This is a genomic window from Vibrio sp. 10N.261.46.E11 (genome assembly GCF_041472735.1).
In the GTDB taxonomy this organism is placed as follows: Bacteria; Pseudomonadota; Gammaproteobacteria; order Enterobacterales; family Vibrionaceae; genus Vibrio.
Map to the genome: position 1 here is coordinate 55,494 of NZ_JBFRQW010000019.1, position 57,671 is coordinate 113,164.

Below are 57,671 nucleotides of genomic sequence, written 5' to 3' on the forward strand. Positions count from 1 at the left end.
GAAGCCAAAGCGAGTGAAGCCGAAGCTAGGATAAGTACAATGTTACAGTCAAGTTCTTGGCGTATTACAACACTATTTAAGTGGTTTGCACTGCAGCTGAAATTACTCAGGGTTATGGGAGTTAAGGCTCGATTTAAGTCCTTATTAGTAAAGGTTATTGGTATTGTTGTGTCAAAATCAATTACTTTTATAACTACACGACCAAAACTAAAAAACTTTTGTATCCAATTAGCACGAAAGTTAGGTGTTGATGCACGTTTGAGAGCTTTTCAACAAAACCCTTCCCCCAAAAATATAACACCAAAAATACATTCTGTAGACTCTGGTGAATTAACGCCTTATGCAAAAGATATTTATTTACAGTTACAGTCTACAATCGAAGCAGAATCCAGAAGGAAAGGTTAATGCGTATCGTCATTGATTTGCAAGGGGCACAAACAGAAAGTCGTTTCCGTGGTATTGGGCGATATAGCCTATCATTGGTGAAAGCCATAGTTCGTAACCGTGGCGAACATGAAATTATTATTGTGCTTAATGGGCTTTTAGCCGATACGATTGAACCCATTCGAGCTGAATTTGATGGCCTCCTGCCACAAGAAAATATTCGAGTCTGGTACGTACCAGGACCAGTATGTGAAGTTGAAATAAAAAACATGTGGCGCCGAGAGGCAGCAGAGCTCGTTCGGGAAGCGTTTATTGCAAACCTACAACCAGATATAGTTCATATCACTAGTTTATTCGAAGGTTATGGTGATGATGCAATTACTAGCATTGGTAGGTTTGACAAAACAACACCGGTCAGCGTTTCACTTTATGATCTAATTCCTTTATTAAATCCAGAACAGTACCTTAAACCTAACCCTGCTTATGCGCAATATTATCAGCGAAAAATAGAACACTTAAAGCATTCCTCGCTACTACTAGCAATCTCGGAATACTCGCAAGATGAAGCTAGAGTAACACTTGATTTAAATAAATCATCTATTGTTAATGTATCTACTGCGGTAGAAGACAGCTTTCAGCCATTAGCCCTTGATCAAGCACAAACGGAAGTAACCCGAGATAGATTTGGTATAACCCGACCATTTTTACTTTATACGGGTGGGGTTGATGAACGGAAAAATCTTCCGCGTTTAATTCGAGCTTATGCAAAGCTTTCAAGTCCGTTACGAAAAACTCATCAATTGGTCTTTGCAGGGAAAATGGCAGAAGGGGATGCCCTGCAGTTAAAACAGGAAGCAAAGACTGCAGGCTTGCGCTCAGATGAATTAATATTAACTGGATATATCACCGATGAAGAATTGGTAAAGCTTTATAATCTATGTGAACTTTATGTATTTCCCTCTTGGCATGAAGGCTTTGGTTTACCGGCCTTGGAAGCTATGTCTTGTGGTGCGATAGTGATTGGCGCTAATACATCCAGTTTACCGGAAGTAATAGGCTCTAAAGAGGCGCTGTTTGATCCCTTTTCTGAAGAGGAGATTACTAGCAAGATGGAAAGGGTACTTACCGATGAAGATTATCGGAAAAAGTTGCTCCTTACTGGGTTAAGCCAAGCCAAGAAGTTTTCTTGGGATAGAAGCGCAAAGAGTGCAATAACTGCATTTGAAACAATATTAAGTCGAGATGTGAAAAAGTCAGATAATTCGAAGACAGGCCAACGTAAGAAGCTTGCCTTTGTTTCCCCTCTTCCGCCTGAAAAAACTGGAATTGCTGATTACAGTGCTGACTTACTACCAGCCCTCAGTTCTTATTATGATATTGATGTCATAGTTTCTCAGGTGGGTATTACTGAACAATGGGTTAATGAAAGCTGTCATATTCGTTCTGCTGAATGGCTGTTAAAAAACTCTGATAAATATGATCGTGTTCTTTATCACTTTGGAAACTCGCCTTTTCATCAATATATGTATCCGTTACTCAAAGAAGTGCCTGGTACCATTTGCTTGCACGATTTTTATATGAGTGGCTACAGCCGTTATATGGAACTAACGGGGCAAGAGTTGTTTCACTGGACGAAAGACCTCTACCATACACATGGTTATCATGCGGTAAGGGACAGATTTCATCTTGCTGATAACGAAAAGGTAATGTACAAATATCCATGTAATCTTAATATATTACAACTTGCAAATGGGGTTATCGTCCACTCAAATTATTCTAAGCAGCTGGCGAAAGAGTGGTTCAATAATAAAATGAGTTCAGATTGGAGTGTCATTCCGCTATTACGCCAACCAGCTCAACTCCATCAATCGAGTACATTTAGAGAAAGACTTAACATCCCTGAAGATGCATTTGTCGTATGCTCTTATGGTGGGGTAGATGAAACAAAATTAAATGATCGTCTTATAAAGGCTTGGCTAGCTAGCTCTCTATCTAAAGATTCGAGCTGCTATTTGATTTTTGTAGGTCAAAATCATGAAGGTGATTTTGGTAAAGCATTATGCGAAATGATTAGTAGTAATAAAGCCAGTCATAACGTTCGTATTACCGGCTGGGTTAGTTTAGATGAATTTAAATTGTACTTGTCCACTGCTAACATGGCAGTCCAACTTCGTACTCGTTCGCGTGGTGAGACGTCAGCTGCGGTAATGGATTGTATGAATTATAGTATACCCACAATTGTTAATGCGAATGGCTCTATGGCTGAGTTATCATCAGATACAGTATGGATGCTTGATGATGAATTTGAAGATGGGGACTTAATTCGTGCATTAGAAACTCTACGGACCGGTACTGGAAAACGTCGTGACTTGTCAATAAAAGCTAAAAAAACGATTGATATCCATCACTCCCCAGATGCCTGCGCAAAAAAATATGTAGAATCGATTGAGCGTTTTTATAATAGTAAACAATCTGATTGTCAGCATTTAATTGCTAGCCTAGGTAAAAGCAAGCACTTAGCGGCTGATGAAGAATATCTAAAACATATGGCTAGCTGTATCGCTCAAAATCAGCCAATTAAACGCTATTCAAGAACGTTATTTATAGATGTTACCGCAACTAGACAAGCTGATTTGAAAACTGGTATAGAGCGAGTAGCGCGAGCACTTCTACTTGAATTTATAAATAACCCGCCAGAAGGATTTCGTGTAGAACCTGTCTATTTAACTCTTCAGGGTGGGGTATGGCAATATCGCTATGCTCGTAGTTATACGTTGGACTTGCTTGAGTGTCCAAGTGAATGGATCGATGATGATGTTATAGAAGCATTTCCGGGAGATAAGCTCTTTGCTGCAGACCTGGCAGGACATGTTGTTGTGGAAGCCCAAAAGGCTGGTGTATATGATAGGTTAAGAGATATTGGTGTAAATATCACCTTTACTGTTTTCGATCTCCTTCCGTATAAATACCCTGACGTGTTTCCTCCAGGAGCGAAAGCTGCTTTTATCGGCTGGTTAGAATCTGTATGTCAAATTGCGGATAAGGTAGTATGTATATCAAAAGCTGTAGCGGACGAGCTTAATGATTGGAGAAGTAATACGTTAGTTGAACGTATAAGGCCATTAAGTATTGATTGGTTTCATCTAGGGGCCGATATTGAATCGACAAGGCCAACTGAAGGAATGCCATTTGAAGCTGAGGCGCAGTTAGCCATGTTGACTGTTGAGCCTACTTTTTTGATGGTGGGGACTATAGAGCCTCGTAAAGGTCACCTTCAAGCAATTGAGGCATTTGAAAAGCTTTGGAATGAAGGCTATAACGTAAAGTTAGTAATTGTTGGAAAGGAGGGTTGGCAAGGGTTGCCTGATGATGAACGTCGTACAATTCCCCAAATTATAGATACACTTTCGCAGCATTCGGAATTAGGTAAACGTTTGTTTTGGTTGGACGGTATTAGTGATGAGTTCCTCGAAAAAATTTACTCCGTCTCTACTTGCCTGCTTGCAGCAAGTGAAGCTGAAGGTTTTGGCTTACCACTGATCGAGGCTGCACAATACCAGTTGCCAATAATTGCTCGAGACATTCCTGTTTTTCGCGAAGTGGCTGGTCAGCATGCATTCTATTTTTCAGGCAAAACCTCAGATGCTTTATGCAACTCTATAGGTGAGTGGCTGAACCTTTACCATGATGGCAGATACCCTGTTTCTGATGACTTACCTTGGAAGTCATGGTCAGAAAGTGCAGCTGATCTATTTCAAGTACTATCCATTCATAATAAATAGGAAAAATTAAGATGTTTAGAAAGTATTGCAAACAGTAGTGTGGTCGTAGGGTGCATATCCCCCCCCTTAATTGAGAGTGTTCAAGGGCGTCTAGTGTGGTATCCCCTCTTGGTGTTGTTTAGACGAAAGAAGTTTTATACCTTGAGGGGATATTATCAATAGTAGTGAAGAAGCTTGGAGCAGCTAGGGATCTCCAAGCTGTTCAATGGTGATAGGCCTTATTTTAAGCAACATAAAATTTACTGGTCAGGAAATACGGTAAAATTTAAAATGATTGTGCCTAATAAATACAGCAAGCTAAAATTACATATTGCAATAGTTCAGGGGGGCTGTTTTGATAACAAGAGTGTATTCTTGAAATTATAACTATAGAAATCAGAAGTTAAGTCACTTTCAAAGGTGGGGCGGTCTGATTATTAGTCGGTACTGAGTTCGTTAATATAAAAGTAACTATAAGTTACAGAGTGAAAAATGGAAAATAGTATAATTAAAAATGTTAATAGTTCCAATACAGTAGGAGCTTTAGCAATAGTAATTTCCTGTGTGTTGTTATTTTTGTTTTTGTTTTTCCCGGAGGGGTTCATTACAGGGACCTCAGAGTATTGGAAGACCGAAAACGGTGATATAACACAGTATGTTTCTGGGTTTAATTCTTATTTCAAGGCGCCCTGGAGTTGGCCGTTATTGGCATTTGATAGTTTTAATTATCCGGAAGGAACCCGAGCTACATTTGTAGATATAATACCTGCATATTCTCTTGCTTTAAAAGTGCTTGTCCCTGAGAGTTTCTTTCCATTTAATCCATTTGGTTATTGGGTTGCTCTGAGCTTTTTGATGCAGGGAGTCGCAGCTTGGTGGATACTTAAAGAACTTAAGATAAATTCTTGGGCTGCGCTGATTGCTGTTAGTGTTATGTTTGTATTGAGTCCTACGTTAATGGCCCGTCTAGGTCATATATCGCTAATGACTCATTGGTTGTTATTGTTTTCATTTGCTTTATATATCCGCTCTACGGCTTTAGACCGAGTGCAGTTTAAAGTGTTTATAATTCTTTTAACCTTCTCGTTTTATATAAACATATACTTATTTGTAATGTGTTTCTCCATTTATGTGGCGACTATTTTACATCTATGGAATCAGCATGACCTTCGAGAGAAAATGCTTTTCTTTGTTTTTCCTGTGTTAATTTTATTTTTAACGATGCTAATTACATTGTTGCCATTCCCTTTGTCTGGTATTTCGAAAGATTGGGGGTTCGGATATTACTCAATGAATATTCTTTCGCCGATTACTGGCGGTGATTTGATAAAAATTAATGGGATGCCAAGGCCTGGGCAGGGTGAAGGGTTTAATTATCTAGGTCTTGGTGTGCTGGTTTTATTTATTTGGGCAGTAAGTCTCGATAAAAAGAATAATTATGAATACTTGTTAAGGCACAAATCACTGCTGGCGCTACTTGTTCTGTTTACAGTGTACTCTCTATCGAACCAAGTCTATTGGGGAAATGTTCAAATTGCTACTATTGAATACCCTAACATAATGGATAAGATTACCTCGCAATTTCGTGCATCAGGTCGATTTTTTTGGCCGGTGGGATATGCAATCGTTATATATTCTGTAGTTATAATTTCAAGACGGACACCCAAGTTAGTTGGCGCGCTAGTACTCTTAATTTTTACTGTCATTCAAACTATAGACTTGAATGATAGACTTGATATTTTTTCATCGTCATTAGCCAAAAAAGCACATGTTGTTATTGACCCAAAGGCTATGGATTCCTTTTTTGACAATGATGTCTCTGAAATATATTTTTATCCAAAATTTAGATGCCCAACTAAGTCGTCAACACATAATACATTACTACCATTGATGAAATATGTATCGGAGCGTGGTATGAAGATGAACACAGGGTATATAGCTCGACATGCTCCTCCTTGTACGGGGATAAAGGAGGAAGTAGCTGCTGTGATAAATAATCCAGCCGCCTTTGTATTTGTTCAAGAGGATTACGTTGACGTGAAAGTCATTGAGGGGTTTTTCCCTGCAGGGATTGAATTGGATTGTATATTAGAATCAAAAATGCATATATGCCAAGTGTATAAGCGACATGATTTTAATTAAATTCTTAGCTAATTCGTTATATTTCATATAGCTAGGATGGTTTTTGTTTTAAATTTAAGGTTTTTGGTATGGGTGAAAAAGTAATTAGTGTTGTTGCTCCGTTTTATAACGAAGAAGAAGGTGTCGAGGATTTTTTTACTCGTGTTTCTTCAGTTTTTGATGAAAAATTAAAAAATTACAAACTTGAGATCGTAGCAATCAATGATGGTAGTACTGATCAGACTTATTCACGATTGGTCAAAATGAAAGAACGCTATCCTAATGTTTGTATAATAGATTTATCGAGAAACTTTGGAAAGGAGGCCGCTCTTTCAGCTGGCCTTGACAATGCGAAAGGTGATTTAGTTATAATAATTGATTCTGATTTACAGCATCCACCTGAAAAGATTCCGGAGATGGTATCTTTGTGGGAAGAAGGCAATGAAGTAGTTTTAGCAAAAAGAGCAAATAGAGACACTGATAGAAGAATTCAAAAAATCACTGCCAATGCCTTTTATAAGTTCCATAACTTAATATCAGATATAGATGTGCCATCTGGGGTTGGAGACTTTCGTTTAATGGATGCCATTGTAGTGGCTGAGATCAATAAATTGAAAGAGTCTCATCGGTTTATGAAAGGTGTCTTTGCTTGGGTCGGATTTAAATCTGTTACTATAGAATATAATGTGGCGGAAAGAGCTTCAGGGAAGACTAGTTTTAATACTTGGAAGTTATGGAACTTCGCTTTAGAAGGAATCACAAGCTATAGTACAGTCCCATTAAGAGCTTGGACATATATAGGGATTTCAATCTCATTATCTTCTTTCGTATACGCTATATATTTAGTGCTTAAAACACTTGTATTTGGTGTTGATACGCCTGGTTTTGCATCTATTATGATTACGGTTTTATTCATTGGTGGAATACAGTTAATTGGTATCGGTGTACTGGGGGAGTATTTAGGGCGAACCTATTCTGAAGTGAAAAATAGGCCCGTTTATATTGTAAGGAAAACACTAAGATCGGCGGAGTGAAATGAAGAAGTTAATATTAAAGCATAGAACTCTGATTATTTTCTGTTTGATAGGTGGGGTTAATACGTTCATACATACATTGTGGGTGATGTTGAGTGTAGAGATTGTTGATTTGAATCCAGTTATCGCAAATATAGTTGCATTCTTCCTGACAAATATTTTATCTTATCTTATGAATGCTCGGTGGGCTTTCCCCTCTGCGATGCACGTTAGAGGATATTTGAAGTTTTTGCTAGCATCAACAGGGGCTTTAGTCATGACCATCGCTTTATCGGCTCTAGCTGAATTAATGGGGTGGCATTATCTTTTTGGGATCTTGTTAGTAATAACAGTATCGCCGACAGTTACGTATTTTGTATATAAGCTTTGGGTCTTCTCTCGCGAGAGTAGCTCTGCTTAAATTTTGTCTATCATATGACACCTAGGTATATTTATGTTGAGTTTTATAAGGGTGCGTGAGCTTTTTCGTAAATGTTTTTATAGAAATGATATCACTTCACTGCTACTAGCTTCTATGTTGTTTTCAAGTGTGACATTTTTGTTCATACCATTAGACCTTTACTTTAGTAACCATGAATCAACAAATGTTGAGTTTGTGACTCTTTTAAAGGGAGCTGTACTACCAATTATTACTGTTATGATAGTTATGACAATAATTTATTTTGGTGGGACTTTTCCACTGCTACGACGGTTTCTTGTGTCAGCTTTGGGCACTGTAGCTGTATCTTCATGGTTTTTATCTGTTTTTCTTTTCGGTAATTACGGTCAAATTGATGGAAGGGGGCTGGAGATTGAGACTTGGTCGTTACTTTCTTTTTTTCAAATATTATTCGTCTGTGCATTATTTTTAATTATTCACAGATTCATGACCTTAGTTAAGTTAAATGCTATTTTGATCTCATTAATACTGATTTCGCTGTTAACTACGACACTAAATGCTTTTCACTTTTCTAGAAATGGAGGAGAGTTTTTTTCGAATGAACCTGTGGGATTTTCGGAGGAGGTTGTTACTTTCTCAAGAGGCTTGAATGTAATTCATTTTTTATTTGATGAGCTCCAAGGTGACGTGCTCGATGAATTAATTAAAAGCAATGAAGATTATAAAGAAATGTTTGAAGGCTTTACTCATTTCCCAGATACAGCCTCCAATTACCCCACCACGGAGATGTCAATTCCTGCTATTTTAACCGGCCGTATCTATGATAACTATTTAGGAGGAAAAAAAGAGTTTCTATCATCTATTGTTGCATCCAGGAATACTCTGCCAGCCGTTCTAGAGGATGAAGGGTATTCGGTTTCAAATCATGGCGGATGTAATTATGGTCTTTTTGAAAACTGCAGCGTTATTGGTGAACGAACTTTAAATAATGGACAATTATATTCCTCTGAGTATCTTCAATTGTTGGATTTGGCTCTATTTAGGGTTACTCCCGATGTTTTTAAGAATAACGTATATAATGATGAAGCGTGGTTGATTCAAAAGATTTGGAAAAAAGAAGAAGATGTGTATGCTGGAACAAGCTATGTAGGCCTATCTCATAAGCTGTTCAGTAAATACAACGAGCAGGTTAAGTTAATTGAATCAGAAGATCCAACTTATAGGTTCTTTCATTCATTGATGACACATTCACCCATTTGGCTTAACGCCCAATGCATGCCGCTAGAAGCCCCTGGACAACATTCGTTAAGTAACAGAATGGGAGAGACTGCTTGTGCGCTTAGTCACCTGAGTGACTTTATAAATAAGCTTAAAAAGCTTGGAATATATGATAATACATTGATTATCGTTTCTTCCGATCATGGTTCAAATTACCGCCCTGCTGAACTATCTGCATTGTTTCCACTATTAAGGGTCCCATATTCATCTGCATCATCCTCATTGATGATTAAGCCTATAAACTCTTCCGGGCCATTTAGAGTTGATAGATATCCAGCCTCGCTATCTGATATTTCGGCGACTATTCTTGATGCCGTTGGTGTTACAAGCAAGTTTCCTGGTATCCCCCTTTTATCTCATGATAGGCCTGAACAAAGAGTAAGGGAGTTTTTGGATTATAAGTGGCATCATTCATTTGGTAAGAAGGATGCTCTTCCCCCAACTACGCCCTATGGAATCTCAGCTGACAAGGCTAATTTCGAATCTTGGGAAAAATATTCCCGAGATGAGCAAGGCATACCTGTGAGAACTAAACAGGAAATAATTCGACAGTATGCTGCATCGGAGTTTGAAACTAGAGTCGGAACGTTCAAAGACTCTTACATTGAGGCTATTGATGGAGTTTCTAATGAGGGCATTTTAAGCTATGGTCCTTACATTACCCCTCCCAAAGGTCATTATAGAATCTCTGTTCAATATGATTCCGATAGCCCCACCAATTTTAATGTAGCTTGGTGGGATATCGTTGGTGATTTTGGTGAAAAAAGACCCTTTCGTGAAAATATGTATGGTACAAACGGAAGAGACGGGGAAGTAACTACAGTTATCGAGTTCGATGGTGAAACAGAAGTTGTTGAGGTGAGGGTTTATTACAAAGGTTCGGGTGATATGCGTATACATAGTATTAACTTCGAACGCCTACAGGATGATGCTCTTTAGTAGCTTTGTTGTGGTGTGTTGAATTTGGTTATTTAGTTAGAGGTGATATAATCACCTCATAAGTTAACAGGTGGCACTATGGGAAAACGTACAAGACGACTATTTAGCGCTGATTTCAAATTAGAAGCGGCTGCTCAAGCTATAAATATTGGGAAGTCCACGGCTCTGTTGATGTCGGAGTCGCTGAACAATTCTTGATAATCAAGAAGCCTAAGCAGATCCATAGCGTAAAAATATTATGTGAAGTTTTCAATGTTCACTGAAGCTTCTATAACTACAGACGAAACCGCCTTCTAAGAAGGCGGATATTTTTTTAAGGAATAAATATATATGAATAAAATTACTTTTTATATAACGATGACTTTTATGACTTTTATGGCTTCATGGGTTCCGCCGGCAATGGCATATATCGACCCTGGTTCAGGTAGTGCGATCATGTCAGCAATTGTAGGTGGATTTGTAGCTGTTAGTTTGGCGATAAAAACCTATTGGTATAAAATTAAATCGTTATTTGTTAAGGGTAAAAGTAAGAAAGTCGAAGAAGAAAATAAAGGCGAGAAATAGAAATGTCTTGTGAACTGTATTTTCTAGGTGCGGGCAGGCCTGCAAGCGGTAAAAAACCGTCAGCATTAAAAAATATCGCGTCGAACTTTAAAGCTATGGATTGGCAGTTAGATAGCTTTCAATCTATAGCATCTATTGATGATACGTACTTTTTAGGTGGTTATCATATCGAAGAAATTGCTGAAAACTATCCTCAGCTTAATTTTTTAGTAGAGCCTCAATGGGAAGAAAAAAGTGTATTAAATACTTTATTCCACGCTCCGTTTTCAGGGAAGCCTGTACTTATATCGTATAGTGATACTCTATTCAGAACGGACTCAATTAACAAATTATCCCAAGTAGGCAAAGATGTTGTCTTAGCCGTAGATAGCCTTTGGATGGAGCGTTTTTCTTCAAGAAGTTCAGAAGATATAGTTAAAGCAGAAACCTTGGACGTTAATGGGAAAGAGGTTGAGTTTACAGGGTTAGTGTATCTAAACGAAAATGCAGTTCAGTCATTAAATTCGGCCAAAGCGGACGGTTCTTCAGCAGAAAGTATCGGTAGCAATCTGTTGGACCTGATAGCCTTCTTTAAGTTACAGAATTTGACTATTGATTTTGTTGATCTTGAAGGTGATTGGGCTGAATTTAACAATCCAGAAGATATAGCAAGTTTTATCTTAGGTACGAAAGCTGACACATTAGCTCGCTTAGAGCCTTTGGTTAAAAAAAGTCATATCGGTAAACAGAAAAACTTCACAACAGAACAGTGGGCTGATAATCAAGCAGCGATCATAAAAGATATTCGTGCCGTCTTTGGCGATACCAAATTAGTTGTACGAAGTAGTTCTAAAGGTGAAGATAATTGGGATTCATCTAATGCAGGTGGCTTTGAAAGTATATTAAATGTTCATAGTTACAATTGTAGTGAGTTATCAAGTGCGATCGAAAATGTTGTCAACTCTTATGGTGAAATACAAAGAGGTTGTGACCAAGTTCTTGTGCAGGAGTTTTTGCAAGGTGTAGCTTGTGCTGGTGTGGTTTTCACTTGTACGTTGGAGTCTGGTGCTCCTTACTATCGATTTAATTTTGACGACAAAACGCAATCAACAGAATCTGTTACTGCTGGGACATACTCTGATTTAAGGACCGTTTTGGTCAGTAAGTTCCAACCACAAGCACTTACCACAACAGCTCCAGAACTTATTCCAGTATTAGCAGCAGTACAGGAGTTAGAAACCCTACTTGGTTATGACAAATTAGATATCGAATTTGCAATCGCAGAAAATGGTGTAGTTCATATATTCCAAGTTCGTCCTGTTGTTGTCAATCATGATAACTATGATCTTGACTTTGAGAGAATCGAAGAGTCGATAAAAAAAGACATATCTCGTTATAATAAGATGCAAGTTCCCTCACCGTTTATTTTTGGTGATAGAACCTTGTTTGCTAACATGCCAGATTGGAATCCTGCTGAAATTATAGGGACTAGACCTAAGCCTCTGGCATTTAGTTTATATCAAGAGCTAATTACCAATGTTATTTGGGCCAAACAAAGATCAGAGTTTGGTTATAGGGATGTTAGCCCTCACCCTTTAATTGTCGCATTTTCAGGTCAACCTTATATTGATGTAAGAGCTAGCCTAAACTCCTTTTTGCCAGTTACTTTATCTGATGATGCTTCCGAGCGTATTGTTAATGCTTATATTAAAATCTTATCTGATAACCCGCAACTTCACGACAAGTTAGAATTTGATGTAGCGTTTACTATTTGGACCCCGGACTTTAAGCAGGCAGCGTTGGCGCGTTTTGAACCATATGATGTGACGATATCTGATATTGAAGAACTTGAATCAGGTTTGAAATTGATAACTTCAGATGCATTATCACGTTTGGAATCTGACACGTCATCGATTCAACGTTTAGCTTTACGAAGATCTAACATTATCAGTTCATCGCTAAGTGAGGTGGATAAAGCTTATGCTTTGCTTTCTGACTGCAAAAAATATGGAACATTAGCTTTTTCTCATGCAGCAAGAGCAGGGTTTGTCGCGACGACTGTACTTAAAAGTCTAGTTAGTACCGGAGCACTATCGGATGAAAGGCGACTTCAATTTTTGAGTAGTTTCGATACGGTTGCGGGTGAGTTTGAAAAAGATAAACAGAAGTTTATTAGTGGTGAGATTACCCAAGAGGCATTAATCGAATCCTATGGACATTTGAGACCTGGTACTTATGAGTTATCAACTAGTGCGTATTGGGAGGACCCTGATCAGTACCTAGTATCACCGGATAATAAATCTGATGATGACCATATCATCTCTTTTTGTTTTAATGATGAAGAAAGAGGCTCGGTACAACACTTTTTAAACGGACTTGGAGCTTCTATCTCGGTTGATAGCCTTATCCAGTACCTAATTGAGGCGACTCAAAATCGGGAAAAGGTTAAGTTTGAATTTACTAAAAACTTAAGTAAAAGCTTAGACTATTGCGTTGACTTGGGTGAAACTCTCGGTTTTTCTCGCGATGATCTATCTTATATGACCTATTCAGATTTAGAGCAAATAAAACTGAATATGACTTCGACATCTTTAGTCAGAGCTCAGATAGAGCTACGCAAAAAATCCCATCTGCTGACAAAGGTAATTGAACTGCCATCGCTGATCGATAGCGAGGAACAGTTTTACAGTTTTGAGCGCTTATCGAGTCAACCTAATTACATTGGTGCAACCCAGGTTATCGGGACTTTAATTCAACTTGATGGTGCTTCATCTACTACTTTAGAAGGGAAAATAGTACTTATCCCGCAAGCTGATCCTGGATATGACTGGTTATTTGGTCAGGGAATTCTTGGTCTTATTACTCAATATGGTGGTGCTAATTCGCATATGGCAATCCGCTCTGCTGAGATTGGGCTACCTGCTGCAATTGGAGTAGGTGAGAAAATGTATGACTCTCTTGCTAGCGCAAGTAAGATTGAGTTGGACTGTGTAAGCCAGCTAATTCGAGTTCTCGAATGAAGAAAGTAGGTATAACACAACGAGTAGAGGTCGTGCCGCATTATTTAGAGCGGCGCGATTGTCTCGATCAGCGTTGGTCTGATTTTGCGTTAGCGTTAGGTTTTATCCCTATTCCTTTACCTAACCTGCCAACTGAAGCTGTAAATGACATGGTCGAAGCCTTGGCATTGGACGCAGTTATATTGAGCGGGGGGAATAGCTTAACTTTACTCGGTGAAGCTCAAGATGTCGCCCCTGAGAGAGATGGTTTTGAGCTGGCACTCATAACTTCTGCCATAGAAAGAGGGCTGCCTGTGCTCGGTATTTGCCGAGGGATGCAGATGCTGAATAGCTATTTTGGTGGTGAGCTTAAGACAATTGAAGGACATGTAGCGAAAGATCATGTGATTATCGTCAACACTAACGGAATTTTCACCGAGAATGACAGTACAACTAGTCAAGATATAAAGGTCCGGACCGTAAATAGTTATCACTCTTGGGGTATCACTCAGCAGGGGTTAGCGGAAGGGTTAATGCCGTTAGCTGTGGATGATCAAGGATATATTGAAGCCTTTAAGCACAGCCAGTATTCAATTTTAGCGATGATGTGGCACCCTGAGAGAGTATCTGGGTTTGATTTAACCGATTTTGAATTTATAAGAACGAATTTATTATGAAAAAAACTAAAGTATTAGTTCTGGCTGCTGGCCAAGGAACTCGACTAAGACCAATAACTAATGATATACCGAAGTGCCTTGTGCCGCTATTAGGAACATCATTGCTTGAGCGCCAAATTAGTACCCTAAATAATGCTGGTATTGATGACATTCATATTGCGACAGGTTACCGAAAAGAGCAATTAGAAGTGTTTGGTTATGGTACATCGTATAACCCAAGATACTTTGAGACCAATATGGTTGAGAGCTTATTTTCAGCCATGGAGTTCATTCGTAAAGAGGGGGGAGACCTTATCATTGCTTATGGTGATATCGTTTATCAGCAATCAAATCTACAGACGCTACTGGCATGCGATGAAGATATTGCACTGATGATTGATAAAGGTTGGCGTGACCTGTGGTCGAAGAGACTTGAAAATCCATTAGATGATGCAGAGACATTAGTAATGGAGCCTAACGGTTATATTACCGAACTAGGTAAAAAACCAGATAGCTACGATAACATTCAAGGGCAATATACTGGTTTAATAAAAATTAAATCGAACAAGATCGAAGATTTGGTTACTTTTTATCAGCAGCTTGATCGAGATGTAACTTACGATGGCAAAGATTTTGACAACATGTATATGACTAGCTTTTTACAGTTATTAATAGATAGTGGTTGGAAGGTGAAAGCGGCAGAAGTACAACACGGCTGGTTAGAGATAGATTCCGTTGATGACTTAGAGCATTACCATGAAATGGCCAAGAGCGGTGAGTTAGACCAATTTTATAAGGTTGAAGCGTAATGTCATTCTTTACTCATATTAAGAATGTTATTGGTTTTCTACAACTTCCTAAAGAATATAGGAAGCTGACTTTCTACAGTGAAGGCAAAAATTATTGGCCTCATCTTGAAGGATTAGTTCGCGAAGTGCTGGCTACATCAGATATTGATATTTGTTATATCAGTTCTGGTAAAGACGATCCTGGTTTAGCGTTAGAGCACCCTCGATTTAGGGCGTTTAAAATTGATGAAGGATTTGTTCGCAACTGGTTATTCGAAAACATTGAAACCGATGTTATGGTTATGACTATGCCTGATTTACATCAATATCAGGTGAAACGTTCTAAGCACAAAGTGCACTATGTGTATGTTCAGCATTCATTAGTCAGTTTGCATATGGTCTATCGCAAAGGTGCGTTCGATCATTTTGATACTATCTTTTGTGCGGGTCCTCATCATGTAAAAGAGATTCGTGCAATGGAGGCTAAGTACAATTTACCTGTAAAGAATTTGGTCGAGCATGGTTATGCAAGGTTAGATGCTATTATTGATGAAGCCGCTAAGCGTGAGAAACCCGTAAAAGAAACCACTTTGTTTAAGCACTATTTAGTTGCACCAAGTTGGGGGGAACACTGTATTATTGAAGCTGGAATTGGTCTCAAGCTCGTAGGTCAATTGTTAGCTGAAGGTCATAAAGTGACATTAAGGCCGCACCCACAAACGATTAAGTTTTCGAAAAATAAAGTGGATGAGATTGTCAAAAAGCACGTATCAAACGCTAATTTTATCTATGAAAATAATGTTGCTGGGCAAGACTCGCTGCATGAATCTGATGTGATGATCAGTGATTGGTCAGGAGCGGCTTTGGATTATGCATTTGGTTTAAGTAAGCCCGTGTTATTTGCAGATGTTCCACGAAAAGTTAATAATCCGTATTACAAAGAAATTGGCTTAGAGCCTTTTGAAAGCAATATTAGATGTACGGTAGGTGCTATTTACAACGGAAAAATTAACGGGGAAATAACAAACAAGTTCAATGTAAATGAGCATGTATATTGTGTTGGGTATAGCTCTAAGGTTGGTAGTCAGTACTTAGTTTCTTGCTTATCCGATAAATATGAATGAATAGTTTGGCATTGATTTTCTCTTTTTAATATGTAATGTTCTGCTGTTTGAGCCTTTAAATATTACTGCTTTTAAGTGAATATAGAGTTGATCATTTTTTGGTAACATTTAATAACCCTACATCACCCAAGATGTAGGCAAGAGTCAAGATGCAAGGTGTTTCTCTCTGGGTTTTTCCCGTTAAAATTAAAGATTTATAGGTTTTCATTTTTCACTATGTATTAAATGCAGCGTGCCGCTATTTAGGGTGATGGCGTATTATTCTAGGTGTTTAATTGATAATGTAGGTTTAAGGTGGATATATCATTTGGGAATTATTGGCATGAGGTTTATTAAGAATTTTCCTGTATTAATTTTATTTATTATTTCTGGAAACTGTTTCGGTGAGGATAAGTTAGTTGGTATGGCTAGCTATCTTTCTAAAACTAAGATAGTTGTTGGTGACGGGAGTCAGCTTGACATTATCAACGATGGGCGATGTGAGATTAATGGAAATCATTATGTTATAAATCGTGACTATGCAATTGAAATTATTAGTGAAGAGGTTGTTAATTATTGTAAAAAAGGAAGTTTGCAGGGAAAGGCTTTAAGTTTTTACGATAATTCATTGCCAATAAATCAGTTTTATTATGAATTTCCTCATGTGATTGATGAGGTTTTGTATTCAAACTCGGTGCTTCCAATTAAATACTTATCCATATTTGTTCAGAAAATCTTGGAAGTTATTCAGAATTTTGCCGGACTTTCTTGGGGGGGGGCAATTGTTGTATTTTCTTTGATCTTTAAACTCGCAATGTGGCCAGTCAATCGGATGACTGCGAGAGCACAACAGCGTGTTAGTGAGGTCGGATCAAAGTTAGAAGACAGACTTACTGAAATCAAATTGCATTATGACGGTGAAGAAGCGCACAATAGGTTGATGGCGGTTTATAAAGAGTTTGGAGTATCGCCTTTCTATACTCTAAAACCCATGCTTGGATTATTTATACAAATACCGTTCTGGATGGCAATATTTGGGGCGCTGGGCGAAATGCCTCAGTTCAATGGCGAGTCTTTTTTATGGATTGAAAACTTAGCTTACCCAGATTCTGTTGCTCCACTCGGGTTTACTCTGCCTTTTTTAGGGAACCAGTTTAATTTGCTGCCAATTGTAATGACAATTATTACAGGCTTAGGTGCATTGCTATACAAAGATGACTATGCCTCACCTGCAGCATTGCGAAAAACAAAGTTCAAACTCTATATGATGGCGACTTTCTTTCTCGTTCTATTCTACCCATTTCCAGCAGCAATGGTATTATATTGGACCATGGCAAATTTCTTGCATTTGTTGCAACAACAACTTGGTTCATTGAGAACGGTTTTGAAAAACGCCGAATCGAAGAAATAACATAGATATGAGATCAGATATGAAAACAGCAGTAATAACAGGAATTACAGGCCAAGATGCGGCTTATCTAGCAGAACTTCTTTTAGAAAAAGGTTATAAAGTATACGGTACATACCGTCGTACAAGTTCTGTGAACTTTTGGCGTATCGAAGAGTTAGGAATTGAGAACCATCCTAATTTGGAGCTTGTGGAATACGATCTAACAGACTTGTCTAGCAGCATTCGTCTATTACAAAACACGGGTGCTGATGAAGTTTACAACCTTGCAGCGCTAAGCTTCGTGGGCGTGTCATTCGACCAACCTCTTACTACTGCTGAAATTACGGGTATTGGTCCGGTTAATCTTTTAGAAGCAATTCGTATTGTTAACCCTAAAATTCGTTTTTATCAAGCATCTACTTCTGAGATGTTTGGTAAGGTACAAGAAATTCCTCAACGTGAATCTACGCCATTCTATCCACGTAGCCCATACGGTGTTGCAAAACTGTATGCTCACTGGATGGTGATTAACTACCGTGAGTCATACGACATTTTTGCTACTAGTGGTATTTTGTTTAACCATGAATCACCGTTGCGTGGTCAAGAATTTGTTACACGTAAAATCACTGACTCTGTAGCGAAAATCAAGTTAGGTAAGCTAGATGTGCTCGAGCTTGGTAACATGGATGCGAAACGCGACTGGGGCTTTGCAAAAGATTATGTTGAAGGTATGTGGCGTATGCTACAAGTAAACAAGCCTGATACTTATGTTCTTGCTACTAATCGTACTGAAACAGTCCGTGATTTTGTTACGATGGCATTTAAAGCTGCTGACATTGAATTAGAGTGGAATGGTTCTGAAGAGAATGAAACCGCGACAGATAAAGCGACGGGTAAAGTCGTTATGAAAATTAACCCAAAATTCTATCGTCCTGCGGAAGTAGAGTTGTTGATCGGTAACCCAGAAAAAGCGAAGAAAGAACTTGGTTGGGAACCAACAACAACACTAGAAGAGCTATGTGCAATGATGGTTGAAGCAGACCTTCGTCGTAACGAACAAGGCTTCTCGTTCTAATCTTTAACGTTTTTTGCTAAATGGCAGCAGTTTTCTGTTGCCATTTTTTTTGAGATACAATTATGAAAAAAGTATTGTTAACAGGTGTTGATGGCTTCACCGGTAAGTATGTAGAAAAAGAGTTACTATCTAGGGGCTACTCTGTCATTGGGTTAGTATACCGTGAAGCCAAATCTGGCCAAGTTGCTTGCGATCTGACAGATCGCAATGCGGTAGTAGACTGCCTAAATGAAGTTAAACCAGATTATATTATTCACCTTGCTGCGTTATCATTTGTTGGGCATTCTGACCAGAAAGCGTTTTATGACGTCAATGTTTTTGGTGCGCTGAACTTACTAGAAGCAGCGAAAGAGCTTAAGCTAGAATTAGATAAAGTTATTTTTGCTAGTAGTGCGAACATTTATGGTAACCCTGAAGATGTACAATGCATCTCAGAATCAGTTTTACCTTCGCCAGTTAATCATTATGCGATGAGCAAGCTTGCAATGGAGCATATGGCAAAGCTCTGGTTTAACCAATTCCCAATGATCATCACCCGACCATTTAACTATACTGGTCCTGGTCAAGCTGAAAATTTCTTAATCCCTAAAATAGTATCTCATTTTAAGAAAAGTGCTTTAGAGATAGAACTAGGTAATACAGATGTATCTCGCGACTTTAGTGATGTTCGTGATATAGCGTTAGCTTATGCAAACCTTTTGGAGTCAGACACTGAGTCAGAGATTGTGAATTTGTGTTCTGGTCAGGTGATTTCGTTGCAATCGATAATTTCGATGATGGAAAATATTGCAGGATACAGTATCCAAGTTAGAGTCAACCCTGACTTTGTTCGTGACAATGAGATTAAAGTGTTGGGTGGGGATAATACAAAACTAGCGTTACTAACAGGTCAGGCACCCTTGATCAATATAGAGAAAACCTTGACCGATATGTACCATGCCAAATAAATTGTTGATCAATGTATCGCCAATACGAATGCCATTAACGGGTATAGGATACTATACCCTTAATATTCTTAGTGAGTTACTCTCACGCGATATAGATGTTGTTGGTATTAGAAACGGTAAGTTATTAACTCGAGATGCGCTATTGGGTCTTGTTTCTTGTTTTCATCTTCCAAGCTCTAACCAGAGCACTCCAAGCCCTAAAACGCGATTTTTAGTGGAGCTATTGAGGTCTGTCCCTGGCATTTATCAGTTAAAAAGCTATCTGCTTTCTTTACGTGCGCAACAACAATTAAAAATACTTGCAAATCAAGGGTATGTGTATTTTGAGCCAAGTTTTGTCCCATTTAATTATTTGGGAGTAACCATTACAACTGTTCATGATTTATCTTTCTTATCTCATCCTAGCTTTCACCCTGCCACAAGGGTTTCATATTTAAAGGATAAAATGCGGGGAACCATTACTAGGTCTGATCACATAGTGGTCGATTCTGATTTTATTTTAGATGAACTTCATGATTTCTTTCCTAGCAGTAAGAGTAAAAGCTCGACATTGTACTTGGGAGTCTCTGACGGCTTTAAGGCTCATTCTAAACAAGAGTGCGGTACTTTACTTAAATCGCTCGAAATAGAGCATGATAACTTTCTTCTTAGTGTTGCAACGTTGGAACCAAGAAAAAACCTAAACAAGTTAATTGACGCTTTTAAGCTTTTACCTGATTCAGTTCGTAAGTTGTACCCTTTAGTTTTGGTTGGAGATCAAGGCTGGAAAAATTCAGAGTTGATGGATAATGCGAAAGACTTAGTTGAGCGTGGGCAAATAATATTTACTGGGTACTTAGCGGATGATGACTTAAAGCGTTTGTATGCATCGGCTGGTGCTTTTGTTTATCCGTCATTATACGAGGGTTTTGGTTTGCCTGTTATTGAAGCTATGGCTTCGGGTGCTCCTGTTATTACCTCTAATGTGGGCGCAACAGCAGAGGTTGCAGCAAACGGAGCTCTTCTGATAGACCCTAGCAGCGAAGTCTCCATTTCAAATGCGATCTTAGAGCTTATTAGAGACCCTGAGCGTAAAGCTAAGTTGGTAGAGTGTGGTATAAAAAGGGCTTCAGGCTTTAAGTGGTCAAATACAGTTGATCAACTCCTCAAGATAGCGTCTGCTACCTCGAGAAGTTCATGATTTATTCTGTTGTATTATTATTTGATGAGATTAGTTCGTGGTACAGCGTAATATAACTATCAGCATAGCGCTTAGCTGTGAACTCTTTATCAAAATGTTGGCGAGCACTACTTCCTAGTTTTTGGCACAGTGATATATCGTTTTCCAATTTTTGCATGGCCTCTGAAAATTGTGAGCCGTCTGCTGGTGGAACGGTTAGCCCTGTTTCCCCATTGATATTGACATAAGAGGAACCGGTTCCAATATCTGCACTTACAATTGGCTTGCCAAACATTTGTGCTTCTACTAATGAAATTCCAAACGCTTCAGAGCGTAAATGCGACGGAAAAACAAATGCTTTTGAAAGTGTGTGAAGTGCGACTTTGTCTTCTTCAGAAATAAATCCCACGAGTGTTACATTGGTAAGAGAGTGCTTTTCTATATACATTTCTAGATTGGCTCTTTCTGGACCATCACCAGCGATTACAATAGGTAACCCATTTAACTTTGCTGCTTCAAGAAGGTATTGCAGCCCTTTATAGTATCGAAGCACACCTACAAATAAGTAAAAGTCTCTGCCAACGTAGTCTTCCCACTTTTTGATATCGTCTTCACTGATTTTTGGATAAGTAGATTCATCGATCGCAAGAGGGATAGTATCGACTTTATTGGCATACTTGATTAGATTTTTACTTGTTTGCGCATATTGAGGGGAACTCGCAATGATACGATTAACATTAGACAAAAAATACTGCTCAAGAGGGAAGTATATTTTTTTTAGCCATTTTTGTTTAACAATATCAGATTGATAGCTGACCAATGATGGTTTTTTGTCGGAAAAAATGCTGAGTAAATCACCTGTAGGCCAAGGGTATTGGTAGTGAATAATATCGTTTTTCTTACTTAGTTCTCTAAACCGACGAATTAGACGAAATGAAAATCCGTTCGATGATATCTCGAAGTCTTTCTTGACGACGATGATTCGCGTGCCTTCAAAATGATATTCTTTATTCTCAATACCCAATGTTAGAATGGTATTTTCGATACCTTGTTCACTACTGCCCTTACAAATATAACGAATAGCTTGTTCTAATCCCCCTTTTGTTTCAGGGTAGCAAGTACGGTAAATATGTAGTACTTTCATGTGGTTATCAATCCATCAGTTTAAAAGTGTTTATAGCCAGTCGGTGTATCCGATAGGGTCTTATAGTGGTTACCCATTGAGCCTGGCGAGCCTAAAACGTTATCGAAATATACCATTGAAAAAGAGGCAATACACTTTATCTGTAAGTACTCGAAGTATTAGTTTATTTATGTGCCTGGTGTCTCTTCTTACTTAGTAGTTTTACGTATAGCAGGAAGCATGCCAAAAATAAATAAAGCATAATGTATTCGGGAACACCGTTTATTTCGGCACCAATCCCGACAGCTGCGAATAAAGTTGCTATGGAGCATATCGAAACTAGTGTTTGATTTGGGCTGAGTCCTAACCTTTGAAAGATATGATGTAGGTGCTCTCGATCCGGTTTGAATGGGGAATCACCACGGCGTACCCTTCGTATCATTATCGCAGTCATATCCATTAGTGGGACAGCAATTAACCACAGAGCTGTTACGGGACGTAGGGGGGGAGATGTTCCATTTTGGCTTGATAAAAGCAGAAGCCAGATAACTGTAAATCCGATCAGCATGCTTCCAGCATCCCCCATAAATACTTTTCTTTTTCGTCCAAATGCACCTAAGTTGAGTAGTATGTAAGGGATGATAACGACTATTAACACTAGGCATATATATGAGAGGTTGTACTGTCCATCATACGCGAGCATTAGCCCCAAACCTCCAAAGGTTACCACTGATAACCCTCCTAGTAGGCCGTCAATCCCATCAACCATATTAAATGCGTTTATTGCTCCAACTACCGCAAAAATAGTAACTAAGTAGCCAAACCAACCTAACGTAATGATCTCTCCACTGCCGAGTACATCCCCTATCGTTTTTAGCTCAATGTTACCAATCATCATCATGGCCACAGATAACCCTGCTTGGATCATGAAGCGCAACTTGAAGCTTAAATCAAACTTATCATCTAAAGAACCTACCCCAACTAAGATGAGAATACACGCAGCATAGAGAGGTGTGTTCGGTAGAATGTTTGGGTTGTTTAGTAGAAAGTAGAGAAGTGAAATGCAAATTGAAATACCGCCAACGAGTGGTATTGCTCCGCTATGAAACTTACGAGAGTCGGGTTCATCTACGAGACCGATTTTCTTAGCAAATTTACGTAAAATAAAGATAGTCGCAAGAGAAAAGAAGAATAAGAACGCGAGATCAAGTAAAGGAAGGAGCACGACTAAGCCTAATTAAGTATGTTTCGTGAATTTTAGTGTATTTGGATTCGATAGAAAAGAGTAAGGTAGGATCTACGTGATCTTTCTCGGTTGTACATGAGACTTTATGAGCGCTTTATCACTGATTGAACGTTCTTGATTGGAAGAATAAAAATGTAAATGACATTTTTTTTCATATCCGATCATCCTACCTGCGACGTTTCTTGATCTTCCGCTACAGTTTTGACTGTAAACTGTAGTAAAATTACGCTAATTTGTTTTTATACCGATTTATTTTGAATTGAACGAGGTCAGTCCTATGTCAGCTAAGAAGCCAATGGCTCTAGTGATCCTTGACGGTTACGGTTACCGTGAAGACAACCAAGACAACGCTATCGCGAACGCTAATACACCTGTATTAGACGGTCTTATTGCTAACCAACCTAACACGCTAATCTCGGCTTCTGGCTTAGATGTAGGCCTACCTGATGGCCAAATGGGTAACTCTGAAGTGGGTCACACCAACATCGGTGCAGGTCGTGTGGTATACCAAGATCTTACTCGTATTACTAAGTCAATTTCAGATGGCGAGTTCGGCCAAACTGAAACGTTAGTTAACGCTATCGATAAAGCGGTGAAAGCTGAGAAAGCGGTTCATATCATGGGTCTTATGTCTCCAGGTGGCGTCCACTCTCACGAAGATCACATCTATGCAGCGGTTGAAATGGCAGCAGAGCGTGGCGCAGAGAAAATCTACCTACACGCTTTCCTAGACGGTCGTGATACGCCGCCACGTAGCGCAGAAAACACACTTGCACGTTTCCAAGAGCTATTCGCTAAACTAGGTAAAGGCCGTGTGGCTTCGCTTATTGGTCGTTACTACGCTATGGACCGTGACAACAACTGGGATCGAGTTCAAGAATCTTACGATCTGCTGACTCAAGCAAAAGCAGAGTTCACATTCGACACTGCAGTAGCTGGCCTAGAAGCGGCTTACGCTCGTGACGAAAACGATGAGTTCGTTAAAGCGACTGAAATCAAAGCGGAAGGCGAAGAGTCTGCAGCTATCGTTGATGGCGATGCGGTTATCTTCATGAACTACCGTGCTGACCGTGCTCGTGAAATCACACGTGCGTTCGTTCCTGATTTCGATGGTTTTGCTCGTAACGTATTTCCAGCGATTGATTTCGTGATGCTGACTCAATACGCAGCAGACATCCCACTTCTATGTGCATTCCCACCGGCTTCTCTAGAGAACACCTACGGTGAATGGCTATCTAAAGAAGGCAAAACGCAGCTACGTATCTCTGAAACAGAGAAATACGCGCACGTGACGTTCTTCTTCAACGGCGGTAAAGAAGACGAGTTTGAAGGCGAAGAGCGTCAACTTGTTGCTTCTCCAAAAGTCGCGACTTACGATCTACAGCCAGAAATGAGCGCACCAGAACTTACTGAAAAGCTAGTTGCAGCAATCAAAGGCGGCAAATACGACGCTATCGTGTGTAACTTCCCTAACTGTGACATGGTTGGCCACACTGGCGTTTACGATGCAGCGGTTAAAGCGGTAGAGTCGCTAGACGAATGTCTGGGTAAAGTAGTTGAAGCAATCAAAGAAGCCGATGGCCAACTGCTAATCACTGCTGACCACGGTAATGCGGAAATGATGGTAAACCCAGAAACGGGTGGCATCCACACGGCGCACACTAACCTACCAGTGCCACTTATCTACGTAGGTAGCAAAGACGTTGAGTTCAAAGAAGGCGGTAAGCTGTCTGACCTTGCACCAACGATGCTTTTTCTGTCTGGTATCGCAATCCCGGCTGAAATGTCAGGTGATGTGATTGTTAAGTAATTACTGTTTTAGATAAATAGTTTTAACTTTCATCGAATACTAGAACGGCTGCACGTGAGTGTAGCCGTTTTTTTGTATCTGGAGTTTGGGGGATAGGTGCGAGTAAACGAGTCGTGACAGGACTAAGGTAGAAAGAATCCCTTCTTTGCATTGCGCATCCAGAACTTCGTTCATTATTATTCTCGTCATTCCAGGATTAAGGAACGAAATGTCTGGAATCTCATGCCACGTATTACTTGTCATATTCGGTGTACAACATAAAGATAGATTCCCTATCACGCTCGGGCCTCGCTGTAGGCAATGACAGAGGGCTATTTGCTAGCTTTAGCCCTCACACGAAGCGCAAAACAATACCCTGAAACCCCACCGGCAATGTTCCCCAAGGCTAAGCCAATAAACAACCCTTCGACACCATCAATTTGGCTGCCTATCCAAGCGAACGGCAATGTGAATACAAACAGGCGCATGAAGCTCCACTGGAAGGCTTTGAGTGGTTGATGCATCGCATTCATAGCGCTGATTAACATCATCACAATCCCTTGGAATCCGTAGCTAAACGGCACAACTAACAGGTAATGCCACAAAATGCCTCGTACGGATTCTTCTTGAGAAAATAGGGCGGCTAAAGGGATGCTCAATGGCACCATCATTAAGAAAATCAAACCCTGAAATAGCACAGCAAAACGCATGCTTAAGAACAGTGCCTTAAAGCTGCGTTGAGGGTTGTTTGCGCCAAAGTTCTGCGCCATGAAAGGCGTAAGTGCTGAAGTCAGAGACATCAATATAATGATAAGAATTGATTCAATACGTTGGGCAGCTCCGTAAGCCGCCACGGCTTCTGTTCCTTGTTTGGCTAACATCATCATGATAATAGCGCCAGCAAGTGGGTTGAGGGCATTGGAAAGGGCAGCTGGAGTACCTATGGTTAAGATCTGTTTCCAGTCAGTGATGATGCTTTTTAGTTTGGGTAGAGCAAGCAGCTTTTCTCGTATGGTTAACACATACAGTGAACCACACAAGGCACCAAACCAACTGAATCCGCTAGCAATGGCTGCGCCTTGAATCCCTAACTCCGGGAAAGGGCCGTAGCCGAAGATCAGCAGCGGGTCGAGAATGCCGTTAATCAGGCCGGCCAGCATCATTATCTTAGCGGGTGTTTTGGTATCGCCACTCGCTCGTATCGCGCTGTTGCCAGCCATTGGTATAACAAGCAGTGGTATCGCTAAATACCAGACCGACATGTATTCGGATATCAGTGGCAGTAACTCAGGTTCAGCACCTAACAGAGTAAACATAGGCTCTAGCGTGACAAGCCCTAGTGTTGATGCCAAACCAACAAGCAACACCGCAAGCAATAAACCGTGGCAGGTAAAACGAGCCGCATTTTGTGCGCAACCTTGACCGAGTAAGCGACCAATACACGTCGAAAGGCCGATGCCAATCCCCATGGTGATGCAGTTAATCGCAAAGGTGACAGGGAAGGTAAAGCTAACAGCAGCAAGGGCTTGCGTGCCGAGTAATGAGATAAAGAAAGTATCAACAAGGTTAAACATCAAGATCGCCACCATACCGAAGATAGTCGGTATGGTCATAGTGCGCAGAGTGTCTGCTATCGGGGCTGTAAGAAGCCCGTGTTTATCTTGCATGTAAAACGCCGATAGAATCTAAAAGCGTAGGATAAACAGATGTGGGATACGAGTAAACGAAAAGCAGGGAAAGATGAGGGGTGAGAATCTGCACTTTAGCTCACAATTTTTCCCTTCCCCCCTTGGGATTCATCACATTGTCCCCAACATATTGTTTGACCCACGCTAATCGTGGCAACTATCAAAATTTAAATGGAAATTATCAGGAGATAAGACCGATGAATATCCGTCCTCTACATGACCGAGTTATCGTTGAGCGCCAAGAAGTTGAATCTAAATCTGCTGGTGGCATCGTTCTAACTGGTTCTGCCGCAGAAAAATCGACTCGCGGTATCATTCTAGCTGTTGGCAAAGGCCGTATTCTAGAAAACGGTTCAGTGCAACCGTTGGACGTAAAAGTTGGCGATACTGTTATCTTTGCTGAAGGTTACGGTACTAAGTCAGAAAAAATCGACGGCAAAGAAGTTCTGATCATGTCTGAAAACGACATCATGGCGATCGTCGAGTAACTCGTACTCCGACCCAATCAGACGGCTTCGTTTTAAAACCAGGGTGCTTGGCTATATATCGTGATTCTGTCATTTCTGAAAAGGAATATAGATCAAGCCGATTGGTGGCCGGAGAGCTTCACTGAAGGCTGATTCGGTATAACCAAAACGAAGCGCTAACCATAACAAAGAATTTTAAAGGAAATTAAGATGGCTGCTAAAGACGTTAAATTTGGTAATGACGCACGTATTAAAATGCTAGAAGGTGTAAACGTTCTGGCTGACGCAGTAAAAGTAACACTAGGTCCTAAAGGCCGTAACGTTGTTCTAGACAAATCATTTGGCGCACCGACGATCACTAAAGATGGTGTTTCTGTTGCACGTGAGATCGAACTTGAAGACAAGTTCCAAAACATGGGCGCACAAATGGTTAAAGAAGTGGCTTCGCAAGCGAATGACGCGGCGGGCGACGGAACAACGACAGCAACAGTATTGGCTCAGTCTATTATCGCTGAAGGCCTAAAAGCGGTTGCTGCTGGCATGAACCCAATGGATCTTAAGCGCGGCATCGACAAAGCGGTTATCGCGGCTGTTGAAGAGCTGAAGAACCTTTCTGTTCCTTGTTCAGACACGAAAGCTATCGCGCAAGTAGGTACTATCTCTGCGAACTCTGATTCGACAGTAGGTAACATCATTGCTGAAGCGATGGAAAAAGTAGGTCGTGATGGCGTAATCACGGTTGAAGAAGGTCAGGCTCTGCAAGACGAGTTAGACGTAGTGGAAGGTATGCAGTTCGACCGCGGTTACTTGTCTCCTTACTTCATCAACAACCAAGAAGCAGGTTCTGTTGATCTAGAAAGCCCATTCATTCTTCTAATCGACAAGAAAGTGTCGAACATCCGTGAACTTCTTCCGACTCTAGAAGCCGTTGCTAAGGCATCTCGTCCACTTCTAATCATCGCTGAAGGTGTAGAAGGCGAAGCGCTAGCAACGCTTGTTGTGAACAACATGCGTGGCATCGTTAAAGTGGCTGCGGTTAAAGCACCTGGTTTCGGTGACCGTCGTAAGTCTATGCTTCAAGATATCGCTATCCTAACGGGTGGCACGGTTATCTCTGAAGAGATTGGCCTAGACCTTGAGAAAGTAACGCTAGAAGACCTAGGTCAAGCTAAGCGTATTACTATCACTAAAGAAAACTCGACTATCATCGATGGTGCGGGTGATGAATTGATGATCCAAGGTCGCGTTTCTCAAATCCGTCAACAAATCGAAGATGCAACGTCAGATTACGACAAAGAGAAGCTTCAAGAGCGCGTAGCTAAGCTAGCTGGCGGTGTTGCAGTAATCAAAGTAGGCGCAGCAACTGAAGTTGAGATGAAAGAGAAGAAAGACCGCGTTGAAGATGCACTTCACGCAACTCGCGCTGCAGTTGAAGAAGGTGTGGTTGCTGGTGGTGGTGTTGCACTTATCCGCGCTGCATCTAAAGTGGCTAACCTTGAAGGCGACAACGAAGAGCAAAACGTAGGTATCCGTGTTGCACTACGTGCAATGGAAGCACCGATTCGTCAAATCACTAAGAACGCAGGTGATGAAGAGTCTGTGGTTGCTAACAACGTTCGTGCTGGCGAAGGTAACTACGGTTACAACGCGGCGACTGGCGAATACGGCGACATGATTGCAATGGGTATCCTAGATCCAACTAAGGTGACTCGTTCTGCACTTCAGTTCGCAGCATCAGTTGCTGGTCTTATGATCACAACAGAAGCGATGGTGACAGACAAGCCTCAAGATTCAGCTCCTGCAATGCCTGATATGGGCGGCATGGGCGGTATGGGTGGCATGGGCGGTATGATGTAAGCCACCTGCGCTAATTTAAATCATTAATAAACAATGACTTAAAAATAAGTGTAGACACCAATGTAGACACTAAGGGATGCCAGTTTGAAGACTCTGGCATCCCTTTTTTAATGGCAGTTCCACCCTTTTTCTTGTAATAGTTGCCCAGAGCGCCATTGTGCCTCTTGAATTTCATCAAACAGATAGTCCTCTGACTCATTGGCTCGTTCGGGATAGTCGAAGTTCCAGTCAATAAAGCTATACGTATGTAGCTCCTCTCCTGAATAACTGTGAAAGTAAGCATCCAGCATCAGCTCATCTCTAGCTTTTGCAGCCTCAGGAGCTGAATGATACCGACCATGCTTCTTCCCCTCGCCATCAAAGGCTTGATACCACCCCCACTTATTCTTGTGAATGCCGCTGAACCCTTTGAGCTTTGGTGTTTTCTTGGCTAGATTGTTTTGCCTAGTGGTGCAACGACGCAGATTGCCTCTGGTGTTGTTTAGCGGGTTAGCGTCAACATGGTCAACTTCTTGCTCGTCTTCGGGGTTCATCAGTAAGCGGTGGAGGTATGCCCCGTTTTTGTTACTGCGAGCCACGTACCTTCCATCTTTGCGTTTGTGGGCATAGAATCCATGTTCTTGGAGGATGTCGATATCACATAGGCTTATCAATGTCGTTTGATTTTGACCTATGCCAATCTTGGCTGTGATGTGATTGTCGATATCGACTATTTGAATATTTCTTTTATGGCTACCATAGCCACGCTTCAATCTTGTCATGTGCAATCTCCATTTGCTACGTCCTGCGACACTCCAAAAAACGAATGTTACAGAGCATTTGATGATAATCCCTTTACCTATAAGGCTTTCAAGCCAGTGCGACATTGCAACATTGTAATTTCAGTTTATTAATACGCACATATATATAGAGATATAGAAAGGTAGAGTGGGGGAAGTTTGGGTAATTACTGCTTTAGCCCAGTAAAACTGCGGGTTTTCGATGAATTGGTGATGGACAACTGTCCTTTTTTTCGATTTTATCTATCTCAAACCTGCCTCTCTTAATACCTTGCCCACAGTATTGCGATGACACCCCACTCTTTCAGCAATAGCATTATGGGTGAGGTTGGCATCTCTCAGCCTGATTATTTTTTCTCGTTTACTGCGAGTAATTCGATTAGTAAGCATATTTGCTCCAAAGTTTAATGATTCGTACCTAGATTTTAATCTGTTTGAACAGAAGCGAACTAAAAAGAACTTTCTTGCACACTTAAATCAATATTCACTCCGCCCATTGTTATAAGTAATTCAGAATGGAACAACGGAGTAATAACCATGAAAATCTCATTAAAACTAGTCTTAACCGTACTCGTAACTGTCCTGTCACTGCTTCTTGAAGCTACACAGAAAGAGGATGCGTGAGTATGGCTAATATCGGGTATGCGCGAGTAAGTACGTCAGGACAGAGCTTAGAAGCGCAATTAGAGGCATTGAAGGTATATGATAAGGTGTTTAAAGAAAAGGAGTCAGGAGCAAAGGCGGAGCGTCCCCAGCTCACTACAATGCTTGATTATGTGCGAGATGGAGACACAATAACGGTAACTAAACTTTGTCGGTTGGCAAGAAACACAAAACACTTATTGGAAATAGTCGAGTACCTTGAGCAGAAAGGTGTATCGCTGGTGGTTCTTAATCTTGGTATCGATACTAAATCACCGACAGGTCGATTGATGCTTACTATGATAGGTGCGGTGGCAAGTTTTGAGCGACAACTATTGCTTGAGAGACAAGCTGAAGGGATTGTCATTGCTAAAATGAAGGGGAAATACAAAGGAAGAAAAGCTACTGCTTTAGCCAAAAAACACCAAGTAATCGAAATGCTTAACTCTGGAAAATCCAAAACGGAAGTATCTAGTTTGTTAAACCTCAGTCTGTCCAGTATTTATCGAATACTAAAGATGTGAGAAAAGGTGAGTGTAGAAGATTCTGACACTCACATTTGTCTTTGGTTACTCATTACTATTTCTTGTTGGCATTGGTTTTGGTGCTGCTGGTCGTGCAGGTGTACTAGCCGTTGCCTGTGTGGTGCTAGATGAAGGTAGTGTTCTCCCGTTAGTTCGAACTCTCCCCTCTGTAATTAAAGTTCGGCCTTTACTGACATCAGTCATTTGTAAGCCATCATTAAATTGCATTTTATCATCTGCCATCATTTTTATTCCTGTGGTTGGTAAAGCAAAATGTCGCCGTATGGTTTAGCTATGTAAAGGCTCTTAGCTTCGTAAAGCTCATTACCTGTCTCAGTATCGAAGACTTTTACCGAGGTCATGGATAGCTCAAGAGTGCTTCCATTATCGTGATAGTATTGTATTAAGCCTTGAATCATAAACTTCTCATCCAGTAGTACTACGGTGACAAACTCATTGCCAATTGACTCTATGGTTTGTATGTATACAGAGTCATCACCGTACTTATTAGTTATTTTTAGCTTAATCAATAAAGAATGGACTAATTTGGATTGCGTAGCTCTAACTGAAATTAATCCTAAGATGACCCCAGTGAAGCAGGCGGAGAGAATTTCCCAAGGATTAATTTTCGCCGTTTTGCTGCTTGTTATCGTTTCCCAGACAGAAAGAATGAACCATTCCGTTTCTTTGTATCCCTTGATGTTATACAAGAACTGAGCTGAAAATATGGCGAATTGCAGGACTCCATATATGATCAGTCCTGAGACGATAGAGTATAAGACGTATCTGAATGAATCCCACGCCTTGTGCTCTGCATAATTATCATATATTACCGTTAGTAAAACTCCTGGAAAGAGTACAACTACTAACAATATTGTTAATTCATTCACCAAGCGACCTCATAGAGTTAAATTGTCGGTTATTATACCATTGTGCGGTCGGAGTTGCATACATCATGGTTTTAGCTTGGATATGATAGTTATTTTTGGGTTATACCCTTGTGACAAACAAGAAACCCACCCCTGAGCGTGTCTTTAGGGTGGGTTTTGTTATTTTGACAAGGATTTCTCAAAGGGTCAGACCCTAGTGATAGTATCTACCAGATAATGCGCTCAACACATTGGTCATAGGCATCTTTTAGTTGCTGTAACTCATAACCACGGGAGTAGTAGCCGTAGGTCATGGTGTTTCCTCGCTTGTGTCCGAGGATTGCTGCCGCTTTTAGTTCATCCACACCTGATTGTTGCATTGCTGTCGAAAACATTACTCGGAATGAGTGGAAGCACTTCGCAGAGTCAGTGGAGACATTGTCAGTCTTAATGCGTGAGAACCAACGCCCCATTTTCTTTGCATCGTCGCCTAAAACAAGGTCTTCATCTTCACTTGCCTCCTTGATTTGCCTCACTCTTTCTCCAAGTTCGGTTGTCAATGGCACAACACGCGTAGCGGCTTTTGTCTTACCAACATCAATGAAAATTGCAGTAATGTCTCCTTCGACAATGATATTCTTGCAACGCAAAGAGCAAAGCTCAGAGATACGACAACCAGTGAAAACACCCAATTCAACAAGCAAGCGTTTAAGTGGTTCGTTGATTGCTACATTCGCTTTTATCCATTCCATCTCGTTAATGGTAAAAGGCTGTTTTTTCTCGGTCTCTTCCCTCGGGAATTCATGATTGTCAAAAGGTGAGTGACCAGTTACCTCACCAATTCGATCGCAGTGGTTCCATATAGACCGAAGTCTGCTCACATGACCTTGGATGGTCGCTTTTTTGTATCCAGATTGATGCTGGTGGTTTATGTAGTTGTGCACTTGCAACTTGGTGATATCAGGGATTTGGATATCGATTAAGCTCATGTATTTTAGGAAATCACTAGTAGCTCGCTTTACCTTACCTAGAGTGTCTTTGGTTACTCGATTTTTGTTGTGTTGAAGCCATAGGTTAAGTCCTTCATTCAAGGTTATGCGGTACTTGTGGTTCTGGTCTTTATGCCCGCAGACAGTAGTCAAAGCATGCAAGAAGGTTTCGTCGGTACTGGCTAACTTCTCATAATCATATGGCTCATCCCATGAGTAGGGGTGCTTCATCTTGTCTTCTTTCAATGAATGGACGAGCTCATGGAACCTTTGGCGGCTAGGGTTGGGAGAGGTGAGCTGACGTTCAGCTAGACGCCCATTTATCATATCTCGTTTACGTTGAGCTTCTTTCAAATCTCCAGTTTCAAGGCTCTCTGTAATCATGTTTTCATTTGGGTATAAGTGCTTGAGCTGCTTAGGAACACGGCGTTGATACCACCAAATATTCCCTCTCAATCTTAGATGTTTCTTGCTGCTCATGTAGTCACCAATGTAGCCATAAATGTAGACAGTAATGATGCCACAAAGCCTTTATATACGGTGTGTTGCGGATCACAGCCCAAATAGGGCGGTATGATGTAATCATCCCCCTTTCTCGTAACAGAGAAAGTCATACATAAGATTTAGAACGGAGACCTCGGTCTCCGTTTTTTATGCTTTGAAATCGTCACTCCCGACAGCGAGGCACGAGCGTGATAGGGAATCTTTATCGTCTACTTCTAGAAACCTGACTGCCGATGGTTACTCTTGCCTCTAATTATATCCTCCGCTCAATATTGCTCTTTATGATTTTGGGTCTTATATTCAATGGTACAGTTATGACATTGATTTAACATGGATAGCTGTTGAGTGAAGGACAATAAATACTTGATTGAATATAGATTAATCAAGTCAACAATAAGTCAGTGGAGACTCCCCAATGAAAAAATTACTTTCAGTACTTGCTGTATCTGCAGCGGTAATGGCACCGGCAGCATTTGCTTCTTCGCCTGTCATGTTCTCAACGATCAATGGTTTCAACGCTCCGGATTCAGATGCGGTTGGCGGTGTACGTCTGGCTCTGCTTCACGGACAAGTCAATGACCTCAAAGGTGTCGACCTTGCGGTTGTTGGTATGTCTGAGACACAAACCACGACAGGTGTGAACCTTGGTATTTTTGGTGCATCAAAAGTAAACCAAGAAATGACAGGTGCTTCACTAGGTTTCTTTAACTGGAACACAGGTAAAACAACAGGTGTTAACCTAGGTGCTATTAACATTACTAATGATGTAAAAGGCGCGAACGTGAGTTTCGTAAACTATTCCGAAGGTAACACTATGGTGGATGTAGGCGCTGCGAACCTTTCAGAGGTGTCGACGGTTCAGGTTGGTATCTTCAACAAAACCAATAAAATTGAAGGTGTACAGATTGGCCTGATCAACTGTGCTGACAATGGTTTTTTCCCGTGCTTCCCAATTGTGAATTTCGCTAAGTAGAGTTATCGGTTTAATTATCTACTCAAAATCACCTACTAACTAGTAGGTGATTCTTCTCTATCATCTATTATAGATATAATTAGATTCATCCCTCCCTTTATCCAACTCTACAGTTAAACGGTTTCAATCATATCAATTGCTTTACAGTTAGTAGCTTCTAAGTAATTAAATCAACTTACTATCGAAAAGGTTCATTAAGCCCTTTGATGTTGATTCTAGGTTTTGACTTCTAAAAGAGGAGCTTCGTTTGTCTCATTTTATTGTTTTTGTTGATACACTGTTCGTAAGAGAATTTAATATCGAATCAAACTTTTAGTTGAATAAAAGCTTTTTAGTGCTTTAACTGAAGTGGCAAAATGAAATTGACAGTCAATGGGGGTGGGAAACGTAATATGACAACGAAAATAATACCGGGGAAAATGACGCATCTAAAACAATTGGAAGCGGAATCAATCCATATTATGCGTGAAGTGGCTGCTGAATTTGATAACCCGGTGATGCTGTATTCAGTTGGTAAAGATTCTTCAGTAATGCTACACCTGGCACAAAAAGCTTTTGCTCCTGGCACTCCCCCTTTTCCTCTGATGCATGTCGATACTACATGGAAATTCAAAGAAATGATCGAGTTCCGCGACTATATGGCTGAGAAGGTTGGAATGAAACTTATAGTTCACAGTAACCCAGAAGGTGTGGCTATGGGGATCAACCCTTTTGTGCACGGGAGTTCAAAACATACCGATATAATGAAGACCCAAGGCTTAAAGCAGGCTCTAGATATGCATGGTTTTGATGCTGCTTTCGGTGGTGCGCGACGCGATGAGGAAAAATCTCGAGCGAAAGAGCGAGTGTACTCGTTTCGTGACGAATATCATCGTTGGGACCCTAAAAATCAACGGCCAGAGCTATGGAATATTTACAACGGCAAGGTTAACCAAGGTGAGAGTATCCGTGTGTTCCCACTATCTAACTGGACAGAGCTAGATATTTGGCAGTATATCTATCTTGAAAATATTGAAATTCCGGGTTTGTATCTATCAAAACCTCGCCCTGTCGTTCAGCGTGATGGTATGTTGATTATGGTCGATGATGAGCGTATGAAGCTTAAAAAAGGGGAAGTGGCAGAAGAAAAAATGGTGCGTTTTCGTACACTCGGTTGTTACCCACTAACTGGCGCTGTAGAATCGAAAGCTACGACGCTACCTGAAATTATTCAAGAGATGTTGCTAACAACCACCTCAGAGCGTCAAGGGCGCGCCATTGACCACGATAGTTCAGGTTCAATGGAGAAGAAAAAGCGAGAAGGCTACTTCTAATAGCATTGACGATATTATATCGTCACTTTTGAATATAATTTGAGTTATTTTAGCATGATTGTCACTGCGTGTGTCCTTATTGGATTGATTATTGGTCTGATCAGTAACCGTTTTCGAGCCAGCTATGTGTTTATTTTTTCAGTGATAGTGCTGTACGTTTCTGGTGAGCTTTCACAAGCCGTTATTTTCTCGAACGTCACTAACCGTTCTGTGATTATCTTATTATTGTTACTACTTTCTTCTCTCTCCCTAGAAAGGACTGTTTTGCTTAGCTGGGTAGCAAAAATGTTATCTCATCGTCATTATGGGCAGTCGTTATTGCGTTTGGGAGCTTTGGGATCGCTAAGCTCTAGTATGCTAAATAACACAGCTGTGGTTGCGACCTTGATGGGGAGTGTTCTCAAAAATCCGTTTCATTCCCCTAAAAAACTTCTAATTCCGTTGTCATACTTTTCTATTTTAGGGGGGACCTTGACCTTAGTAGGGACTGCGACCAATCTAGTGGTTAGTGGTTTACTTGAAGAGCAAGGTTATCACGCGCTTACAATATTTGCTTTCTTTCCTGTGGGGGTAAGTTTACTACTTGGTTGTGGTTTGGTAGTGATGATAGCTTCCCGGTGGCTCCCTGATGACCTTGTGAAAATTGAATCATTAGGGGGCTACTTTCTTGATGCTGAGGTCGAGAGTCGAAGTAAGCTCGTAGGTCGAAGTATATTAGAAAATGGATTGCGATCACTCGATGGCCTTTTCTTAGTTGAAATCATTCGAGGTAAACAGTTGATATCCCCTGTATCACCGAGTGAGTTGGTATTTGCGGGAGATAAGCTGGTGTTCAGTGGTGATGTTTCAGAAGTTAAACAATTAGCCTCTTTTGATGGTTTAAAGTTGTACGTTGAAGATGAATTTGAGCTAGATAAAAACTTAGTTGAAGTATTAGTCAGCCCTGAATCTATATTGATAGATAAAACTCTAAAAGAGGTCGAATTTCGCTCTAGCTTTGATGCGGCTGTGGTGGCAATCGCTAGGCAAGGGAAACGGCTTTCTGGCAAGCTTGGGGAGTGCGTCATTCAAAGTGGTGACAAACTAATTCTTGCTGTCGGGGATGATTTTAAAAAACGCCCTAATTTATCTAGAAACTTTTTTTTATTAAGTGATAAGTCGCTTAAAAGTCCCTTATCATTCATCCAAAATTTTATTGGTATTGTAGGTTTCATTTTTTCCATTGCCTTAGCTGCGTGTACCAGTTTAGACCTTATTGATACATTGTCTGGATTCTTACTCTTATCTTTGATGAGCAAAATCATTGATGGAACTCAATTAAGACGGCGTTTTCCATTTGAGTTATTGATCATACTAGTATCAGCTTTGTGTATCGCCAGTGCGTTTTCTAGCAGTGGTCTGGCATTGGCATTAACTCAAGTCTTTGAATCCGTAGCTGGGCAACTATCTCCTATCTGGATGCTAGTCGGTATATTGATCTTAACCATTATTTTAACGGAAATCATGACCAACACAGCTGCTGCGGCAATTATGTTACCTATTTCACTGGCTTTAGCGTCGACGTTCCATATCGATTATTTACCGCTAGTCATGGCGGTCGCTTATGGTGCGAGTGCATCCTTTATAAGTCCTTTCGGTTATCAAACTAACCTTATGGTGATGAGCGCTGGTGGCTATACTTTTATAGACTTTGTCAAAGTAGGTTGGATAGTTACCGTCACTTACATTGTCGTTGCCGCCATTACTATTCCGATGGTGTTCCCATTTTAGTTTTATATGAGTTGTAAGAATGACCTCTCCCTATGTAAGAAAAAATAATGAGTCTGTTAGAGATAATGTAGTTTGGCATAGCTCTACGGTGACGCATGAACAACGCTCCGTGCAAAAGCAACAAGTGCCAACGGTGCTTTGGTTTACGGGATTAAGTGGCTCAGGGAAGTCCACGATTGCCAATGCAGTTGAAAGTAAGCTTCTAAGTTTAGGTAAGCATAGCTATTTGCTCGATGGTGACAACGTCCGACATGGCCTTAATAGAGATCTTGGATTTAGCGACACGGACCGCGTTGAAAACATTCGTCGTATTGGTGAGGTAGCAAAACTGTTTGTGGACTCGGGAACGATAGTATTAACTGCGTTTATTTCGCCATTTATTGCTGACCGCGCACAAGTCCGTGAGCTTTTATCTTCGAAGCAATTTCTGGAAGTGTTTATTGATACACCATTATCGGTGTGCGAGCTGCGAGATCCTAAAGGTTTATACAAGAAAGCGCGAGCGGGCGAGATTAAGAATTTTACTGGTATTGATTCAATGTATGAAGCCCCATTAACTCCAGATATTCATGTCGAGACTGAAGGTCAATCTATTGAAGCATGTGCAGATGTTGTAGTTAATCAACTTACCAAGTTAGGATACATTTAATCATGTATTACGATGTATTTAATGGTGATGCTGATGGAATAATTGCTTTACTTCAGTTACGTAAGGCCGACCCGAAATGCTCGAAGCTTGTCACTGGTGTAAAGCGTGACATTGCTCTTTTACAGCGAGTGGTTAAACAAAATGATATCAGTGGCTGCACCATCTTAGATATATCGATGGAAAAAAATATCGATGCGCTCTATGAATTGATAGATCTGGATATACCTCTGTTCTATTGTGACCACCATCGTGCGGGAGAAGTGCCACAAGCTGATAATTTTACAGCCCTCATTAATTTGGATGCGAATACTTGCACCAGTTTGTTGATCAACCGGCAGTTAGCGGGGCGATATGCTGATTGGGCTATAGTTGGCGCTTACGGTGACAATATGTCCGTCAATGCTGACCAGTTAGCCGATGTTATCGGATTAAGTTTCGATGAAAGAACATTTTTAAAAGAGCTAGGTACCTTAATCAACTACAACGGTTATGGTACTTCGATTGACGATTTGCACATTGATCCAGCCGAATTGTTTCAACAGCTTATGTGCTATTCTTCACCTTTTGACCTCAAGCGAGATTTAATATCTCCTTATTATGTTCTAAAACAAGGGTATCAGGCCGATTATCAACATGTTGAGCTGCTAACGCCGATAGTGTGCACTGACGTGTCTGAAATTTATCTACTGCCTTGTGAAGCATGGGCAAAGCGTGTCAGTGGTGTGTTTGGAAACGTTCTTGCAAATCAATCACCGGACAAGGCGCATGCAGTACTCACTTTGAATGACAATAAGAAAGATTACACCGTGAGTGTTCGTGCCCCTTTAAATAGTCGGACTGGTGCAGATGAAGTTTGCTGTCAGTTTGTTACTGGAGGTGGCCGAAAAGCTGCTGCGGGGATTAATGCTTTACCTGTTGAAAATAAAGAAAAATTCATCCAGGTATTAAACAAATTCTATCAATAAATCACAGTCGGTTTGAAGAGTTGAGAATTTAAACCGGGACCATTAAGGAAAGACCATGTCACATAGTTCAGAGCTAATTGCTCAAGATATTGAAGCATACTTAAAAGTACACGAGAGCAAAGATCTGCTGCGCTTTTTAACTTGCGGTAACGTGGATGATGGTAAATCAACACTGATTGGTCGTTTGCTGTTTGATAGTAAACTGATATACGAAGATCAGATGGCTGCGATTGAGAAAGACTCTCAAAAGTTCAATACAACCGACGAATCATTTGATCTGGCACTGTTGGTAGATGGCCTGCAATCTGAGCGTGAGCAGGGTATTACTATTGATGTGGCATACCGTTATTTTTCGACAGATAAACGTAAATTCATTATTGCTGACACTCCTGGGCACGAGCAATACACTCGTAATATGGTAACTGGAGCGTCAACTTGCGATTTAGCAATTGTGATGGTAGATGCCCGCTATGGTATTCAAACTCAAACGCGTCGTCACAGTTATATTTGTTCACTATTGGGTATTAAGCACATCATTGTTGCTATAAACAAGATGGACTTGATGGATTATAGTCAAGATGTGTATCAACAAATCAAAGCTGATTATCGTGAGATGGCTAAGAGCTTCAATATTGACGACATTCGCTTTGTACCAATTTCTGCGTTGAAAGGCGACAATGTGGTAACTTCGAGTGAAAATATGGAGTGGTACCCAGGATCGACTTTAATGAAGCTGCTTGAGACAGTAAAAGTCGATCAAGATAAAGATTTAGAGCATATGCGCTTTCCTGTTCAGTACGTTAATCGTCCAAATTTAGATTTTCGCGGCTTTTGTGGCACACTGGCTTCAGGCCAAGTCCGTGTTGGTGATGAAATCACAGCGTTACCTTCAGGAAAATCATCAAAAGTTAAATCCATCTTCACTTATGATGGTGAGCTGGAGTCTGCACAGCCAGGTCAAGCGATTACGATAACTATTGACGATGAAATTGATGTATCTCGTGGGGATATGTTGATTCATAAAGGCTCAAATCTACAACTTGTTAACAAATTTGATGCGTATTTAGTGTGGATGGATGAAAACCCATTGCGTTGCCATAAAGAATATAGTTTCAAGTTTGCAACGAAATCTTGCATAGGTAAGTTGTCAGGTATTCAACATAAAGTTGATGTGAATACTCTTGAACAACACGCTGAAAATTCTGAAACAGTAGAGCTTAATGAAATCGCGTTAACTTCTATCAATTTAACCGATCAAGTTGCTATAGACTTATACAAAGATCTGCCTCAGACAGGAGCCTTTGTGGTGATCGATAGGCATACGAATGTCACTGTCGGGGCTGGTGTTGTGCAGGGGCTATATTCTGAAAAGGGGACGCAACCCCGCATTTATTCGCAAGCTGAAAAAGAATTAAACACTTATATAAGAAAGCACTTCCCTGAATGGGGATGCTCAGAAGTTTGATAAAATAAGTTCTACATTTCCTATCTAGTTAATGCTTATTGACGCTATCAACGCCTTTACTTCTATGTTTAGGCGTTATTTCACATCTGCTATCTCACTCCTTAAACGTTACTGTAAGCATGTTGTTTTATACTCTTGTTGCGATGTTCTCACTTGTGGGTACAATGTGCGCTAAATTTTCAACGATGACTTATATGCTTTGATTAATCCCCATACCGTCGATTTTAAAAAGGCTTTCTTAAGTCTGACCGCCAGTTTTTTAGTGGTTTTTAGCTTGTTACTTGTTGATTCAGCGGAAGAGTCAGAAAAGCAGTATGGAATTGAAAACCAAGGCGTGACACGCTCTTTAGCGGAGCTTACACAGATTATTAATGCGCTTGAATATAATATTACCGCACTTTATCCGCTGCATGGGGATACCTACGTATTCTCACATGAGCAAAAGGTCGAAGGTGATACGTGTTACTTCATTAGTGAAGAGCAAGCTGCCCCTCGATTTGATTTTATGTTCTCTGGCCCAAGTGATATGTGCGATCTAAAGTCGGAGCTTCATTTAGAAGCAGGTAGGCGCATGTTTATCGCACCCACCATGGCTTACTTTGCGAATACCATTGATACCATCTCTGCGATTTACTTTATCTCCAAAGATAAATTTATTATATCGTCGCCTTCCGATTTCGCCCGTTACATTAAAGGTGACACCTTTGATTCAGTCATCAATAGTCGCCCTTATTGGGTGAATACGATTCGTTTTGGCTTAGCTCAGGGTCAAGATCAAGTGGTGTATACTGGCCAATACGATGATTACCTAACAGGGAAGAAGGTAGTGACCTTAACCAAAGGTATCTATGTTGATGGTGAGTTTAAAGGAGTACTCGGTGTTGATGGTTACGTCTCTAATCTCGTCTCGAATCCCGTTCATGGATACAAGGTGACGAGCGCAAGAGGAGTAAACAAATATGGGCTGTTGGACTTTACCTATTCACGACCTTTGTACGTCGATGGAATTAATACTGAGTTATACCTGACTATTGAAGAAGGAAAGAGTGAGCACTTCTTACATTTGCTGGAACTGGAGCGGGTTCAATTACTGATTTTGTTAGCTTTGTACTTTATCTCAGCACTATGGTTGTGGCGGTTTTATACCAAGCAAGAGCACAAGCGATTGAAGAATTTAGCGATGCTCGACCCATTGACTGGTTTATATAATCGGCGTGGTTTTGAAGCTCGGTTGCTGAACCAAAATGAGGAGCCAATTATTGGTGTTGGCGTATTTGATATCGATGATTTCAAAGTGGTGAATGACCAGTATGGTCATAAGGTGGGGGATGAGGTGATTTGCCATGTTGCTCAGTTAATGCTGAACAGCGTTAGGCAGAAAGATATCGTGGCGAGATTTGGTGGTGAAGAGTTTGTTGTCGCGATTACGGGCGAATCATCCGAATTACTTTCATCGATCTTTGAACGAATTCAAAATGACATCAGTTTACAAAGCTATCGATGCGCGACCGGTGACAAGATTAATATATCAGTCTCCGGGGGAGCGACGCTTTACTCTCTGTACAAGTTCGAGAGCATTGGACACTTGTGGGAAAACCAGAGTATTCGTTCATCAGATGAGCAGCTTTATAGGGCGAAGGCCGCAGGCAAGAATCAAGTGTCTATTCACGTACATTAATCTGTGAACTGCAGTTTAGAGCCTAGTCGTTTGCTAGGCTCTTTTTTATCTAAGGAAAAAGACCCTTAAGATGAAACAGTAGCTAAGAATAAATGCAGATAAGGTCAAATGTCTTCCGACGAGGTGTTACTTCTTCACGCGGACTTTTCTCATCCACTTCTGATGAACACCACGGCGTAAGCTCTGGAAGCTGTTTTCCACCTTATCGACACCAAGCAGAATCACTAGCGCCATTAACGTGATAATAACCGACTGCGAAAGGTGGCCAAGTGCGATCATCATACCTAATGCAGCGAGTACCCAGATAATCGCCGCGGAAGTGACGCCATGAATCTTGCCGTCGAGCGTCATCATCACGCCTGCACCAAGGAAACCTACACCAGTAATGATCTGACCAAGCACACGAGCTTGATCGAGCGTGTTAGGGGAAAGGCTAATCGCCATGGTGAGGAAAAAATAAGTACCGCTGATGATCAGAATCGAGGTTCTGATCCCGACGGGTTTACCGCGTGTTTGTCGCTCGATGCCGATTAACGAACCACACAGCATACACACTGCAAGGCCTGCCCAGCTAAAGGGGGCAAGGTTGAGAGTTTGTTCTATAAATTGTGTCATATCACCCCTACTAAAAATTTAGAATAGAGCCGAGTATGCTAATAATAGACCTGACGATCGAACAAAAACTTTTTGTCTTAACGATTGATAAAGATGACTTAAAATCTAGCTGCTGCTTGTGGTTAATTCAAAGGTCGGTGCGGAAGCATTGCGTTTCATTGATACGACTTCTTTATTCAATGTGTAGGTCGAGTGGCGTCTTGCTGCTACGTCCGCCAATCTCGCGCGTTAACTTTGGCACTAAGTAACCAGAAACTTCAGAGATCAAGCCTTTGAAGTGGTGCTTGGCCTCTTCATCGGAAATATAGAAATGAGCAGCGCCCTGAACTTTATCAAGTACATGCATATAGTAAGGTAAAACACCGGCGTCGAATAGCTTCTCACTCAATTCTTTCAATGAATTAGCGTTGTCATTGACCCCTTTTAGCATCACGCCTTGATTAAGCAGAGTCGCACCACTTAGCTTAAGTTTGTGGAAGACTAGTTTGAGCTCTAAGTTGATTTCATTGGCATGATTAATATGGCTGACCATCACCACGTTTAGACGAGTATTAGCCAATGTTTGGCACAGTTCATCAGTCACGCGGGCAGGGATCACAACCGGTAAACGGCTATGGATACGGACGGTTTTTACATGCGGAATCTGTTCGATGGCATTGATAAGCCACTCTAGTTCGCTGTCTTTTGCCATCAATGGATCGCCACCCGACAAGATCACCTCGTTGATCTCGGGATGTTGAGCCACATAATCGAGGCTGGTTTGCCAAACAGACTTCGATCCTTTGTTATCTTGATAAGGGAAATGACGACGAAAGCAGTAGCGGCAGTTAATCGCACAGCCACCTTTCACGATCATTAGCGCGCGGCTTTTGTATTTGTGTAGTAGTCCCGGAATCGCGTTTTCTTGCTCTTCTAGTGGATCAGCGGAATAACCTTGGTGCACCTCAAACTCTTCACTTAGCGGTAAAACTTGTCTTAGCAAAGGGTCGTGTGGATTGCCTTTTTCCATTCGCTCAACAAAGCTAAGAGGAACTCGAAGTGAAAACAGCTCACGTGCTGCGAATCCTTTTTGCCACGGTGTTGGGTCTATTTCCAATGCTTCAAGCAGTTTTGTCGGGTCAGAGATCGCATTCGATAGTTGTTTGAGCCAGTTTTGCTCAACAGATTCGACTTTTCGGGTTATGATATGCGGCATTGAAATTAACTCAAAGATGTGGAAGAGAAAATCATGGCGTCAGTAAGCACCAATGAATTCAAAGGCGGTTTAAAATTCATGTTAGATAACGAGCCTTGCGCAATTATCGACAATGAATACGTTAAGCCAGGTAAAGGCCAAGCGTTTAACCGTGTAAAACTTCGTAAACTGCTGTCAGGCAAAGTGTTAGAGAAAACATTCAAATCAGGCGAAAGCTTTGAGCTTGCAGATGTTGTTGACGTTGAACTAGGTTACCTATACAACGATGGCGAATTCTACCACTTCATGAACAACGAAACATTTGAGCAAATCGCAGCAGACGTAAAAGCAGTCGCTGACTCAGCAAAATGGTTAGTTGAAAATGACGTTTGTACTCTAACGTTGTGGAATGATAACCCTATCACTGTTACTCCGCCAAACTTTGTTGAGATCGAAGTAACTGAAACCGATCCTGGCCTTAAAGGCGATACACAGGGTACGGGTGGTAAACCTGCAACTCTAGCAACAGGCGCGGTTGTTCGTGTACCTCTATTCATCGCTATCGGTGAAGTTGTTAAAGTTGATACTCGTACTGGCGAATACGTTGGTCGTGTGAAGTAATTTGATTGTGTCCATCTTGTTTAAGGTGGCTCAGTGAAATAGAAAAGGTCGCTTATCGCGGCCTTTTTTGTATCTGGCGATCAGGAGAAGCGGTAGGGGCAGGTACGAGTAACTGAGATACGAAGAGCGGGAAGATCAAGAGCGAGTGAACTAGATGTGTGGTATTCGACAAACAATAAAAAAGCAGAGCTGGGTAACCTAGCTCTGCTTTCGATTTTCTGTTCTTAAGTGCTTTGAATCTCGATTACTCGAATCTGCTCTTAACTGTTAAATCATAAAAATGAAGATAACAGACAGTGCGCTGATTAGGCCTGCGAAGAAGTAGCAACCCACTTTACCTGCAACGCCGACGTGGAACTTAAGGTCGTGCATGCCGTGGTGAAGACGGTGCATTGCATGCCACATTGGCAGTGCCAGCGTGCCGATGATGAATAGCGCACCGATAATGCTGGTGGCAAATTCAGACACACGTTCGTAGCTCATTGCGTCCGCATCGATAATGCCCATTGGCACTAAGATACCCAGCACTAGAATGGTGATTGGTGTAATCATCGCGAACCAAGTACCGCCAGCGCCGAATAGGCCCCACCAGATTGGCTCATCAGAGCGTTTCGGATTGTGGTTAACAGGTTTCATTTTGTAATTTGTGTTCATAACGAAGCTCCTTACACCACCATAAGAACGATTAAAGAAATAAATGCCACCGCTGCCCACTGGGTCAGTACGATGATTCTTTTATCAACCAATTTGCCTTTAAGACGGATTGGCATTACTTGAGGCATCATGCTGAAGAAGGTCTGAGCGTGTAGCAAGCTGCCTAGCAGTGCCACGATATTAATACCGACAACGATAGGGTTCGCCATAAAGCTCAACCAACCAGCCCAAGCTTCAGGGCCTTTCACTAGTGCACCCAAACCGAAGGTTAGGAACAGAGTGAATAGAATCAAAGGCAGTACAGTCGCTTCACGTAGCATGTAGAAGCGGTAGAACGGATGGTTGCTCCACCACGTTCTCTTCATCTCACGAACATAAGGCTTACGATTGCTCATATTATGCCTCCTCTGCTGTTTTTACTTGCGATCCGTCTGGCTTGAACATCGAAATAACGAAGTCCATTGAAGACTCAACTTTGCCTTGGTTTACTGCAGCTGCTGGGTCTACTTTCTTTGGACATACGTCAGAACAGTAACCTACAAACGTACAGCCCCAAGCGCCATTGTCGCCATTGATAAGCTTCATACGTTCAGCTTTACCATTGTCACGGCTATCTAGGTTGTAGCGGTGAGCAAGAGCAAGAGCCGCAGGGCCGATGAACTCAGGGTTTAGACCAAACTGAGGACACGCTGCGTAACACAAACCACAGTTGATGCAGCCAGCGAACTGTTTGTACTTCGCCATTTGCTCTGGAGTTTGGATGTTAGTGCCGTCTTCTGGCTTACGGTCGTTACCAATGATGTAAGGCTTGATTGCTTCAAGGCGCTCGATGAACGGCGTCATGTCGACAATCAAATCTTTTTCGATTGGGAAGTTAGCCAAAGGCTCAATCTTGAAGCCATTCGGGTAGTCACGTAAGAAGCTTTTACATGCCAGTTTTGGCACGCCATCAACCATGATGCCGCAAGAACCACAAATCGCCATACGACAAGACCAGCGGTAAGACAGATCTTTATCTAGGTTATCTTTGATGTAACCGATCGCATCAAGCACTGACATGGTTTCATCAAACGGAACTTCAAAGGTTTGAAAGTGAGGTTCTGCATCGTGCTCAGGGTCATAACGCAGAATTTCAATTTTTTGGATTCGATTCGCTGACATTATGCTTGCTCCTCTTCGCTCTTCTTCGCATTCTCTTCTGCTGCTTTTTCAGCGGCAGCGGCTTTCTCGGCTGCTTCACCGTACAGACGAGCTTTAGGTTGAGATTTGGTGATCTTAACGCCGCTGTAGTCGATGGTTGGTGCTGCATCTTCGTTGTAGAAAGATAGAGAGTGTTTCAGGAAGTTCACGTCATCACGTTCTGTGCAGTTGTCGTCTAGACGTTGGTGTGCACCGCGAGACTCTTTACGAAGGATCGCTGAGTGAACCATCGCTTCTGCAACTTCAAGGCCGTAACCCACTTCGATAGCGTAAAGTAGGTCAGTGTTGAACACTTTGCCTTTGTCTTTAATGCTGATCTTCTTATAGCGAGCTTTCAGTTCAGTGATTTTGTCGATGGTCTTTTGCATCAAGTCTTCTTGACGGTAGATACCACAACCCGCTTCCATGGTGTGACCCATTTCAGTACGGATGTCAGCCCAGTTCTCGTCGCCTTCTTGGTTTAGTAGACCGGCGATGCGATCTTCAACCGCTTTAACTTGCTTAGCGATAGACTCTTCATTCCAGCCTTTGAATTCAGCTGCACGTTTCACGGCTTCTTCACCGGCTACGCGACCAAATACCACGAACTCAGCTAGAGAGTTAGAACCTAGGCGGTTTGCACCGTGTAGGCCAACAGAAGCACATTCACCAACAGCAAATAGGCCTTTGATGCGAGTTTCACAAGTACCGTTAGTTTCAATACCACCCATGGTGTAGTGAACAGTCGGACGAATTGGTATTGGCTCTTTTGCTGGGTCTACATTTACGTACGCTTTTGCAAGCTCACAGATAAACGGCAGACGTTCTTGCAGGTACTCTTCACCAAGGTGGCGAAGGTCAAGGTGTACTACATCACCAAGCGGGTGTTTGATGGTGTTACCTTTCTGCTGCTCGTGCCAGAATGCTTGAGAAACTTTGTCACGAGGACCCAGTTCCATGTATTTGTTCTTCGGCTCGCCCACTGGAGTTTCAGGGCCCATGCCGTAATCTTGTAGGTAACGGTAGCCGTTCTTGTTGACGATGATACCGCCTTCACCACGACAACCTTCGGTCATCAAGATGCCAGTGCCTGGAAGGCCTGTTGGGTGGTATTGAACGAATTCCATGTCACGCAGTGGCACACCGTGGCGATAAGCCATTGCCATACCGTCGCCCGTTACGATGCCGCCGTTGGTATTGCAGTGGTAAACACGACCTGCGCCACCCGTTGCTAACACAACAGATTTTGCTTTGATGGTAACAAGCTCACCTTCAGACATATGAATCGCGATAAGGCCTTGAACTTCGCCTTCTTCAACAATCAAATCCACCACAAAGTACTCATCAAATCGTTTGATTGTGTCGTACTTCATCGAAGTCTGGAACAGGGTATGAAGCATGTGGAAGCCGGTTTTATCCGCTGCGAACCACGTTCTCTCTACCTTCATACCGCCGAATCGGCGTACGTTTACTTCACCGTTTTCTTTACGACTCCATGGGCAGCCCCATTGTTCCATTTGGATCATTTCGCGAGTCGAGTTTTCAACAAAGTATTCAACAACATCCTGTTCACATAGCCAGTCGCCACCGCCAACAGTATCGTTGAAGTGGTTATCTAGGCTATCTTCGTCTTTAATTACCGCTGCTGAACCGCCTTCTGCTGCCACCGTGTGCGAACGCATTGGGTAAACTTTAGAAATCAGTGCAACTTCCAATTCAGGATTAGCTTCAGCTGCTGCAATTGCTGTACGAAGACCAGCGCCGCCTGCGCCGATGACTGCGATATCTGTGGTAATTGTCTTCACAGTTATTCTCCAGTGTGATGCGGAGTATTCCGCTTGTAATTATAAAAAGCTTATTGGTGGCACTTACTAATTAATAGCACTTACTAATTGGCAGTATTTACTAATTAATAGTACGTAAACGGCATCAACCGTTTATTACCCCTAAGCCTTAAGTGGTAGGTTCAGTGTAAGAGAGGAAGGTATTCGAAAAGTTGATGCATTTGGGTTTTTAGGTCGGTAGTGCATATGGAGGCATAGAATTTATAGGTTATGTGACTGCAATCACGGCAATGAATTGTTGATAACGATTAGCCCACAGGGCTTGTGTTAACGGCTTGTTGAGTATGATTTTTGTTATCAATGTGGATGTAAAATCTGTATTGATAATTGTATTGTAGAACGTAATTTTCTGGCTTCATTAAAACAACATTTTGCTTTCATCTATAGAAAGATAGAAGCTTACAAAAGAGGCGAAAGGTGGTAATTTCCGTCGCCTAGAATTCAGTAATATGGAACTTAATAATGCACTCAACATGGCAACCAGCCGCAACCATTAAGCAGTTAAAGCAACGTGCTGATATCCTTAATCAAATCCGTCAGTTTTTTGCTGAGCGAAACGTGATGGAAGTGGATACACCAGCCATGAGTCACGCCACGGTGACGGACGTGCATTTGCATACTTTCAAAACTGAATTCGTAGGGCCGGGTTATGCGCACGGTCAGCCCCTGTTCTTTATGACTAGCCCTGAGTTTCATATGAAACGTCTATTAGCGGCGGGCAGTGGCTGTATTTATCAAATTTGTAAGTCTTTCCGTAACGAAGAAAATGGCCGTTATCACAATCCTGAGTTCACCATGCTGGAGTGGTATCGCGTCGGTTTTGATCACCATGACCTGATGGATGAAATGGATCTGCTGTTACAGCAGATACTTAAATCAGGCACCGCAGAGCGAATGACTTACCAACAAGCCTTTATCGATGTGTTAGGTGTGTGTCCGCTTGAAGATTCGATGGATATCCTAAAACAAGCAGCAGCGAAACTTGGGCTCAGCGATATTGCTGAGCCTGAAGAAGATCGCGATACGCTATTGCAGCTTCTTTTCAGTATTGGGGTGGAAGCAAAGATTGGCCAACAGGTGCCAGCCTTTGTTTATGATTTCCCAGCTTCACAAGCGGCATTAGCTAAGATTAACCCTGAGGATTCGCGAGTAGCCGACCGCTTTGAGGTGTATTTCAAAGGCATCGAACTGGCAAACGGCTTCCATGAGTTGGATAAGCCTCAAGAGCAGCTTAAGCGCTTTGAAGATGACAACGCCAAGCGTATTGAGATGGGTTTATCACCTCAACCGATTGATCATCATTTGATTGAGGCATTAAAAGCGGGCTTACCAGATTGTGCGGGTGTTGCTTTAGGTATCGACAGACTGATCATGTTGGCTTTGGGTTACGACCACATTGATGACGTGACCGCTTTCCCGTTCCCACGTTCTTAGTTTTCTGTTTTTACTGAGAGCTAATAGCTAGTAACTCTCAGCTTTCAATCTGGTTCACTAGCTGACCAAGATACCGGTTCCCACTACGGCAACAATGGCACCGAACCAAGCGTAGGCATTTGGCCTCTGCTTGGTGTATAGCCACAGAATTGGCAGCAACATGATAGGTGTGGTTGAAGAGAGTAGAGCAACCATGCCGACATTCCCTTCCTGCAGTGCATACAAGATCAGTGTCATCCCCACCGCCATCGCGAGAAAACCGTTCACTGCGGTAATTGCGAATATTTGACCATTCATCGGGTTCAGTGCACGTGAAAGTTTGGCGCCCGTTAAACGAAATGCGGAGTGGGCGACAAAGGCGGTGATCATCCGAATCGCAGAAGCGGCAACAGGGTCGATATTAGTTTGCATCACGGGTTTAGCGATGATGCCACCCAGTGCTTGGCAAATCGCAGCTGTAATTCCCAGTGCAACGCCAATCCAAACGGTGCCTTTGATGGTTTCGAGTTGGTTGTTGGCTTGCCCTCGACGACCAAAGAATATCGCGGTTAATACACCACTGAACACCAAAGCTGAGCCAATTAGCTCAACAGAAGTCATGCTTTCGCTAAACAGGAAGTAACCAAGAATCGCCGAGAACACGGCGTGACAAGAGAACAGTAAACCCGCTTGGCGCGGTCCCATTCGGTTCAAACAGGCAAATAGGGCGGTATCACCAATGAATATACCAATCAGGCCAGACAGCATCATCGGCGTGATTAGATTGGCTTCGACAGTTGACCAACCTCCGGTAAACCAAGCCATGCTCGATAAGATGATCGCGGTACAACCCATTCTCCAACGGCTATAGGCGAAAGAACCTAAGTGTTGGGCAGGCTTTACTGACATTAGGCTCGCAATGGCCCAAAGAAAAGCAGCAGCTAGAGCTAACCATTCAAATCCCATCTGAATAACATCCTTGTGTCTGGGATAAATTAGCTCATCAATATGCATCAAACCCAACTGAGAACAAAGTGATTCTTATGAAAAGAGTCACTTTGTTTCAGTTGTTGGTTTACATCAACTGCCGCTTGGCGGTGTGGTTTAACTTTTTTCTGGGCGAGTTATACCTTAAAGCGCTCCACGTCTTGGCGCATAGACTCGGCAGCACTACTCATTTCATTTGAGCTATTGCGACTGCTTTCAGCTTGCTGTGCAAGATCATCAGAGGCATCTTTGATCCCTTGCGTATTACGACTGATGTCTTCGCTTACCGCGCGTTGTTCTTCTGCTGCACTCGCTATTTGCAGTGCCATGTCGTTGATTTCAGTGATGGCTTGAGTGATTTTAGAGAGGCTGCCATGAGCTTGCTCTGCGAAGCCAACACTGTTCTCTGCCAGTTGAGTGCTGGTGGTCATACTTTCAACGGCATGCTCGGTATTCTTCTGCAGTGTATCAATCATCACGCGAATTTCTTCGGTCGAGCCATGCGTTCTTTGGCTTAGCACTCGAACCTCATCTGCAACAACCGCAAATCCACGACCTTGTTCACCTGCACGAGCGGCTTCAATCGCGGCATTCAATGCCAACAGGTTGGTCTGTTCGGCAATGCCTTGAATGGTGGATAGGATCTGGTTGATGCTTTGAGCATTACTCTCTAATTCACGAATAACATTGGCGGCATCTTCAACCTGAGTCGCAAGGCCTGTAATCGCATCGCGGTTTTGTTGGATAACCTCTTGGCCTTCGTTACAAGCGGTAGCGGATGCCTGAGAAGCGGAGGCGGTTAATTCGGCATGGCTGGCCACTTCAGCTGCGGTGGCGGACATTTCATGAATCGCCGTCGCAATTTGGTTGATGTCGTTTTGTTGATTCTCGACTCGAATCGAAGATTGCGTAGCCAGTTGATTGGCTTTTTCCGCATGGTTGTTTAAGTCGTGACTGTGCTCGATTACGCCCTTAAGCATGCTTTGCATCTGGCTCAAGAACTGGTTCACGAGCTCGGCAAGTTTGCCAATTTCATCCATGCGCTTGATATCAATACGCTGAGTCAGGTCGCCTCTGCCTTGAGCCAGTTGAGTGAGCGCTTCAGACAATGTTTGTAACGGCGAAAGCAGACGGTTGATGACGACGGTGCTCGCAATCGAAATGACGATGTATAAAATCAAAGAGGTAAGCGTGATAAATTGAATGGCATCGGATACCGCAGAAAATGCCATTTCTTTATCGATCACAATACCCAATGACCAATCGGTATTCGGGACGTTAGCGATGTAGACCATTTTATCGCCTTGACCAGGCCAAGTTAACGTCGTGATCATTTGGTTTTGGAGCAGTTGTGATACTTTGTCGACCGTTAGCTCAGGGTTCAAATTCGTCAGTGGTTTCTGACTCAACGCTTCATCACTGTAGGCGACGATGTTGTTATTACCGTCGACTAAAAAAGCAAAACCGTCATTATCGAGTTTTACATTGAGTACGGTATCAATAATGCTGGTTACGGTTAAGTCTGCCGCGATAACACCCTGTCTTTCACCATTAAATGCTTTAGCGAAACTGATGACAATGCTGCCGTCAAAATCTTGATAAGGTTCGGTAATGATGAGTTCGGATGTCGCGTTTGCATCTTTATACCAAGGGCGGGAGCGTGGGTCGTAGTCTGCTGGCCAATCCTCAGCCTTGTCGCCATAAGCGATAGTGCCATCGTTGAATCCGGCGTAAACCGATAGGAATTGACCAGCTTGTTTGGTGATCAATAACTCGCGGTCAGAATTACTATTTCTTGAAATGGTTGGTTCATTGGCCAGCATCATATCACTGCGAGTCGACAGCCAATCGGCAATGTAATTGGTTGTTCCTGCACTTACATTCTTCATTTCTTGGTTGATCGCGACTTCAGTCTCTTGGGTGAGCTGGTTGACCGATATCCAGGCTTGAGCGCCACTTACGACGGCAATAATGACCGCAATGGCGATCTGAATTTTGAACTTAATAGTGTGTCTCAAGGTTTATCCCTCCTTCTTGGATAAAAGGCTAATGACAGCGACGCGTTGGATTGCGAACGGATGTGTCTCTGCTAGGTGTCTAGTGTCGTTATATTTAAAGTTCGAAACGTGTTGAAAATCATAATTTAAATATATATATGATTATTTTTAATAAACAGTGAAGTGGAATCACAATTGGTTGCTGCTAAGGTGTTAATTGTTATCAGGGGTTATCGTATTGGTTAAAACCTGGTAGCCCGCCAGCTAGCGAGATCACGATTACTAGCTGGACGGAAGGGATGCATTGACGCGCTAGGTGATAATAAACAGTGCGAGGTAGACCATCAGTAAGCCGACAATCCCTAAGATGATACCCATCTTAGCCATATCTTTGCTTTCGATAAGCCCAGTTGAGTAAGCCAGCGAGTTTGGTGGCGTCGATACTGGAAGAATCATCCCGAGCGATGCTGAGAAGGCGACCACAACTAGCAAGCCTTGCAAGCCCCCAATCGTAACTAGGCTCTCCATCGATGCGCCAATCGCAGCGGCAATTGGCATTAACAAGTTAGCTGTAGCGGTGTTCGACATGAAATTAGCCATTAGCCAACACACGATAGACAGCGTTAGTACCACTGCAGTCGGCGAGAGCGATTCATAATCAATCGCGTGTGCGAGTGCAGCGGCTAAGCCTGTTTTATCCAAGCCAATCCCAATCGCAATACCACCCGCAACCAGCCACAACACATCCCAGTTAATCAGCTTGAGTTCTTCTTTGCCCATGATGCCAGTGAGAGTAAAAACAGCCAGTGGAATGATAGAGACCACATAAGTGTTCATGCCATGTAGTTTGGTGGTCATCCACAATAAGATTGTCGCAGCGAAAGTGATGTAAACCACAATCGCTCGCCAGCTCTTTTTAAATTGTCCATCAAGCTTGAGGACCATATTTCTTTCTTTAGAAGGAAAGAGTTTTTGTAGGAGAAACCAAGCGATGGTGAGTTGGATGATCACAAAGGGTAAGCCCATCATCATCCAGCTAAGGAAGTCGATACTGTTCTCGCCAATTAGGTATTGCAGTGCGATCGCATTGGGTGGTGTACCTATGGGTGTCGCGATACCACCGGTATTGGCGGCGATTGGAATACACAACACGAGCGCTTTAATCCCCATGTCGCCTTTTGGTGCTGAGGCGACGATAGGACCTAGCAATGCGAGCATCATTACCGTTGTTGCGGTATTTGACATGAACATTGAGAACACGGCGGTGATAAGCATTAAACCCAGCATAATAAAGCGCGGTTCTGTGCCAAATGGTTTGAGCAGCACACGAGCTAAATTGTTGTCGAGTTCATATTTGGAGGCGGATATCGCAAGAGCAAAGCCACCCATGAATAGAATGATGATTGGTGACGAAAATGCACCGAATATGTCGGTATATTTGATTAACTCACCGAGATCGTGTCCTGCAGGTGGATTTCTAAACAGGTGTAAGCCTTTGTCAGAAATCATTACCAGCTCAAGTGCAATGATCAGTATTGAGGTAGCGAAAACCGGAACGGGTTCAAGCACCCACAGCAGAGCTGCCAATAAGAATATCGCCAACAAGCGGTGTTGAATCAGCGTGAGATCATCGATTGGTATTGAATCTATCGGCATGAACAACACGCCTAAGGGAATCGCAAAACAAATCAACAGCTTGACCAGAACGCCAACATTGAGTTTAGGCATGTACAAAGACCCTATGAATAAAATATCTTCAAATAGAGTAAGTTATCTGGATTTTTGGTACTTGGAGACGGGTTGTAAAATCGAAAAGTTGTTTAAGGTTTCGACAGTTGTTTTGTTTTTGGTCAATCTTTTATCTGTTCAATTAGGGGCAAGAGTGAGAAGCAACAGGTGGCTGGGCTGGGCTGGGTTTGAGGATTGAGGTTTGAAAGCTTGGGTTGTTAGAGCTTGAGTAGGAAACGAATTGGTAGAGTTCAGAAAAAGGCGCGTTCTTCTCTGATATAGAAAAAGTAACGCGCCTTTAAAACTAAATGAGTTAACTCAGATCGTTAAGCTTGGTCAGTGTTCTCTGCTGAATCAACAGCTTCAGTCTCAACGTCTTTACCCGCAATGTGCGCGAAAGGAGTGCCTAGAACGGTTTTCTCACCATTCTGCATCGTGTCGTCAAACTTGATTGCATCTTTAGCAAACAGGTTGATAACCGTTGAACCAAGCTTGAAGCGACCCATCTCTTCACCTTTCTTCAAGATAATAGATTTATCCCCTTGTGCTGGGTAATCCCACTTGTAAACCGAGTTACCTCGCGGTGGCGTGATGGTACCAGCCCATACTTGCTCGATGCTACCTACGATAGTTGCACCAACCAGCACTTGTGCCATTGGGCCAAACTCAGTATCAAAGATACAAACCACACGTTCGTTACGTGCGAATAGGTTTGGAACGTTCTCTGCCGTTAACGGGTTTACTGAGAAAAGATCACCGGGAACGTAGATCATCTGACGCAGTGTGCCGTCGCATGGCATGTGCACACGGTGGTAATCACTTGGCGACAAGTAAAGCGTTGCGAATTCACCGTCTTTAAACTCATCGGCTAGGTCTGGATCACCACCAAGCAACTCACGTGCTGAGTAGTTATGGTTTTTAGCTTGAATCAGTTGACCATCAGTAATTGGGCCAAACTGACTTACACGTGCATCAGCAGGGTGAACAATAACAGAGTCACCTTCTGCGATAGGGCGCATGCCTTCTTTCAATTCACGTACGAAGAATTCATTGAATGTCTTAAAGTGTTTTGGATCGCTATGCAGAGCTTCATCCATGTTCACTTTGTATTGCTTGATGAACCAGTTAATGATCGCTGTCGTTAAACCACCCGCTTTAGCAGACGCCAGTTTACCAACTAAACGAGTCAGGCCATGTTGTGGGATCCAGTACTGCAATCCAACTTTAATCTTATCCATTGTATTAATTTTCCAATGCTAATTGTTTTTCAATTAAATCTGTCGATGACGGTTTAGGGCGCGAGATGTTACTTAAGTTCGCGCCAATTGTCAGTAAATGCACACATTTGTTCACAAAAACGCGATTATAGATCCGCTTTCTTACTTCGCGAGTACTGACGGTTATCTTTGTTGTCAGCCATTGTTTCAATGATGCGATGGTAACTAGCAAAACGTAAGCGGCTAATTTTTCCGTCTTCAACGGCTTCACGCAGAAGACATCCTGGGTCGTCATTGTGTTTACAGTCGCGGAACTTACAACCACCTAGGTATGGTTTGAATTCAATGAAAGCATCTGTGACTTCATCGGGTTCTAAATGCCATAGGCCGAATTCACGTACCCCTGGGGAGTCGATAAGATCACCACCAGAAGGGAAGTGATACAAACGCGCTGCTGTGGTGGTGTGTTGACCCAGTCCTGAGTTTTCAGAAACTGCGCCTTCTTCAATGTCCAACGTTGGCATCAGTGCATTCACTACGCTGGATTTACCTACGCCAGATTGACCAACGAAAATGTTGATACGATCTTTCAGTTCAGCTTCCAACTCTTTGATGCCGTAACCCGACTCTTTACTCACGAACATGACTTTATAGCCGATTTTCTCGTATATCTTCAGTGTTTCGCGGTATTCGCTAATTTGTTGTTCTGTCAGCAAGTCAACTTTATTGAGTACGACTAAAGGGGCGATATTCACCGTTTCAGAGGCGATCAAGTAGCGGTCGATGATATTAAGTGATAGCTCTGGTAGAACAGCTGAAACGATAACCATTTGGTCTACGTTTGCCGCAACCGGTTTTAGGCCGTCGTAGTAGTCAGGGCGAGTCAGCATTGAAGTTCTTGGTTCAACGGCTTCTACAACGCCAGAAATACCAGCCATGGATTCTAAGCCTGCACGCCAAGTTACTCGGTCGCCAGAAACTAAAGTCTCAATACTACGGCGTAAGTTACAACGGTGAACTTCGTTGGTTTCAAGATCTTCGATATCCGCATGTTGACCAAAGCGCGTAATCACGAGTCCGCTTTTTGTTCCGCCAAGCATGTTCTCGTCCCATTGGATAGAATCTTCTTTCTTGAGTCGCTTGTTCTGGTTGATACGTACGCGACGTACCTGACCTTTGGTTAACTTCTTTTTTTTAGCCACAATTTTTCACTTAACACATCTAACTTGATGATTGGGAACTCAAACAGGATGTTGCTACTGCCATATGATTTCGATGGCTCTAAAGCTAGTTTGAGTATAGTTATTTGGGTATAGTACCTCTTTTATACATAAACAAATAGGCGACGCCTTATGTCCTTTAGCGATCAGAACCTTATTTGGGTTGATCTCGAGATGACAGGACTTGATCCTGAAACTCATAAAATCATTGAAATTGCGACTATCGTTACCGATAGTGAGCTTAATATCCTGGCTGAAGGACCTGTTTTGGCTATTCACCAACCTCAGAGTGAATTGGACAAGATGGACGAGTGGTGCACAACGACTCACACCGGTAGTGGCCTAGTGAAACGAATTCAAGACAGTACAGTTTCAGAGCAAGATGCCATTCAACAAACTATTGAGTTTCTGGAAAAATGGGTACCAAAAGGTAAGTCACCAATTTGTGGCAACAGCATTGGTCAAGATCGCCGATTCTTATACAAGCATATGCCAGAGCTGGAAGAGTACTTCCATTACCGCTATGTTGATGTTAGCACCCTGAAAGAGCTGACTCGCCGTTGGAAACCTGAAGTGTTAGATGGTTTTTCTAAGTCGGGAAGCCACCTTGCATTAGACGATATTCGAGAGTCTATTGCTGAGCTGCAGTACTATCGAAAAACAATTATTAACATCTAATCAGATCAAATGTTCACGTTTATCTAACTTTTCAGGGACATAAGAGCTATTTTTTTTGCAAATATGTGTGCTTTTACAGCAGTTGAGTAAAAACTTGCTGATTTTTGCATTAAGGACTTGCATCACAAAAAAATGCTCTTATAATTCGCAGCCCTGAACGGCGAAAGACGTTTTCAGTTTGCGATACTAGCTCAGTTGGTAGAGCGCAACCTTGCCAAGGTTGAGGTCATCGGTTCGAACCCGATGTATCGCTCCAATTTGTAGGTTATGGCGAAAGCGGTAATCGAAAGGTGAAAGACCTTTTATAATGCGATACTAGCTCAGTTGGTAGAGCGCAACCTTGCCAAGGTTGAGGTCATCGGTTCGAACCCGATGTATCGCTCCAAATTAGTCTCTTAGAGACAAAGACTCATTGACTTAAACAATGCATCCGGACGCGGGATGGAGCAGTTTGGTAGCTCGTCGGGCTCATAACCCGAAGGTCGTCGGTTCAAATCC

47 protein-coding genes, 3 tRNA genes and 1 pseudogene (1 of these 51 only partly in view) are annotated in these 57,671 nt (G+C 42.0%); 33 read left to right on the forward strand and 18 right to left on the reverse strand.

The features are described 5' to 3' along the window. The 16 genes and pseudogenes from AB4407_RS06630 to AB4407_RS06705 all read left to right on the forward strand — a co-directional run. Positions 1 to 405, forward strand: a 405-nt coding sequence (locus AB4407_RS06630) for a hypothetical protein (protein ID WP_372119756.1), incomplete at its 5' end; no start/stop codon positions are given. Beyond that, positions 405 to 4,166, forward strand: coding sequence for a glycosyltransferase (locus AB4407_RS06635; RefSeq protein WP_372119758.1), 3,762 nt, complete (start codon positions 405 to 407; stop codon positions 4,164 to 4,166). The genes AB4407_RS06630 and AB4407_RS06635, both read left to right, overlap by 1 nt. Positions 4,167 to 4,637: 471 nt before the next feature. Further along, on the forward strand, positions 4,638 to 6,287 hold the full coding sequence (locus AB4407_RS06640) for a DUF6311 domain-containing protein (protein ID WP_372119760.1): 1,650 nt from the start codon (positions 4,638 to 4,640) through the stop codon (positions 6,285 to 6,287). A gap of 68 nt (positions 6,288 to 6,355) precedes the next feature. Then, positions 6,356 to 7,300 carry a glycosyltransferase family 2 protein gene (locus tag AB4407_RS06645; RefSeq protein WP_372119762.1) on the forward strand — a complete coding sequence of 315 codons (945 nt, stop codon included), beginning with the start codon at positions 6,356 to 6,358 and terminating at the stop codon, positions 7,298 to 7,300. 1 nt (position 7,301) lies between these two features. Further along, positions 7,302 to 7,700: a GtrA family protein gene (locus AB4407_RS06650; RefSeq protein WP_372119764.1), complete on the forward strand. Its 399-nt coding sequence runs from the start codon at positions 7,302 to 7,304 to the stop codon at positions 7,698 to 7,700. A gap of 33 nt (positions 7,701 to 7,733) precedes the next feature. Further along, on the forward strand, positions 7,734 to 9,896 hold the full coding sequence (locus AB4407_RS06655; RefSeq protein ID WP_372119766.1) for a sulfatase-like hydrolase/transferase: 2,163 nt from the start codon (positions 7,734 to 7,736) through the stop codon (positions 9,894 to 9,896). Between the two features lie 78 nt (positions 9,897 to 9,974). Then, positions 9,975 to 10,156 (forward strand): annotated as a pseudogene (locus AB4407_RS06660) (IS3 family transposase); the annotation flags it as partial. 70 nt (positions 10,157 to 10,226) lie between these two features. Further along, positions 10,227 to 10,460 (forward strand): hypothetical protein, encoded by a 234-nt coding sequence (locus AB4407_RS06665; protein WP_372119768.1) that lies wholly within the window; start codon positions 10,227 to 10,229, stop codon positions 10,458 to 10,460. A 2-nt stretch (positions 10,461 to 10,462) separates the two neighbouring features. Next, positions 10,463 to 13,459, forward strand: a complete 2,997-nt coding sequence (locus tag AB4407_RS06670) for a PEP-utilizing enzyme (protein WP_372119770.1) — start codon at positions 10,463 to 10,465, stop codon at positions 13,457 to 13,459. Continuing rightward, the gene (locus AB4407_RS06675; protein ID WP_372119772.1) at positions 13,456 to 14,115 is read left to right on the forward strand and encodes a type 1 glutamine amidotransferase; all 660 of its coding nucleotides are present in this window, start codon (positions 13,456 to 13,458) and stop codon (positions 14,113 to 14,115) included. Before AB4407_RS06670 ends, AB4407_RS06675 begins: the two co-directional genes overlap by 4 nt. After that, positions 14,112 to 14,903, forward strand: a complete 792-nt coding sequence (locus AB4407_RS06680; protein ID WP_372119774.1) for an NTP transferase domain-containing protein — start codon at positions 14,112 to 14,114, stop codon at positions 14,901 to 14,903. The genes AB4407_RS06675 and AB4407_RS06680 overlap by 4 nt, the downstream gene beginning before the upstream one ends. After that, entirely contained in the window at positions 14,903 to 16,006 is a 1,104-nt protein-coding gene (locus AB4407_RS06685) for a CDP-glycerol glycerophosphotransferase family protein (protein ID WP_372119775.1), read from the forward strand. Before AB4407_RS06680 ends, AB4407_RS06685 begins: the two co-directional genes overlap by 1 nt. Positions 16,007 to 16,313: 307 nt before the next feature. Beyond that, positions 16,314 to 17,396 (forward strand): YidC/Oxa1 family membrane protein insertase, encoded by a 1,083-nt coding sequence (locus tag AB4407_RS06690; protein ID WP_372119777.1) that lies wholly within the window; start codon positions 16,314 to 16,316, stop codon positions 17,394 to 17,396. A 19-nt stretch (positions 17,397 to 17,415) separates the two neighbouring features. Next, entirely contained in the window at positions 17,416 to 18,450 is a 1,035-nt protein-coding gene (gene gmd, locus AB4407_RS06695; protein ID WP_372119779.1) for a GDP-mannose 4,6-dehydratase, read from the forward strand. 62 nt (positions 18,451 to 18,512) lie between these two features. Continuing rightward, positions 18,513 to 19,397, forward strand: a complete 885-nt coding sequence (locus AB4407_RS06700) for a GDP-mannose 4,6-dehydratase (protein ID WP_372119781.1) — start codon at positions 18,513 to 18,515, stop codon at positions 19,395 to 19,397. Continuing rightward, complete coding sequence (locus AB4407_RS06705) at positions 19,387 to 20,577, forward strand: glycosyltransferase family 4 protein (RefSeq protein ID WP_372119783.1); 1,191 nt, start codon at positions 19,387 to 19,389, stop codon at positions 20,575 to 20,577. The genes AB4407_RS06700 and AB4407_RS06705 overlap by 11 nt, the downstream gene beginning before the upstream one ends. Position 20,578: 1 nt before the next feature. Here the strand turns inward: AB4407_RS06705 and AB4407_RS06710 are convergent, their stop codons facing one another. Further along, a complete protein-coding gene (locus tag AB4407_RS06710) occupies positions 20,579 to 21,700 on the reverse strand; it encodes a glycosyltransferase (RefSeq protein WP_372119785.1) in 1,122 nt (373 codons plus the stop codon). A 163-nt stretch (positions 21,701 to 21,863) separates the two neighbouring features. After that, complete coding sequence (gene wecA, locus AB4407_RS06715; RefSeq protein WP_017097098.1) at positions 21,864 to 22,904, reverse strand: UDP-N-acetylglucosamine--undecaprenyl-phosphate N-acetylglucosaminephosphotransferase; 1,041 nt, start codon at positions 22,902 to 22,904, stop codon at positions 21,864 to 21,866. Between the two features lie 298 nt (positions 22,905 to 23,202). Here wecA and gpmM point away from each other — a divergent pair, with 298 nt between their 5' ends. Continuing rightward, complete coding sequence (gene gpmM / locus AB4407_RS06720) at positions 23,203 to 24,735, forward strand: 2,3-bisphosphoglycerate-independent phosphoglycerate mutase (protein WP_372119787.1); 1,533 nt, start codon at positions 23,203 to 23,205, stop codon at positions 24,733 to 24,735. 311 nt (positions 24,736 to 25,046) lie between these two features. On the opposite strand, the gene AB4407_RS06725 is transcribed toward gpmM, so the two are convergent. Then, entirely contained in the window at positions 25,047 to 26,381 is a 1,335-nt protein-coding gene (locus AB4407_RS06725; protein ID WP_372119789.1) for an MATE family efflux transporter, read from the reverse strand. Between the two features lie 218 nt (positions 26,382 to 26,599). Here AB4407_RS06725 and AB4407_RS06730 point away from each other — a divergent pair, with 218 nt between their 5' ends. Together AB4407_RS06730 and groL are read left to right on the forward strand one after the other, a co-directional pair. Next, positions 26,600 to 26,890: a co-chaperone GroES gene (locus AB4407_RS06730; RefSeq protein ID WP_102332653.1), complete on the forward strand. Its 291-nt coding sequence runs from the start codon at positions 26,600 to 26,602 to the stop codon at positions 26,888 to 26,890. Positions 26,891 to 27,079: 189 nt separating this feature from the next. Next, positions 27,080 to 28,726, forward strand: coding sequence for a chaperonin GroEL (gene groL, locus AB4407_RS06735; protein WP_372119791.1), 1,647 nt, complete (start codon positions 27,080 to 27,082; stop codon positions 28,724 to 28,726). 107 nt (positions 28,727 to 28,833) lie between these two features. On the opposite strand, the gene AB4407_RS06740 is transcribed toward groL, so the two are convergent. Together AB4407_RS06740 and AB4407_RS06745 are read right to left on the reverse strand one after the other, a co-directional pair. Further along, positions 28,834 to 29,487, reverse strand: coding sequence for a numod4 motif family protein (locus tag AB4407_RS06740; protein WP_372119793.1), 654 nt, complete (start codon positions 29,485 to 29,487; stop codon positions 28,834 to 28,836). Between the two features lie 261 nt (positions 29,488 to 29,748). After that, positions 29,749 to 29,895 (reverse strand): helix-turn-helix domain-containing protein, encoded by a 147-nt coding sequence (locus tag AB4407_RS06745; RefSeq protein ID WP_372119795.1) that lies wholly within the window; start codon positions 29,893 to 29,895, stop codon positions 29,749 to 29,751. A gap of 236 nt (positions 29,896 to 30,131) precedes the next feature. On the opposite strand from AB4407_RS06745, the gene AB4407_RS06750 reads away from it, so the two are divergent. Then, positions 30,132 to 30,671 carry a recombinase family protein gene (locus tag AB4407_RS06750; RefSeq protein WP_372119797.1) on the forward strand — a complete coding sequence of 180 codons (540 nt, stop codon included), beginning with the start codon at positions 30,132 to 30,134 and terminating at the stop codon, positions 30,669 to 30,671. 248 nt (positions 30,672 to 30,919) lie between these two features. Here AB4407_RS06750 and AB4407_RS06755 read toward each other — a convergent pair whose 3' ends face one another. Next, complete coding sequence (locus AB4407_RS06755) at positions 30,920 to 31,561, reverse strand: hypothetical protein (protein WP_372119799.1); 642 nt, start codon at positions 31,559 to 31,561, stop codon at positions 30,920 to 30,922. A gap of 206 nt (positions 31,562 to 31,767) precedes the next feature. After that, positions 31,768 to 33,009: a tyrosine-type recombinase/integrase gene (locus AB4407_RS06760; protein WP_372119801.1), complete on the reverse strand. Its 1,242-nt coding sequence runs from the start codon at positions 33,007 to 33,009 to the stop codon at positions 31,768 to 31,770. Positions 33,010 to 33,448: 439 nt separating this feature from the next. Here AB4407_RS06760 and AB4407_RS06765 point away from each other — a divergent pair, with 439 nt between their 5' ends. The 7 genes from AB4407_RS06765 (at position 33,449) to AB4407_RS06795 (ending at position 41,846) form a co-directional block, all read left to right on the forward strand. Continuing rightward, positions 33,449 to 34,006, forward strand: a complete 558-nt coding sequence (locus AB4407_RS06765; protein WP_372119803.1) for a VC2662 family protein — start codon at positions 33,449 to 33,451, stop codon at positions 34,004 to 34,006. Positions 34,007 to 34,398: 392 nt separating this feature from the next. Then, positions 34,399 to 35,319 carry a sulfate adenylyltransferase subunit CysD gene (gene cysD, locus AB4407_RS06770; protein WP_372119805.1) on the forward strand — a complete coding sequence of 307 codons (921 nt, stop codon included), beginning with the start codon at positions 34,399 to 34,401 and terminating at the stop codon, positions 35,317 to 35,319. Between the two features lie 54 nt (positions 35,320 to 35,373). Beyond that, positions 35,374 to 37,089, forward strand: coding sequence for an SLC13 family permease (locus AB4407_RS06775; RefSeq protein WP_372119807.1), 1,716 nt, complete (start codon positions 35,374 to 35,376; stop codon positions 37,087 to 37,089). 19 nt (positions 37,090 to 37,108) lie between these two features. Further along, positions 37,109 to 37,738 (forward strand): adenylyl-sulfate kinase, encoded by a 630-nt coding sequence (gene cysC, locus AB4407_RS06780; protein ID WP_372119808.1) that lies wholly within the window; start codon positions 37,109 to 37,111, stop codon positions 37,736 to 37,738. A gap of 2 nt (positions 37,739 to 37,740) precedes the next feature. Further along, a complete protein-coding gene (locus AB4407_RS06785) occupies positions 37,741 to 38,703 on the forward strand; it encodes a DHH family phosphoesterase (RefSeq protein ID WP_372119810.1) in 963 nt (320 codons plus the stop codon). A 55-nt stretch (positions 38,704 to 38,758) separates the two neighbouring features. After that, a complete protein-coding gene (cysN, locus tag AB4407_RS06790) occupies positions 38,759 to 40,168 on the forward strand; it encodes a sulfate adenylyltransferase subunit CysN (protein ID WP_372119812.1) in 1,410 nt (469 codons plus the stop codon). A 244-nt stretch (positions 40,169 to 40,412) separates the two neighbouring features. Next, entirely contained in the window at positions 40,413 to 41,846 is a 1,434-nt protein-coding gene (locus AB4407_RS06795) for a diguanylate cyclase (protein WP_372119833.1), read from the forward strand. Positions 41,847 to 41,972: 126 nt separating this feature from the next. Here the strand turns inward: AB4407_RS06795 and AB4407_RS06800 are convergent, their stop codons facing one another. Then, positions 41,973 to 42,461, reverse strand: a complete 489-nt coding sequence (locus AB4407_RS06800; RefSeq protein WP_372119814.1) for an MgtC/SapB family protein — start codon at positions 42,459 to 42,461, stop codon at positions 41,973 to 41,975. A gap of 172 nt (positions 42,462 to 42,633) precedes the next feature. After that, positions 42,634 to 43,656, reverse strand: coding sequence for an EF-P beta-lysylation protein EpmB (gene epmB / locus AB4407_RS06805; protein ID WP_372119816.1), 1,023 nt, complete (start codon positions 43,654 to 43,656; stop codon positions 42,634 to 42,636). A gap of 33 nt (positions 43,657 to 43,689) precedes the next feature. Between epmB and efp the strand changes: the two genes are divergently transcribed. Beyond that, positions 43,690 to 44,256: an elongation factor P gene (efp, locus tag AB4407_RS06810; RefSeq protein ID WP_009847919.1), complete on the forward strand. Its 567-nt coding sequence runs from the start codon at positions 43,690 to 43,692 to the stop codon at positions 44,254 to 44,256. Between the two features lie 267 nt (positions 44,257 to 44,523). Here the strand turns inward: efp and frdD are convergent, their stop codons facing one another. The 4 genes from frdD to frdA are packed head-to-tail and all read right to left on the reverse strand — an operon-like array spanning position 44,524 to position 47,894. Beyond that, complete coding sequence (frdD, locus tag AB4407_RS06815) at positions 44,524 to 44,910, reverse strand: fumarate reductase subunit FrdD (protein WP_372119818.1); 387 nt, start codon at positions 44,908 to 44,910, stop codon at positions 44,524 to 44,526. Positions 44,911 to 44,921: 11 nt separating this feature from the next. Continuing rightward, the gene (frdC, locus tag AB4407_RS06820) at positions 44,922 to 45,305 is read right to left on the reverse strand and encodes a fumarate reductase subunit FrdC (RefSeq protein WP_061019340.1); all 384 of its coding nucleotides are present in this window, start codon (positions 45,303 to 45,305) and stop codon (positions 44,922 to 44,924) included. A gap of 1 nt (position 45,306) precedes the next feature. Continuing rightward, entirely contained in the window at positions 45,307 to 46,071 is a 765-nt protein-coding gene (locus AB4407_RS06825) for a succinate dehydrogenase/fumarate reductase iron-sulfur subunit (protein WP_009847917.1), read from the reverse strand. Continuing rightward, entirely contained in the window at positions 46,071 to 47,894 is a 1,824-nt protein-coding gene (gene frdA, locus AB4407_RS06830) for a fumarate reductase (quinol) flavoprotein subunit (protein WP_048663211.1), read from the reverse strand. The genes AB4407_RS06825 and frdA overlap by 1 nt, the downstream gene beginning before the upstream one ends. 501 nt (positions 47,895 to 48,395) lie before the next feature. Between frdA and epmA the strand changes: the two genes are divergently transcribed. Next, positions 48,396 to 49,367 (forward strand): elongation factor P--(R)-beta-lysine ligase, encoded by a 972-nt coding sequence (epmA, locus tag AB4407_RS06835; protein ID WP_372119821.1) that lies wholly within the window; start codon positions 48,396 to 48,398, stop codon positions 49,365 to 49,367. A gap of 57 nt (positions 49,368 to 49,424) precedes the next feature. Here epmA and AB4407_RS06840 read toward each other — a convergent pair whose 3' ends face one another. The 5 genes from AB4407_RS06840 to rsgA all read right to left on the reverse strand — a co-directional run bounded on the left by AB4407_RS06840 (position 49,425) and on the right by rsgA (position 56,477). Further along, positions 49,425 to 50,312 carry a DMT family transporter gene (locus AB4407_RS06840; RefSeq protein ID WP_372119823.1) on the reverse strand — a complete coding sequence of 296 codons (888 nt, stop codon included), beginning with the start codon at positions 50,310 to 50,312 and terminating at the stop codon, positions 49,425 to 49,427. A 158-nt stretch (positions 50,313 to 50,470) separates the two neighbouring features. Further along, entirely contained in the window at positions 50,471 to 52,351 is a 1,881-nt protein-coding gene (locus AB4407_RS06845; RefSeq protein WP_372119825.1) for a methyl-accepting chemotaxis protein, read from the reverse strand. 291 nt (positions 52,352 to 52,642) lie between these two features. Continuing rightward, complete coding sequence (locus tag AB4407_RS06850) at positions 52,643 to 54,058, reverse strand: DASS family sodium-coupled anion symporter (RefSeq protein ID WP_372119827.1); 1,416 nt, start codon at positions 54,056 to 54,058, stop codon at positions 52,643 to 52,645. Positions 54,059 to 54,384: 326 nt separating this feature from the next. Continuing rightward, positions 54,385 to 55,296, reverse strand: coding sequence for an archaetidylserine decarboxylase (asd, locus tag AB4407_RS06855; RefSeq protein ID WP_372119829.1), 912 nt, complete (start codon positions 55,294 to 55,296; stop codon positions 54,385 to 54,387). Between the two features lie 125 nt (positions 55,297 to 55,421). Beyond that, positions 55,422 to 56,477, reverse strand: a complete 1,056-nt coding sequence (rsgA, locus tag AB4407_RS06860) for a small ribosomal subunit biogenesis GTPase RsgA (protein ID WP_372119831.1) — start codon at positions 56,475 to 56,477, stop codon at positions 55,422 to 55,424. A 150-nt stretch (positions 56,478 to 56,627) separates the two neighbouring features. Between rsgA and orn the strand changes: the two genes are divergently transcribed. The 4 genes from orn to AB4407_RS06880 form a co-directional block, all read left to right on the forward strand. Continuing rightward, a complete protein-coding gene (gene orn, locus AB4407_RS06865) occupies positions 56,628 to 57,173 on the forward strand; it encodes an oligoribonuclease (protein ID WP_012603103.1) in 546 nt (181 codons plus the stop codon). Between the two features lie 180 nt (positions 57,174 to 57,353). Continuing rightward, positions 57,354 to 57,429, forward strand: a tRNA-Gly gene (locus tag AB4407_RS06870). 53 nt (positions 57,430 to 57,482) lie between these two features. Beyond that, positions 57,483 to 57,558: transfer RNA gene (locus AB4407_RS06875), tRNA-Gly, on the forward strand. A gap of 50 nt (positions 57,559 to 57,608) precedes the next feature. Beyond that, positions 57,609 to 57,671 (forward strand) — tRNA-Met (locus AB4407_RS06880) (it continues 14 nt past the right edge of the window).

Coding starts and splice junctions, on each gene's coding strand:
- AB4407_RS06635 (WP_372119758.1), top strand. CDS start 405: ATGCGTATCGTCATTGATTTGCAAGGGGCACAAACAGAAAGTCGTTTC.
- AB4407_RS06640 (WP_372119760.1), top strand. CDS start 4,638: ATGGAAAATAGTATAATTAAAAATGTTAATAGTTCCAATACAGTAGGA.
- AB4407_RS06645 (WP_372119762.1), top strand. CDS start 6,356: ATGGGTGAAAAAGTAATTAGTGTTGTTGCTCCGTTTTATAACGAAGAA.
- AB4407_RS06650 (WP_372119764.1), top strand. CDS start 7,302: ATGAAGAAGTTAATATTAAAGCATAGAACTCTGATTATTTTCTGTTTG.
- AB4407_RS06655 (WP_372119766.1), top strand. CDS start 7,734: ATGTTGAGTTTTATAAGGGTGCGTGAGCTTTTTCGTAAATGTTTTTAT.
- AB4407_RS06665 (WP_372119768.1), top strand. CDS start 10,227: ATGAATAAAATTACTTTTTATATAACGATGACTTTTATGACTTTTATG.
- AB4407_RS06670 (WP_372119770.1), top strand. CDS start 10,463: ATGTCTTGTGAACTGTATTTTCTAGGTGCGGGCAGGCCTGCAAGCGGT.
- AB4407_RS06675 (WP_372119772.1), top strand. CDS start 13,456: ATGAAGAAAGTAGGTATAACACAACGAGTAGAGGTCGTGCCGCATTAT.
- AB4407_RS06680 (WP_372119774.1), top strand. CDS start 14,112: ATGAAAAAAACTAAAGTATTAGTTCTGGCTGCTGGCCAAGGAACTCGA.
- AB4407_RS06685 (WP_372119775.1), top strand. CDS start 14,903: ATGTCATTCTTTACTCATATTAAGAATGTTATTGGTTTTCTACAACTT.
- gmd (WP_372119779.1), top strand. CDS start 17,416: ATGAAAACAGCAGTAATAACAGGAATTACAGGCCAAGATGCGGCTTAT.
- AB4407_RS06700 (WP_372119781.1), top strand. CDS start 18,513: ATGAAAAAAGTATTGTTAACAGGTGTTGATGGCTTCACCGGTAAGTAT.
- AB4407_RS06705 (WP_372119783.1), top strand. CDS start 19,387: ATGCCAAATAAATTGTTGATCAATGTATCGCCAATACGAATGCCATTA.
- AB4407_RS06710 (WP_372119785.1), bottom strand. CDS start 21,700: ATGAAAGTACTACATATTTACCGTACTTGCTACCCTGAAACAAAAGGG.
- gpmM (WP_372119787.1), top strand. CDS start 23,203: ATGTCAGCTAAGAAGCCAATGGCTCTAGTGATCCTTGACGGTTACGGT.
- AB4407_RS06725 (WP_372119789.1), bottom strand. CDS start 26,381: ATGCAAGATAAACACGGGCTTCTTACAGCCCCGATAGCAGACACTCTG.
- AB4407_RS06730 (WP_102332653.1), top strand. CDS start 26,600: ATGAATATCCGTCCTCTACATGACCGAGTTATCGTTGAGCGCCAAGAA.
- groL (WP_372119791.1), top strand. CDS start 27,080: ATGGCTGCTAAAGACGTTAAATTTGGTAATGACGCACGTATTAAAATG.
- AB4407_RS06740 (WP_372119793.1), bottom strand. CDS start 29,487: ATGACAAGATTGAAGCGTGGCTATGGTAGCCATAAAAGAAATATTCAA.
- AB4407_RS06745 (WP_372119795.1), bottom strand. CDS start 29,895: ATGCTTACTAATCGAATTACTCGCAGTAAACGAGAAAAAATAATCAGG.
- AB4407_RS06750 (WP_372119797.1), top strand. CDS start 30,132: ATGGCTAATATCGGGTATGCGCGAGTAAGTACGTCAGGACAGAGCTTA.
- AB4407_RS06760 (WP_372119801.1), bottom strand. CDS start 33,009: ATGAGCAGCAAGAAACATCTAAGATTGAGAGGGAATATTTGGTGGTAT.
- AB4407_RS06765 (WP_372119803.1), top strand. CDS start 33,449: ATGAAAAAATTACTTTCAGTACTTGCTGTATCTGCAGCGGTAATGGCA.
- cysD (WP_372119805.1), top strand. CDS start 34,399: ATGACAACGAAAATAATACCGGGGAAAATGACGCATCTAAAACAATTG.
- AB4407_RS06775 (WP_372119807.1), top strand. CDS start 35,374: ATGATTGTCACTGCGTGTGTCCTTATTGGATTGATTATTGGTCTGATC.
- cysC (WP_372119808.1), top strand. CDS start 37,109: ATGACCTCTCCCTATGTAAGAAAAAATAATGAGTCTGTTAGAGATAAT.
- AB4407_RS06785 (WP_372119810.1), top strand. CDS start 37,741: ATGTATTACGATGTATTTAATGGTGATGCTGATGGAATAATTGCTTTA.
- cysN (WP_372119812.1), top strand. CDS start 38,759: ATGTCACATAGTTCAGAGCTAATTGCTCAAGATATTGAAGCATACTTA.
- AB4407_RS06800 (WP_372119814.1), bottom strand. CDS start 42,461: ATGACACAATTTATAGAACAAACTCTCAACCTTGCCCCCTTTAGCTGG.
- epmB (WP_372119816.1), bottom strand. CDS start 43,656: ATGCCGCATATCATAACCCGAAAAGTCGAATCTGTTGAGCAAAACTGG.
- efp (WP_009847919.1), top strand. CDS start 43,690: ATGGCGTCAGTAAGCACCAATGAATTCAAAGGCGGTTTAAAATTCATG.
- frdD (WP_372119818.1), bottom strand. CDS start 44,910: ATGAACACAAATTACAAAATGAAACCTGTTAACCACAATCCGAAACGC.
- frdC (WP_061019340.1), bottom strand. CDS start 45,305: ATGAGCAATCGTAAGCCTTATGTTCGTGAGATGAAGAGAACGTGGTGG.
- AB4407_RS06825 (WP_009847917.1), bottom strand. CDS start 46,071: ATGTCAGCGAATCGAATCCAAAAAATTGAAATTCTGCGTTATGACCCT.
- epmA (WP_372119821.1), top strand. CDS start 48,396: ATGCACTCAACATGGCAACCAGCCGCAACCATTAAGCAGTTAAAGCAA.
- AB4407_RS06840 (WP_372119823.1), bottom strand. CDS start 50,312: ATGGGATTTGAATGGTTAGCTCTAGCTGCTGCTTTTCTTTGGGCCATT.
- AB4407_RS06850 (WP_372119827.1), bottom strand. CDS start 54,058: ATGCCTAAACTCAATGTTGGCGTTCTGGTCAAGCTGTTGATTTGTTTT.
- asd (WP_372119829.1), bottom strand. CDS start 55,296: ATGGATAAGATTAAAGTTGGATTGCAGTACTGGATCCCACAACATGGC.
- orn (WP_012603103.1), top strand. CDS start 56,628: ATGTCCTTTAGCGATCAGAACCTTATTTGGGTTGATCTCGAGATGACA.